The organism is Prevotella ihumii (assembly GCF_900155655.1).
Taxonomy (GTDB): Bacteria; Bacteroidota; Bacteroidia; order Bacteroidales; family Bacteroidaceae; genus Prevotella; species Prevotella ihumii.
In genome coordinates, this window is record NZ_LT706987.1 from 210,732 (window position 1) to 268,016 (window position 57,285).

Sequence of the window (57,285 nt, forward strand, 5' to 3'; positions counted from 1 at the left end):
TCATTGCGTTCCCCGATGGCTTTGGCCATTCTGGATTTCATCTCATCTGAAGGAGGATCCTTCGGTGGTCGCCCTAACGGTTTGCAGTATGAATGGATTTCAAAATCCTCAAGTATATCTCGGTTTGACCTGTTCAGGTAAATCTTATCCGCAAGGATGGTGGCCGGAAGATAGCCGAAGCGTTCTTTGAAAAGTTGAATCTGTAGCAAGAAGTCCTTGCTCTCGTTGTAGGCATCCCAGCTGTGGTGGTCGATGAACGTATAGCCCTCGACTATGCTTGCACCTATCTTGGCCCCGAACTCAGTCCTTGCCTTGGCCTTTCCACGGACAATGGCACGGACGTGTGGCTGAAAGATGCTCAGTATGCGGTTTGCACAAGTATGAGTCTTTGACCTGTACATCTCCTCCTGCTGATGGTACATCGTGAGGATGGCAGTCAAGGTGCGTTTCTCATATAGGAATAGGCTCTCGTAGTACGTCTTGTTCTTTGCAAGCAAGTTCATTAAGATGCGGATGTCCTTGCGCAAGTAGTTGAGCATCAACCCGATAGTACCACGCACCATCTTGCCTTTCTTCTTGGCTTTCTTGACAAGCTGAAGGTATGCCTGACGTGCATGCTTGTAGTTCGTTCGTGGCTTGTGCAGCTCAAACATATCGCACACCTTTATAATATAATCGGTAACCTTGCGGCAACCATCATGTATTATATCAACGTCAACAGGATACCGCATTTCTGCATCGGCGCAGGTAGCATCAATCTTCAGCACTCCCTTGTGCTCGCGACCTTTTGAGTCGGTGAAGGAAGCGGCATTCGGATCCTCTGGTTCTATAGTCGGTGGTTCCTCATCATTCTTCTTCGCCTCTTCTTCCTCACGCTTGCGTTTCTCTACAAGAAGACGCTTCTGCTTGTCGAGAAGCTTGACTGTCATCTTGTTGAGTTCTTCCTCTGAGATTCGCTTGCGTATCGTGACGAATAGGCTCGGGTCGAATATAGGCTTGTCGGTGAATTCATGCAATCCACAAAAGTACTGCATATAGGGACTCTCTCTGATAATCTCGATGATCTCGACATCACTTAGGTTTAGTTTGTGCTTGATAATCATTGCGCCGAGAATCATGCGTGCCGGCTTGTTCCCTGCACCTTTCTTCTGATTGCCCAACCTTGAGTTGTATTCCTTCTCAAGTTCTGTCCATGGAAGAAGGTCACCGAGAGCCACCCAACGGTTTGTCTTGTCCAACTCATCAATGGATGAGCGGAGCAAACCGAGGTCAAGTTGCTTGTATTTAGGAGCGTAAAACTTCATCTTGCTATGGATTTAACTATGTAAAGGTACGATTTTCTTGTTAAACAAACAAAGAAATAAAGTTATATAAACTTAAATATCAGAGAGTTATAAATTATTCAGTAAACACTGATTAAGCATACGCTCCAGGCAATAGCCCGCTGCGCATGGATCAATATGCGCAGACTTTTCCTCTATGACATCGAAATGTCTCTCCAGATTGAGTAAAATGTTTCAAAGAGCGCTTTGGACTTGTAAAAGGCCCACATATTGGGCATATAATAGCTCGCAAGAGCTCATATACGACGCATTGATCATCCGAAATGGAAAATCTTACATCGTCCCAAATTAATCTGTCTACCTGGGATTAACTACCGATGAAGCAGAAATGTCTAACTTAAGTGCTACTTTTTGTAGCGGAATCAAAGTTACATATAAATAGTCTCCCCTTGAAAAGTATTTAACCATCTGGTTATCAATAAAATAATCGTTCTCAAACTTGCATATTTCTACAAAGTTTTGTATCTTTGTATAGTAAAATCTTGCAATTCAACGATGTATAAATCTCCATCCAAAGTCCGTCAGGCATCATTATTCTGGGATCTTGAGACAATGCTCTCTCCCAAGAATTCCCTGTACAAGTTAGCCAATCTGATCGATTGGGATCTGTTTGAGCAGTCTTTTGCCCCTCTTTACAGCAAGGACACTGGCCGTATGGCCAAGCCCATCCGTCTGATGGTCGGTCTGCTGATCTTGAAACACCTTCGTGACGTTTCAGACGAGAGCGTCGTGGAGCAGTTCTCGGAGAACGCCTACTTCCAGTATTTTTGCGGGATGGAGGCATTCCGCACCGACGCTCCCTGCGTTCCCACCGAGCTTGTCGAGTTCCGCCATCGCATCGGTGAATCTGGTATGGAGCTGATACTCAAGGAAAGCATCCGCATCAATCTTTTAATCGGTGATCACAGAAAAGAGGAGACGCAGGGGAAAGACGGCAAGGATGGACGTGGACGCAAGCCCGATGCGGAGCATACCGCATTCATCGACACGACGGTGCAGGAGAAGAACGTGACCTTCCCTACGGACTCGAAACTCCTGAACAAGGTGATAGCCTTTTGCCACAGCGTGGCGGAGAAGGAAAACCTCAAGGTCCGCCAGAGCTATGCCAAGGAGATAAAGGAACTGAAGCTCGTTCAGCGTTTCAGGGGTAGGAAGAACAGCAAGGCCAAAGTCAGGAAGGCCGACAAGCGGATGCGCACCATTGCGGGCAGGTTGCTCAGGGAGCTGCTTCGCCTGCTGCCCGATAGAAATGCCTACCAGGAGCGGATTGACATCTGCATGAGGCTTGTCAACGGCGAGCGGTTGGACGGCCATAAGATCTACTCGCTTCACGAGCCAGACGTGCTTTGTATCAGCAAGGGAAAAGAGGGCAAGAAGTACGAGTTCGGCAACAAGGTCTCCATCGTCAGACTATGGGACGGACTCATCATCGGTGCGCTGTCATTCCGCAATGAGTATGACGGCCATACGATAGACAAGGCAATGGAGCAGGTTAGGCGGCTGTATGACAGGAAAATAAAAACACTTGCCTGCNCTATATGAAAAAATGCGATGTCGCCTTTTTGAGGGTCGACTAAATAACGAACTCTATATTCGTATTATTGTGTTTTGAAGCATATATATCAACATATCACCTCATTTTCAAATGATTTAGTGCGTTTAGCTATGGTGAAATGTTAAATATTGGCCTTATGCGTCATTTTTACGCAATAAAATTTGGTTGTGTCATATTTACTCATTATCTTTGCAACATCAAATTGATAAAACTATATCGTCATGACAGAAAATATGTATAGTTACAAGTACCCCCATCCAGCGGTAACAACCGACTGTGTTATCCTCGGTTTCGATGGTAAGGGTCTGCACATTCTACTGATTGAACGTGGCATCGAACCTTACAAAGGTTCATGGGCGCTCCCTGGTGGATTCCTGAATATGGATGAGACGGTGGAAGAGTGCGCAAAACGTGAATTGATGGAAGAGACAGGCGTAAAGGATGTCTACCTGGAGCAGTTTCATGTGTTCAGCGATGTGAAACGTGATCCTCGTGAGCGTGTGCTGACAGTAGCTTTCTTTGCCCTCGTTCGCAAGAGTGATTATCAGTTGATAGCTGGCGATGACGCAGCTGGTGCCGAGTGGTTCGCTATCGATGAGCTTCCTCCCTTGGCTTTTGACCATCAAGAAATCATTAAACTTGCACGTGAACGCATTCGTGAGAAGTTGGCTGTAAAGCCTATCGCCTTCCGTCTGTTGGATGAGAAGTTCAAGATGAGTGAGTTGCAACGTCTTTACGAGATTATCAATGGCACGAGCTATGACCGTCGCAATTTCTCACGTAAGATGGTGGCCACAGGCTATCTGGCTGATGAAGGAGCTAATCCGGTGCCTGAACAGAACCGTGCCGCCACGCTCTATTCATTCAAGGAAGACGAATACAAGAAGGAGGCGAAATCGGCGGAGTGGCGAAAGTTCCCATTCGACTTCTAAACAAAAAAAGAAGCTGAGGGAGTCAAAACAGATTTAGTTACACTTAAAAAGAAAAGCATTATGGAGACAAAGGCAATGTCAGAGATTTACAATCTCATTATTCTCGACGAAAGCGGTAGCATGGACTGTGTGACACGCCAGACCATTGCAGGCTGCAATGAGACTATCAACACTATCAAGAGCGCAGAACGTAAATACGAGGGCTCGCAGAAGCACTTCGTTTCCATCTATGCTTTTCAGAGTGAAGGAAGCCGTCCCTCTCGTTACATCATCAAGAACGAGCCTGCCGAGAAGGTGAACCATATCACCGACAAGGACTATGAACCTTGGGGATGCACACCCCTAAATGATGCGGTGGGTGCTACCTTGGTAGATTTGAAGATGAAAGTGAAGAGCTCACCGAATGCCATTGGTAGCGTGACCATCATCACGGATGGTGCGGAGAACAGTTCGGAGCATTACAGCACGATGCAGGTGGCTCAGATGATTGAGCAGCTCAAAGAAATGGGCTGGAGCTTCAACTTCATCGGTGCCAACATCGATGTAAAGGAGACGGCTGCCATGTACAACATCGACAATGCCCTCGAATTTCAGCAGGATGAAGAAGGTACCCAGGCAATGTTTGAGCGTGAACGCAAGAGCCGTATGAGTTACTATAGCCGTGTAGAAGAGGTCAACATGTGCTGCTGTGCTGATATGGCCATACCATCTGAAGCAAGAGCAAAGATGATGAAGAAGGCTGCAAGCAACTACTTTAAACAAAGAGAAGGGCGTATTGCGCCTGCCAAAATCAGCAAGCTAAAAGCAAATGAAATCTTCGTGTTCGGCAGTAATCTCCAGGGAATGCACGGTGGTGGCGCAGCTCGTGCTGCTGTGGATCGCTTTGGTGCCATTATGGGACAGGGCGTAGGGCTACAAGGGCAGAGCTATGCCATCCCTACGATGCAAGGAGGCGTTGAAACCATCAAGCCTTATATAGATGAGTTCATTGAGTTTGCAAAGGAGAATCCTCGCTACAAGTTCCTCGTCACTCGCATTGGTTGTGGTATCGCAGGCTTCCGTGATGAAGAAATTGCACCTTTATTCCGTGAAGCACTTGAAGTGGAGAATATCTATCTGCCCAAGTCGTTTATTGAAATCCTCAAATAAACTCGCCAGATGAAGAAAGCAACATTATTGGGAGCCATCGCTGGTGATACCGTTGGATCTATCTACGAGTTCAACCCTACAAAGAACTACAACTTCCCGCTGATTGACGAGCGTATGGAGTATACTGACGACTCCATCATGACGATTGCTGTAGCCGACTGGCTTTTGCATCCAACAGACGCAGGTCATCCTACCAACCGCCTGATATTTTCTATGCGTAAATGGGGCAATAAGTATCGTTATCCGATGGGTGGATATGGCGGTACATTTACCACTTGGCTCTATCGCGAAGATATGGGACCTTACAACAGTTGGGGTAACGGCTCTGCTATGCGAGTAAGTGCCGTCGGTTTCGCCTTCGACACCATCGAGCAAACGCTTTATGCGGCAAAAGTGAGTGCAGAAGTGACCCACAATCATCCAGAAGGAATCAAAGGTGCTCAGGCAACTGCCGCAGCCATCTTCTTAGCTCGTACTGGTTCAAGCAAAGAGAAAATTCGTGAATACATCACTAAGACCTTTGGCTATGACTTGAGCAAAACCTGTGACGACATTCGTGAAGCGTATCGCTTTGAAGCCAGTTGTCAAGAGACAGTTCCTCAGTCACTCATCGCATTCTTTGACAGTAAGGATTACGAGGATGCTGTCCGTCTTACAGTTTCATTAGGTGGTGATGCCGATACTATGGGCGCTATCACAGGTGCTGTGGCTATCGCATACTATAAAGAGATGCCTGATGAGATTTATGACTTCACCATAAGCAAGCTGCCAGAAGATTTGAAGGCGATTGTGATGGAGTTTGAGAAGAAGTACACTCCTTGTGATACCACTATGGAAACCAACGTCACACTGACAACCATAGAAGGTTTGATCAACAGTCCTACTGACTTAGACTTTCTTTTCTTTTGGGGACACACAGAGAAACCCGGGAAAGTGACCAAGGCATGTTTCAGTCAATGGTACCCCTCTCGATTCAATATCGATGGCAGAGAGTATAATTGTATGGAGCAATATATGATGGCAGAAAAGGCTCGAATTATGGGTGATGAAGATACTCGGATGCAGATACTCGCAACTGAGAATCCCAAAGACATCAAGGCTTTAGGTCGTCTTGTCAAGAACTTCGATCCAAAGAAATGGAATGAGAATAAGGTTTCCGTAGTTACATATGGTAATTATCACAAATTCTGTCAGAATGAGGAGTTGAAGGCTTTTCTACGAAGTACGGAAAACAAAGTGCTTGTGGAAGCAAGTCCTTACGATACCATTTGGGGCATCGGCCTTAGTGCAGATGCACCAGAAGCAAAGCGCCCTGAATTATGGAAAGGTACAAACCTTCTCGGATTTGCCTTGATGAAGATTCGTGAGCAATTGAATAAATAATGAGTCTACTTCAATAAATTATTAACAAACTTGGGGAATACGTTTTGTCATGAATGGAAAAATGGGACGGCATTCTATGTGAATGAATCATAGTTAGACATTTTGATATTCGCTATTGACAATCAGATTTACCAAAACAAGAAATGAAAAGATAATCTCCCTATGATTACCTCAAACAATATATCTATAGCCGACATCCTCAAATCTATTGACGAGGGTCGCACACAACTTCCCGATTTTCAACGTGGTTGGGTGTGGGAAGACAACCGTATTAGAGCACTAATTGCATCGATTTCCAACGGTTACCCCATTGGAGCTGCAATGTTCTTACAGACAGGAGGATCGGAAGTAAACTTCAAGACTCGCCTTTTCGAGGGTGTTGACAAGTCTAAGGAAAATATCAATCCCGAGAAACTTGTTCTTGACGGACAGCAACGTACCACTTCGATTTACCGCTCAATGTACTCGAAGCAGCCGGTGGAAACCTGCGATAGCAAAAAGAAACCAATCAAGCGTTTCTACTATATAAATATTCCGAAAGCATTAAGTACTATCACAGACCGTATTGATGCTATTATTTCTGTACCTGAAAACAAAATCATCTACGAGAATATCGGTCGTGATGAAAAGCTGAATCTATCAACAAGAGAAAAAGAGTTTGAGCAGCATTATTTTCCTATCAATCTTGTTTTTGATAGTAGCGAAATGATGCAATGGCAAATGGAATATAACCAATACCATGGCTGTGACCCGGTAATTTTCCAACAATTCAAATCTTTCTTCAGCACTATCATAACTCCGATGTCGCAATATCAAATTCCCGTCATTGAATTGGGTAATGATGTTCCAAAGGAAGCTGTATGTCAAGTGTTCGAGAATGTAAACCAAGGAGGCGTTTCACTTACAGTGTTTGAACTTGTTACGGCAACTTTTGCCGCCAACAATTTCGAGCTTCGCAAAGACTGGGATAGCATCTGGGCACGCTTCAAGAACGAAAAGCAAATCAACTACAACCGCTATGTGTCATTCGATAGTAGTGCATTTCTCACAGCTGTAACCCTGCTCACTTCATATCTTCGTTCACTTGAAGACCCGACGAAGGCAGTAAGTTGTAAGAAGCGAGATGTTCTCAATCTCAAATATGAGCAGTACATCACTAATAGAGACCGCTTACTTGACGGCTTAACGAAAGCCATTCATTTCTTAAAGGAACAGCGTATCTTCACCGCAATAGATATGCCGTACACTTCGCAACTTGTGCCGTTGTCGGTTGCTTTTGCCGTTGACTCAAACGTATGGTTTGATAGTACTAACAGAAAAAAGCTTGAAAAATGGTTTTGGTGCGGTGTGTTCGGAGAACTTTATGGCGGTGCTAACGAAACTCGTTACGTTACCGATATACAAGGGTTGTTCGCATGGGTGAAAGATGATGATGCAATGCCCGACACCGTGGTACGTAGCAACTTCCACGCAAGCCGTCTGCAAAACCTTTATACGCGCAACTCAGCCGCCTATAAAGGTGTCATGGCTCTCGTGCTTAAGAACCACGCTCGCGACTTTATCTCCAATAAAGAAATGGACTTCGTCTCATTCGTGGGTGATGCGACAGATATTCATCATATCTTCCCAGCCAGTTATTGTATGAAAGAAGGTATCGACCGAGCACGTTGGAACTCTGTGATAAACAAGACCCCTATTTGTGCTCGTACCAATCGTATTATCGGAGGCTATGCACCATCCAAATACCTGTCAAGCATTATTCGCAACCACAGTGCGCACAAAGATGACTTGAAAGCCTCGCTTGCTTCACATCAGGTTGATGTTGATGCAATATTTGCAGATGACTTCGATACCTATTTTGAAAAGAGACGCAATGCTCTCCTTGATCTAATCGAGCAAGCCACTGGTAAACTAGTTAGCGGTCGTGATGAATTTACCAACATAACTCCTACACAAGCGGACATTGATGAAATGGAGGACGATGATAACCTCTATGACAGTGTCGAAGAAACGGACGGTTCCGAATACGATGTGGAAGATAGCCCTCACTACAATTGAATAAGGAATGCCGTTTTCTACACCCCATACAAAAAGCCCTAAATTGCCGATATTTCAGCCTAAAAACTTTATTTTGTCTAAGTTTGACAGATAAGAATGCGAATAATTATCTCTGATATCTTGATTTTACAAAGAAATTCGTCTAAAAGCTTGCGTATATTATAGAAATGATATATATTTGTATTGGGTTTTCAAAACACAATAACCCAATATAATAATATGGCAATACCTAAGGATATACTGGCAGTACAAAGACCAAGCAGCACGGTGGTGAAGCGCCGTGGAGCAAGGTTTGTAGTTATAAAGAGAACAAGCAAGAGGGTTGGCGGCAAGATAAAAACCGTTGACTTGGGAACCGTTGGCGAGATAGTCGACGGCCGATTTGTCGCACAGAAGAAGAGTAATACCGCTCCACGGAAGAGGTCCATCGATATCAAGGACTATGGAGAGATAGCAATATGTAACAAGCATAGAAGGGATCTTCTGGACGAACTATCCAAGGTGTGGGATTTAAACGATGCCAAGAGGATTTATACAATAGCATTGCTAAGGGCTGCATATGGTGATATAAAGAACCGAGACCTGATGCTACAGTATATGACTTCCTTCGCATCAGAGATAATCCCTGGGGTTCATCTGTCGGAGGATGCCGTATCAGCATTCCTTCAGGGGATAGGCCAGACGTACTCGTTGATATGCAAGTTTATGAGGAATCGTATAGAAGCTTTTGCTGGAAAGAACATCGTTATTGATGGAATGCTCAAGGATTATAACTCAAAAGAAGGATACATGTCGGAGTTCTCAAGAAAGGCAAGAACAAAGGGGTCGAAAGATTTAAGCCTACTATATGCCTACAACCCGGAAACAAAGGAGCCTATTGCGGCCAAACCATATCCAGGCAATATGCTTGACCAAACGTCCATAAACGACTTTGTGGCTGAGAACAAGATAGTTAACGGTTTGATGATCTTTGATAAAGGCTTCTACAACGAAGAGCTTTTTGAGAAGGTTGACAAGATTGAAGGCCTTTCTTATCTCATTCCTTTGAAGCAGAACTCTGCTTTCATCAAGAACTATGGGATGGATAATCCAACAGAGCATCTGGAAGGATATACAGACTCAACCATACTATATAAGAAGGTGCGAATGTCTAATGGCAAATACCTATACGCATTCAGAGATCCGAAGATGGCATACGAGCAGGAAATTGCCTATGTACAGCAGGCGCAGAAAAAGAAGGATGGCTTCGATGGAGAAAAATATACTGCGAAGAAATCTTCATTCGGTCTTATTGTCTTCAAGTCAAAGAAGAATCTGTCTCCTCTTACCGTATACTTGGCTTATTCACAAAGATGGATGATAGAAACGATGTTCAATCTCTACAAGAACATTATTGACCGCGATACCGTAAACGTGCATACTGACTACAGAGTATATGCCACAGAACTCATCAACTTCATTTCCGTCATCATAACTACGAGGGTGAAGAATGAGGTCGTAAAGAAAGAGCTCAATGAGAAATATTCATACAAGCAAATCTTCAGAATGCTCTCAAAATACAAGAAGGTGAGAACAGAGGAAGGTGGCCAGTGGGAAGATGTCATCAAGCTCAAGTATATCGAGAAACTTGCGGCAACTTTGGGTGTATAGGGTCTAAAAAACGGTATTCATTAATGAAAGTATAGATGGCGATGGCTTCTATATGACGGCAGATGGCGTCCCTTTGTTTTTCTATTTTCCTGATGATGGCTCAAATCTTGAACAAATCATCTTGAAAGGGATTGATGTGTATAGTGATTATCTTGATCCCAAAGACGTAGAATGGAATTTCAACATATATAATGATGTGGTTGGCTTTCAAGGAATTCTTGACCTTGCTTATGACGAGGTTAAGAAGAAATTAGTTGGCGGTATTGATGAATATCGGCGACGCAAAGAAGAACATCGAAAACCTTTAAAAGAAAATCCCAATAAAGTATTATAAACTGAACATATTTTTGTATCTTTGCACTATAAAAGATACATTATGACAAAGTTTACCAAAGCAAACTGGATGACCAGAGGACTGCAAGAAAAGTTGAATATAGTGGGTGAGCAGTTCCGTCTTGCCCGATTACGTCGAGACTTGACAATGGATCAAGTTGCCCAGCGTGCGCAATGCACAAGGGTTACCTTGTCCCGTTTAGAAAAGGGTGAGCCTACAGTGTCTCTCGGTGTGGTAATGCGAGTACTCAATGCCCTGCAACTCGAAGATGACATTCTTCATTTGGCTAAAGACGATGAGTTAGGACACATGATACAGGACTTGGGTATCAAGAATAAGAAACGAGCTTCAAAAAGATAACACATGGAAAATTTAGATGTTATAGCCAGTTTCGACTGGATGGATAAAGAAGAGAAAGTTGGCTCTCTTGGGCATGAATACCTAAGAGGTTCTGACGTGTTTTCTTTTGAGTTTGATAGGAACTGGCTTAAATCCTATCCCAAAATAGAGTTAGGTCGTGATCTTCGTCCCTATACAGGCGTACAATACAGTCAAGATAACCATATTTTCGGTTGCTTCTCTGATGCTCTTCCTGACAGATGGGGTCGACGGTTGATAGACCTTCGTGTCTCACTGGAGGCAGAGGGGAAAGCAATCCATACCTTATCTGATTGGGACTATCTCAAAGGTGTGGAAGATGAGATGCGTATGGGTGGCTTCCGCTTCCAAGACCCAGCAGACGGTACTTTTATCAGTTCTACCCCTGGTTACAGTGTTCCACCCACCATACACATTGACGAACTTCTGCAAGCAGCCAAGGAGATTGAGAAAAGCGAATACAAGCATTTGGAGCCTGAAAAGAAATGGGTGCAACGTCTCTTCCAACCTGGTTCCTCGATGGGTGGCGCACGTCCGAAGGCTTGTGTGCAAAGTGGCGGTCAGCTTTATCTTGCCAAATTCCCTTCCATCAATGACGACATCAACGTATCTCGATGGGAACACTTTGCACACCTAATGGCTAAGGAGTGTGGCATCACCGTAGCAGAAACGCAAGTTCTCAAAGCTGGCACTGGTCAGGATATACTTCTGTCTAAGCGGTTTGACAGAACAGAGGATAATAAGAGAATCCATATGGCTTCCTCGCTCACCGTTCTCGGCCTCACTGATGGCGATGGACAAAGAAACGGCAAAGGCTATTTGGATATTGTGGACTTTATCATTTCAGGCGGTGGCAACCATATAGAGGCTAACTTGGAAGAATTATACAGGCGAGTTGCCTTCAATATCTGCATTGGCAATACCGACGACCACTTTAGAAATCATGCCTTCTTGCTTGGAAAAGACGGCTGGGAGTTATCCCCTGCCTACGATATGAACCCAACAAACAGTACGTTTCAGGCTTTGCTTATTGATGCCAATACAAATGATAGCTCCCTCAACCACCTTTACAATGCTCATGAGCTTTATATGCTGGATGAGACAACTGCAAGAGGCATTATCTTGGACATAACAAGGAACATGAAGTATTGGGAGAATATGGCAGAGGATATAGGACTCCCCCAACGAGAGATCACATACTTCACGGATCGTTTTGAGCAAGGTTTGGAATTTCAATACGGATCAGGACTTCGTCGATAAGGTTAAAAAAGGAGGCATTCTATCTGCCTCCCCTTTTGCTTATACTGTATAAAAACATCATTTTTGCTTTTATGCAAGATAGCTTAACATAAAAGTAAAACAACAAATAAGCATAAAAACAAAACATATACTTTCCAAATAAGCATAAAGTTTGCCAAACAAGAAATTTAATTTTATGTAAAACAAAAAATGATGTCTTTTTTCTTGCAACATTGGCAGACTTTTTCTATCTTTGCAACATCATATTAATTGCTCTCCCCCTTTGTTCGGGTGTCAAGGCAGACTTGTACTGTTGTGAGCGAATTACATGTTATGGGGTCCCTCTCCAATGGACATTTATCCAAGTGACCTACCAAACTATGGAGATTGTTGTTTTAGCAGGTTTATCTTTAAAACCGCAACAATCAAATCCCTCTTGGGAGCATAGGTAGTAACGTGTATTTAAATATGATAAAAATGAAGAAACATTATTTTATGGTTGCAGCAATGACAGCGTTTCTGTCTTTGCCATTGTTTATTGCTTCATGCGGTTCTAATTCTGACGACGGCGTAGAAGCTATTAATGCAGAGAACTCCATCATAAGAATGGAAATTTCGATGCAAGGTGATTACGCCAAGTTTAATCCTTTCATTTCATTCAATGCCTGGGACTTAAAGGGGAAAGGAAAGGATATTCACACCTCGACAGGTAAAGATGTTAATATGTTTTGGGAGCAGCACTATGAAGATAACCCTTTCTCAACAGCATCTGCCCAAATCAAGGGCTCTTACTCGTCTTTCTCTGCCTCACTTATTCTTACCAACTCTGACAGACAGGAGGGTAAAGTAAGTGTCCGTGCCACGGTGTATAAAGATGAAAAAGTTATTCGTGACCAGACTTTGAACGTCGAAATACTGCCTTCTGACATATCAACCAGTATAGGCTATGTACCAGAAGAAGGTTTTACCAAAATCAATTAGGAGGGCTGACGATGGAACAACAAGAAAACAGAATCGTCCTTTTTGCAAACCAAAAAGGCGGAGTCGGTAAGACAACCTTATGCGGCTTATTCGCAAACTATCTCTCCGTTGAGAAAGAAGTGCCATTACTTGTTATTGATGCTGACCCATAGCAAACTTTCTCTGGCCGCCGAAAAGACGACTTGCGTAGACAACCCGAAGCGCCTTACAAGGTTCAGTCTATGACTATCAAGAATCCTGAAAGTACTCACGTTATTATGCAAAACTTGCGTACACTACCAGGAACTACCATTATTGACACTCCAGGTAGCTTGACCCAAGAAGGAATGTTGCAGCTATTGATTAATGCCGACTATATTATCTGTCCATATCACTACGATCTCAATACGATAGATTCTACTCGTGCTTTTCTACTTGCTATTTTTCGGTTACGCCAAAGCTATCCACAAATTAAAGCACAATTTATCTTCGTCTGCAACAAGTATGATGTGCGAGTTGGAAAAAATAGCGAGCTGAAAGCATGGAAGATTGTGGATGAGTATTTCCAGAAGTTCGGTATTCTTGCCCCTCGTATTGGTAGTTATGCTGATTTGGAACGTTACAATACCATCGGCAACAATGACAAGGTGGCAAAACACACCAAACGTTGCTTCGATTTCATTTACAAAACCATATATAACATAGATGACAATGACTAAGTATAAATCAGATATAGCCGACTCTGCATCGAATATGATGCAGCTGCCAGGAACGTTGGAAGGGATGCTCCAGGATATTCATGGACAAAAGGAAGTTTCTACCTCACAAGAAGAGAGTATTGAAATTGCAACACCAACAGCACCACCTCATACACCAGTAGCCCCGAAAAAGGCTAAAAGGCAGAAACAGCCTATTTTATCTCAGGCTACAGCTCCGACAATGGTAGATGGTGATGAGCTGTGGACAGCCTTCTGCTCCCAGTGTGCAGAAGAAGATAGCTTACCCAAGGTTGTGGGGAAAGATGGCAATATGACCCTTTGTAAAGTGAATAAGGACATTCTTGCAACATTCCGTAAATATGCAGTTGGTGGGTATTCCACTCAAACCATCATCAATGCTATTCTTCACAGTTTTGTACTGCATTACAAAAAAGAATTCAGCCAGTATAGGGTTACTGGTAAGCCCTTATTATAACATCGAAGATGCTTAACAAGTACTTTCATCATCTTGGCAAGAAGATAATTTTCAAATGTGTCAAATGGCTCATGATAGCAGTTATTGCTTGTATCACGTGGATTGGTTTCATTGGTGAGCAGGTCAAATCGACAGGGCTTCGCCTATACAAGCAGGGTCAGCTGCTCTATATTGAGACCGCAAAACCGCCTTTGCCTACCGCTAAGAAAGACAGTGTGCTTAATAAGTATATAGAAAAGAATAAACACTATGAGTAGAATTGCAACCATATGGAACGCTGACAAGATTAACTTCCTGGTCGAAAACTATGCCCATGCGAGCAATCGTAAATTAGCAGAAACTCTTGGAATTTCGATTCAATCTGTTAAAAACAAGGCTTATGAGTTAGGATTAAAGAAAGAGTGCGCCAAACGTAAGATATTCCCTTCTGTAGAAGATAATATTCTTCGAATGAGTGAAAATAACTCGTACCGTTCTGTTGCTGAAAAACTAAATATTTCGTAAGCATCCAATATTAGCCGCCTTTCACACCAACAAATAACCCTTATATGTCTGGCAGCATATAAGGGTTATTTGTTATTTGAAGTTTGAAGGTAGCATTTTCGTGAGTTCCTCCTCCGTCATATCTGGCAGGGACCTTGAAAGAACTTCCTTCATCCATTTGTATGGCTCTNCATGATAGCAGTTATTGCTTGTATCACGTGGATTGGTTTCATTGGTGAGCAGGTCAAATCGACAGGGCTTCGCCTATACAAGCAGGGTCAGCTGCTCTATATTGAGACCGCAAAACCGCCTTTGCCTACCGCTAAGAAAGACAGTGTGCTTAATAAGTATATAGAAAAGAATAAACACTATGAGTAGAATTGCAACCATATGGAACGCTGACAAGATTAACTTCCTGGTCGAAAACTATGCCCATGCGNCATCTTCGTCTGCAACAAGTATGATGTGCGAGTTGGAAAAAATAGCGAGCTGAAAGCATGGAAGATTGTGGATGAGTATTTCCAGAAGTTCGGTATTCTTGCCCCTCGTATTGGTAGTTATGCTGATTTGGAACGTTACAATACCATCGGCAACAATGACAAGGTGGCAAAACACACCAAACGTTGCTTCGATTTCATTTACAAAACCATATATAACATAGATGACAATGACTAAGTATAAATCAGATATAGCCGACTCTGCATCGAATATGATGCAGCTGCCAGGAACGTTGGAAGGGATGCTCCAGGATATTCATGGACAAAAGGAAGTTTCTACCTCACAAGAAGAGAGTATTGAAATTGCAACACCAACAGCACCACCTCATACACCAGTAGCCCCGAAAAAGGCTAAAAGGCAGAAACAGCCTATTTTATCTCAGGCTACAGCTCCGACAATGGTAGATGGTGATGAGCTGTGGACAGCCTTCTGCTCCCAGTGTGCAGAAGAAGATAGCTTACCCAAGGTTGTGGGGAAAGATGGCAATATGACCCTTTGTAAAGTGAATAAGGACATTCTTGCAACATTCCGTAAATATGCAGTTGGTGGGTATTCCACTCAAACCATCATCAATGCTATTCTTCACAGTTTTGTACTGCATTACAAAAAAGAATTCAGCCAGTATAGGGTTACTGGTAAGCCCTTATTATAACATCGAAGATGCTTAACAAGTACTTTCATCATCTTGGCAAGAAGANACCTTATGCGGCTTATTCGCAAACTATCTCTCCGTTGAGAAAGAAGTGCCATTACTTGTTATTGATGCTGACCCACAGCAAACTTTCTCTGGCCGCCGAAAAGACGACTTGCGTAGACAACCCGAAGCGCCTTACAAGGTTCAGTCTATGACTATCAAGAATCCTGAAAGTACTCACGTTATTATGCAAAACTTGCGTACACTACCAGGAACTACCATTATTGACACTCCAGGTAGCTTGACCCAAGAAGGAATGTTGCAGCTATTGATTAATGCCGACTATATTATCTGTCCATATCACTACGATCTCAATACGATAGATTCTACTCGTGCTTTTCTACTTGCTATTTTTCGGTTACGCCAAAGCTATCCACAAATTAAAGCACAATTCATCTTCGTCTGCAACAAGTATGATGTGCGAGTTGGAAAAAATAGCGAGCTGAAAGCATGGAAGATTGTGGATGAGTATTTCCAGAAGTTCGGTATTCTTGCCCCTCGTATTGGTAGTTATGCTGATTTGGAACGTTACAATACCATCGGCAACAATGACAAGGTGGCAAAACACACCAAACGTTGCTTCGATTTCATTTACAAAACCATATATAACATAGATGACAATGACTAAGTATAAATCAGATATAGCCGACTCTGCATCGAATATGATGCAGCTGCCAGGAACGTTGGAAGGGATGCTCCAGGATATTCATGGACAAAAGGAAGTTTCTACCTCACAAGAAGAGAGTATTGAAATTGCAACACCAACAGCACCACCTCATACACCAGTAGCCCCGAAAAAGGCTAAAAGGCAGAAACAGCCTATTTTATCTCAGGCTACAGCTCCGACAATGGTAGATGGTGATGAGCTGTGGACAGCCTTCTGCTCCCAGTGTGCAGAAGAAGATAGCTTACCCAAGGTTGTGGGGAAAGATGGCAATATGACCCTTTGTAAAGTGAATAAGGACATTCTTGCAACATTCCGTAAATATGCAGTTGGTGGGTATTCCACTCAAACCATCATCAATGCTATTCTTCACAGTTTTGTACTGCATTACAAAAAAGAATTCAGCCAGTATAGGGTTACTGGTAAGCCCTTATTATAACATCGAAGATGCTTAACAAGTACTTTCATCATCTTGGCAAGAAGATAATTTTCAAATGTGTCAAATGGCTCATGATAGCAGTTATTGCTTGTATCACGTGGATTGGTTTCATTGGTGAGCAGGTCAAATCGACAGGGCTTCGCCTATACAAGCAGGGTCAGCTGCTCTATATTGAGACCGCAAAACCGCCTTTGCCTACCGCTAAGAAAGACAGTGTGCTTAATAAGTATATAGAAAAGAATAAACACTATGAGTAGAATTGCAACCATATGGAACGCTGACAAGATTAACTTCCTGGTCGAAAACTATGCCCATGCGAGCAATCGTAAATTAGCAGAAACTCTTGGAATTTCGATTCAATCTGTTAAAAACAAGGCTTATGAGTTAGGATTAAAGAAAGAGTGCGCCAAACGTAAAATATTCCCTTCTGTAGAAGATAATATTCTTCGAATGAGTGAAAATAACTCGTACCGTTCTGTTGCTGAAAAACTAAATATTTCGGTTTCGTCTGTAAATATTATAGTCAATCAAGCAGCAACGAAAGGACACCAAAAGCGAAGTAAGGCAAATACTGCTAAGATAATGTCAGAGACGAGAATCCGTCTTATAAAACGAGAACGTGCAAAGGCTATTTTTGGTCTTAGTCAGGAAACAAAGATCAAAGTANTATCTTCGTCTGCAACAAGTATGATGTGCGAGTTGGAAAAAATAGCGAGCTGAAAGCATGGAAGATTGTGGATGAGTATTTCCAGAAGTTCGGTATTCTTGCCCCTCGTATTGGTAGTTATGCTGATTTGGAACGTTACAATACCATCGGCAACAATGACAAGGTGGCAAAACACACCAAACGTTGCTTCGATTTCATTTACAAAACCATATATAACATAGATGACAATGACTAAGTATAAATCAGATATAGCCGACTCTGCATCGAATATGATGCAGCTGCCAGGAACGTTGGAAGGGATGCTCCAGGATATTCATGGACAAAAGGAAGTTTCTACCTCACAAGAAGAGAGTATTGAAATTGCAACACCAACAGCACCACCTCATACACCAGTAGCCCCGAAAAAGGCTAAAAGGCAGAAACAGCCTATTTTATCTCAGGCTACAGCTCCGACAATGGTAGATGGTGATGAGCTGTGGACAGCCTTCTGCTCCCAGTGTGCAGAAGAAGATAGCTTACCCAAGGTTGTGGGGNAGCCAGTAGTTGAGTATTATCCGCTAGATTTTCTTACAGAAAATGGTGCAGCAGAAGAAGAAATTTTCAATGAACTTAGAAAAAGAAATATTAATGGCTAACAGATAAACTTAAAACAAATAATTATGTCACAATGCAAAGGTAAGGTTATCGCTATAGGCGAAATCAAAACTGGCGAAAGTCAGAGAGGTAAGTGGTCTTCACAGCAATGGGTTGTCGAAGAACAAGGTCAACAATATCCAGAACATTGGGTACTAGAAACTTTCGGTGAGGAAAACATCAACAAGTTTGACCTCCGTGTCGGTGATTTGGTGGATGTTAAGTACACTGCTCGTTATACAGAGAAGAACGGTAGTTTCTACCCTTCTAATCGTCCATGGGAGGTCTTGAAAGAGCAACAATCAACATAACACAGAATTGTTTAAATGAATAGTACGGATTGCATTAAGTGTGCAGTCCGTATTTTTTTTGTTATACTAAATAGACAAATAAAGCTATTCAAGCATCAAGAAGACAATTTATAATGTTGTTTTTCTCCCAATAGTTATATTAGCAATTTGTTTTATTGTTATTAACTTACTATTCCATAAATTTGTAATCGTTTTCGCAAAGACCTTTACCCGAACTTTGAAATTTTGCGGAAAACAAACGAAACTAAATATATATATGTCTTATGTTTGGAACTTTTATGACCATAATCATTATCGGGTATATAGGCTATTATGGCTATAACATTATTCACGATCTTTATTTTGATAAATCAGGTGAAGTAGTGTCAGTTGCCACAGTTGACGAGCAAGAGGTAGACATCAAGGATGAATTGGGTAGTTTTACCCAATACGATGCCGATGAAGACCGAAAGATTGCTGAACAAAAGAAGAAAGAAACCAAAACCACAGAGGACGAAACAGCACAACTATCAGGCGGTTCTGCCTTTTCGCAAAAAGAGACGTTATCCGACCTCGATATTCCTGCTACTATGACAGGAGGGATAGAAGCTGACCAAATACAAGGATTAATTAATTCCTTAGAAAACACTGACGAAAGTTCTGACTTTTTTATTGTAAAGTCTGTTATGAGTCCAACCAGCATATAGTGTTATCATTTTAAATACACGATAGGTTCCAAGCCGTCCAGCGCAGTTTCCTGTTGTATGGGAAACTGCCAAAAGGCTTCTTTTCTCGGTACTTTAATTCGAAATAAAATAATTTATTAAAATTCAATGTTTCAATTAAAGCATTTTTTCAATTCTGCAAAAAAAGTATTAGCTAAAACGAATGTTTCTGCTAAGCGTTATTGTGCGCTTTTTCTTCTTGGCGCAATGTATGTTGTACAGGCTTTTGCACAAGGTATTGGTGGAAAAGGATTCGCTTCTGCCACGACCGAAATTCAAAGCTATGCAACTCCAGTTAAGAACCTCATGTATGCCATTGCTGCAGTGATTGCATTGGTTGGTGCTTTTAATGTGTACTTCAAAATGCAGAATGGCGATCAGGACGTGAAGAAGACCATCATGATGACTATTGGCGGTTGTGTCGCAATGGTTGCCATGGCTACAGCTCTCCCAATGTTCTTCAAGTAAGGATTACAAGCAAGATATACCCGATATAAGGATTAAATAATCTTTTATCGGTGTATATCAAGCCATCAAAAGACACTCACAAATGGGAGAAATAATTAGTTATCCTGTTTTCAAAGGGTTACAAAAACCTCTTGAATTTATGGGAATCCGTGGGAAATTTATCTACTATGCAGCTGCTACTTTCTTACTTGGATTTATTGGCTTTTTAGTATTCAACATTCTATGGGGATTCTTTGCAGGGCTCATAGCCTTAGTAGCAATAGCTGGAACAGGTATAATTTCTATTTTCATCAAACAAAGACTCGGTTTGCACGCAAAAAAACGCTATAAAGGCTACCTATATTATATTGGTCTATTCGATTATTAATGATATTATTTAAGATATAATGGGAAAGAAGAAAGAACGACCATTTGACAAACTATACGCAGAACTCGAAGACATCAAGGACGCTCGTGGCGACCTGATGAATACTGTTCTTTTCTCGAAGAATGGCAATTGGGCTGTTATCATCGAAATAGAAAACCCTGTGCAGCAGTATTGCACGGACTCCGCCTTGTACTATGGCTATGCAGACATTCTAAGCAATATCATTCAGACTTTGGGTGAAGGCTACTGTCTGCAAAAGCAGGATGTGTTTTGCAGACAAGGCTATGAGCATGAAATTACCGATGATATGAGCTTTTTGTATCAGTCGTATTTTAAGTATTTCAAGGGACGTGAATACACCAACATTCGTACTTTCCTTATTATCACCCAGGAAGTCAAACAAAGCTCCTTTGTGAAGTATGATCCGAAGGTATGGCTCGACTTTCACTCAAAAATCGGCAAGGTCATCAATATCTTAGCCGAAAAGGGCATCCCATACTATAAATTGAACAAGAAAGAAGTGGCCGAGTACGTCCACCGCTTCCTTGCCTTCGACTTCAAACCGCATCCATTCTCGTTGAACAACATGAATGTTACGGATGAGTACATCAAGGTTGGCGACCGTGCCATCAAGTCGTTTTCGCTTGTCAATATCGACACGATAGACCTGCCCACCTTTATCCGTCCATTTAACACGATGGCAGTAAACGGTTTCAAAATAGCTACCGACCTATTATCGTTTCTCGCTGATATACCATTTACCGACTGTGTAATCTACAATCAGGTCATACAGATACCACAACAACGTCCGTTGATGCGGAAACTGCAAGGGAAAGCAAAAAGACACGACTCTATGCCTGACCCAAGCAACAAGATTGCCAAGGCCGACATCGACCTTGTGTTAGATCTCCTTGCCAAAGAAAGCCAGTTGCTCGTCTATACAAACTTCAACATCATCACTTCTTGTCCTCTTGCTAAGGTCAATGGTGTTACCTCATATTTGGAAACAAAATTATATGATTGTGGAATTATGCCTTCAAAGGCTTGCTACAATCAACTGGAGTTATTTATCAACTCTTTCCCTGGTATGTCATACTCTTTCAATAAAGATTATGACCTATTTCTTACCCTTGCTGATTCCGCTCTGTGCTTAACTTATAAAGAGCATATGAAACATAGTGAGGAATCAAGACTTAATGTCTATTATACTGACCGCCAGGGAATACCAGTCTCAATTGATATAACAGGAAAAGAAGGTAAAATCAAATATACAGACAATGCTAATTTCTTTTGTCTCGGTCCAAGTGGTAGCGGTAAGAGTTTTCATATGAACTCGGTAGTTGCCCAACTGCTTATGCAAGACACCGATGTAGTAATGATAGATACTGGTGATAGTTATGAAGGTATCAGCCATTATTTTCATGGTACTTATATTGCATACAGTAAGGAGAAACCAATCTCTATGAATCCATTTAGCATCACTCTAGACGAGTATAATCTAAACTTCGGCGAGAAAAAGCAGTTTCTTAAATCGCTAATTTTCCTTATTTTTAAGGGCAACGAAGAGCCTACAAAGATTGAAGATAAAATTATCAATCAGACGCTTGTAGAGTATTATGAAGAATACTTTAACCCCTTTGAGAAATTCTCTGAAAAGGATCGTGAGAAACTTCGTGAGCGTTTAATGCTTGAAGATAAGAAAAACGGCGACTATGCACGATATGAAGAGAAACTGGAAGAAAAATATGGCGATGACTATATTATCAGTGAACTAGAGGGGAAACAGTCCGCATCATTCGATTCTATCAGCAATAAAGATAGAACAACTAATGTGAATGATGATGAATTAGAGTTCACTAAAGAAGAGAAAGATCATCATGCTAAGATTGAAAGACAGGTAAATAAGCTACGCAATGTTATTAATGATCAAGCAGCCACCGATGGTGAGAAAGATAATGCCAACCGCCAGTTGGTGCGCCTGATGCCCGAACTCATAGAGGGCAAATACCTCATGCGTATCGAAAAGAAGATTGACAAAATAGAAAAGCAAAGAAAAAAGCTGAATGTCAAGAATCTATCTTTCAATAGCTATTATGAGTTTGCCCTGGAGCGCATACCCCAAATAATGACAGAAAAGAAGATTGATTTTGATATTGATAACTTCGCTGCCATTTTGGAACAATTCTATAAAGGTGGTGAGCTGGAGCATACACTTAACAATAACCTCGATAAATCGTTGTTCGACGAAAAGTTTATAGTCTTTGAAATAGATAAAATCAAGGATGACCCTATACTTTTCCCTATCGTCGTACTGATTATTATGGACGTATTCCTACAGAAGATGCGCCTAAAAAAAGGTCGAAAGGCTCTCATCATTGAAGAAGCGTGGAAAGCAATATCTTCCCCTACAATGGCAGGATATATTAAGTATCTCTACAAAACAGTTCGTAAGTTCAATGGTATTGCAGGTGTCGTTACACAGGAACTCAATGATGTGATAGATTCTCCTATTGTTAAGGAGGCAATCATCAATAACTCTGATGTAAAAATACTCTTGGATCAGAGTAAGTTCAAAGACCGTTACAGTGATATATCCGCAATCCTCGGTTTGACCGATGTGCAGAGGCAACAGATCTTTACGGTCAATGCCTTACCACCCAAAGAAGGTATCCCTTATCATAAAGAAGTATGGATAAGCCGTGGGCAATACTCTGATGTGTACTCTGTAGAAGTCCCTCCAGAATGGTACTGGGCATTCACCACCGAGCGAGTAGAGAAAGAGGCTTTAAAAATCTATGAGCGTGCCTTTGACAACAACATCGAGCAAGCCATCACACATATTGAGGAAGATCGCAAGAAGATGAAGATAGGGCGTTACTTTGATTTCGCTGTACTGGTCAATAAACATCAAAACATAATGAGCTTATGGGAAAGATAAAAAAACTGATGATTGTCATGGCAATCATGTTGTTCTCGGTCAATTCTGCCAATGCCTGGGGCAGAGTGGTGTATGATAAGAACGCTATCGCTGCCGTTGGGGCCAATACAGCCTTTCAGACACTTATAGAAAATAAACATAATACCCAGCTGGACTCTATCCGTTCCAAACAAGGCAAGATTATGTCTTATACTGCTTCAATGGAATCAATTAAGGAGCTTTATCGAATGTCAATGCAAAATATTCGTGGATTTGGTGAAGAATCTGCGTATTACAGACAGATGGCAGAGCAGTTTATTCAGGTGCCAGGCAATACAGCAAGAGCTGTAAAGGCAATCAACAGATGTCCTGGTATTAACTATGTTAACAGCTTGAATGAGATCGTCAATATTCAGAATGAGGTTGTCGGTCTGATAGAAGATTTTGTAGACATTGTGAATAATGGTAAGGTAGATTTATCAGCATTTACCAGTGGGAAGAGCAACGACAAGTTATCCAATCTATTAAAAAATGCCCATATAGGAAAAGGTGATGGTTATAATTTTCTTGATCGATACGAACGACTGACACTCGCCAATAAGCTACTCTCACATATCGTCGATATAAATACACGTCTCCAACAGATTGTATATATCTGTGAGTTTTGCTGTACATTCAGCAATCTTATGTATTCCATCGATCCTTTGACGTGGGCATCTTTCTTTTCGGGGAAGAACATAGTGGATGATGTCGTCAGCGACTGGAACTATCATATGAATAGCTAACAATAAGTAGAATCTAAAAATGAGAATCGTATGAAAAAAACACTTCTATCCTTGCTACTGCTTGTTACTTTCCTAACATCAAGCCAAGCAGGTATTATTATCCCAGATGACCTGCTAACCATTTCAGCCTTGATAGAGCTTCACAAGAAGATGGCCAAGGCCGAAGATGTTGCCGTAAGGCAAGTAGGCACAAGTTATGGTGAGCAGCAAATTGCAACCAACAATTCATCGAAGTTCAACGATGTGCGCACAACGCTCAACACCAAACTCAATAACGCCAACCAGTGGATCTTTCTTGCAGCAGCTGTTTCCAAAACCACACTCGATATTGGAAATACTACCAAAGAATACATACAGTTTGTAGAGCTTACAGGGAAAAATATCTTCCGCAAACCCCAGATTGCGTGGTATTTCGCCGAGGCCAACTATAATGTCAGCAAGCGAGTGTCACTGTTAAAGAAATCCGTGGCTATGTTAGTAGCCTCTGAAAAGAATATCCTAAAAGCCTCTCTTAGCGAGAGAATCCAAATGATATGCGAGATACAAGAACAAATAGCCGTGATACGAGGCATTATCAGTCAGGCGCTCTTTTGGAGCAGATGCGTGGATATTGGTAGCTTTAAATATGACTATATTTGGGACATTCTCAATAGTGATGTATATGAAAAAATTGCCCATGATCTTATAGGAGAATGGAATCAAAATCTTACAGCCTTATGAAAATTTATTTATCCATATTATTTTCCCTCTTGTTTTCTACGACAACCTTCGCCCAAGTACCAGTAAGGGACAAGCAGAAGGAGCATCAAATCCGTTCTATGGAACAAGGGCATTGGAACTTCTCACCAGACTGGTGGTATTTGGCATTCCATAAAAAATATAGCGGTGCCTATACGAAATGGCAGTGGCGAGGTCTTAAAAGTGGTTGGCGTGTTCACTTTGATGAAAGCAGATCAAATATCAAAACAGTTGGGCCTAGGCGTGAAGCACAACTAATCACATTGTTATTGAAAGAAAAAATCGTAGAAACCGAACGCAAAAAGATCGAAGAACTCAATAAAGAAGAGATAGCTCGTGCAGCTGACCGTAATGTAGATCTTGTTTATGGGAAATACAAGGAGCTGTTTTCAGATATGCAATCTGCAATAACAGAAGGCCTAACCTACTGTATGATTCGGAGTAAAGGGAAGATGTCATCAAGTATCAAAGAGCTTACAGATAGAAATGAAGTTATTACGTCTAACATTGCCTATCTCCGAAAAACAGGAGTGGGCTATGAGCTAGAAAACGTAAAAAGAGAAAAAGGATTTGCCCAAGCAAAGAAAGATATGGAAGAGTTGGTAAAGAAAGTAATCTCTCTCGCTCGTCTTGCTAAAGCTTATTATTAAAATCATATAACAAGAGAAATTATGACAGATCTATTGTTAAGTATAAATCTCACACTATCCATCTTTACAGACCAGCTACTAACTATGGGCTTGCCTGTCATCGACGATAACCTTAACAAATTGTTGAGTGCAATGAAAGACCCACCAACACTAGGATTGTTCGACGAAATGATAATAATGGCAACAGACTTAGGAATAATTCTTGCACTTTGCGTAGGCTCATACGAATGTTGGATGATGATGCTTGGCCGTCGAGGTATGGATGTTATGAAAATAGCTCGCATTATAGGACTTGCTATCTGCATACAATCGTCAGGGTTTATTTGTACTGCCTTAGAAAGCCCAGGCAATTGGCTTGAAACTAAAACACAGCGCATGGCAAAAGACGCTAATAAGAAAGTAGCAACTTTAGAACGAGCAGTAGCAACAAAGCAACAGGAGTATGTTGACTCACTTCGTAGTCAGCAAGCCAAACAGGAAGAGCAGAAGGCTGCCCAAGATGCAGCTACAGAAGATGGCTTATTGGATAAGATTCAACATAGTGTAGAGAATTTGGGTAATAGCATTAAGAATTATGCACAACAAGCAGCTGTACTCGTAGAAACAAAGATTAGCGAATGGGCCAACGACATTATTCGCTTTATCGGGGAAATCATCTTCCAAATGACGTATTATGGTATGTTAGTAGGACAGAGAATTTTCCTTAGTGTTCTAAGAATCTTCTGTCCAATAATGTTTGCACTATCCATCGTCCCACCTTGGAGAAGTGCCTGGTCGCAATGGATGTCTAAATACTTGACTGTTTCACTTTGGGGATTCCTCGTTTACATCATTGTGTATTATGTTGATTACATTGTTATATACTACTTACGATCTGATTTGACTGCATACAACAACCTCTTGCATAATGCTGCTAATTGGAACAATATTGGAGCACTTGGTATGCAAGCCATTGGTACGACTTGTATGTATGTTGTTGCCATGCTGACTGGAGCAAAAATATTAAGTATGGTACCAGAGGTTTGTTCATGGCTAATACCTGGAGGTGTATCATCGGGTATGGGATCTACCGCAAGTGGTGTGGCCACAGCTGCTGGAGCTGCTGGAGTTGGTGCAGCCACAAGTGCAGTTGGTGTCGTAGTTGGTGGTGCAGTAGGTGGTTCATTGGGAACTGCTAGTGTTATGGGTGCATATAGCCAGAATAGAGGCGAAGGAAACTCTGTCACCAGTTCAATAGCGAATAGTGTTATGAGCAACACTACCATGGGACAGTCTTACGCAAGAGGTGGAGATCGTGCAAGGAACTACAATAATGTTGGTAAAAGTGATGAAAATTATAAACGTAAAGATAGTCAATAGAATATGCTAATACAAAGCTTAGAAAAAAAGACCAGGCTTGCCCTGATGACCGTATTGCTAACAATAGTTGGCAATGTGGTTGTCTGTGGTATGCTCATCGTCTACGGATCAAAGATTTTATCAGAAGAACGCAATCAAGTATATGTTCTTGATGGTGATATACCATTCCTTGCTCAACGCAGCAAGCAAGAAGCAAATTTTGTTATGGAGGCAAAGGCACATATTCAGCTTTTCCATCAATACTTCTTCACCTTACCGCCTGACGATGACTACATCAAATGGACGCTTGGAAAGGCTATGTATATGGCCGATGGAACAGCAATGAAACAAAAAAAAGCTATGGAAGAAAATGGATTCTTTTCTGATATAGTTTCATCTTCTGCCACTTGCACTATAATGTGTGATAGCATAAAGCTGGATGAACAAAGCCGAAAATTTACTTACTATGGCACTCAAAATATACGTCGTCGAACAAGAAGTATTCGTCGTACTTTGATAACCAGTGGTGAATTAGAGAATGTACCGAGGACGCAGAATAATCCTCACGGATTGATCATCACTCGTTGGAAGACATTAAAGAATATTGACCTTGAATATTGATAAAGTATGGCAACAAAAGGGAAAGAAAAGAAACTGCCCAGATATAAAAGGCAGATTCGCTATGTCTGTTGGAAACTCTCCAAAGGATGGCAAGTTAAGAATAAGATAGAAAAAAGTAATCAATGGGCTTCCGAAAATCGAAAAACATTTTTTGCCCTAGTAGTTGGAATACTATCATTTATTTTTGTTACTACTGCTATCTCTACTCTATATGATTTGACAAGATCAAATAGTAATAATACGCAAATGGATTTCAGTGGAAAAACTGAATCTATTGAGAATATCCAACCTATGATGAATGGACTTCGTCAAATTGATGAAAGAAAAAAAGGAGAAAAGATAGAAATAAAACAACTGACAGATCGAGGAATTACTATCCATAAAGAACTAGACTCTCTGTTGGCCATTGACGTGAAAAGTCATTCTGACTCTGTTCGTATCATACAAGACTACCGTCAATTAGAAAACATCGTAAAATTTTTAAAGAAAGGAAAATAATGAAAAAATTGAATTTAAAACAGCCGAAATATATATTTCCGCTTGTAGTTTTCCTGCCTTTGACCTTCCTTGCATACGAGGTTTCCAATATGTTTGAAGGTAATAGTACCACATCAGCAAAGGTTGCAACAGATTCCCTAAATATGGAACTGCCTGATGCTGACAATCAAGCTATGAAGGATAAGATGGCAGGAATGGAAGAACGTGGTATGGGAGAAGGTGGTTATTCAGCTATTGACGGTTTAGGAAATGATGAAGACAAGAAAGACTCCCTTGGAAATGGTTATAGCGAAAGTGAAATGGATCAAATAGACAGGGACAACGCAGAACGAATGGCGCAACAAAAAGCACAGGAAGAAATGGAGCGAAGTCTTGCCGAGTCACGAAAGCATATCAATTCGTATGCAGGAAGTGGCTATGGTGGTGGCTATGGCAGTAGTTATAGAGGTGGTTCTTCGAGAAGAAGAAGTAGTAGTCGCCAAGATGAACTTGATGATTACGCCAAGGAACTTGAATACATACAGAAGAGAAGTCAGGCTGCTCAACGTGCTATTGCTGCAGGCAACGGAAGCTATGGAGGAAACAATGGTTCTTATGGTAATTATGATGATCCTTACTCAGTAGGTTTTGGGAATAATGGACGTTCGCAAAACTCATCAAAAGGTAAATCCAAGAAGGATACAGAAAAAGTAGAGACTGTTGAAAAAGTAAATAGTCCAAATGCAGATCGCTTTAATACTGTATCAGCTAACAAGAATGTGGATGCTCCACTCATTAAGGCTATGATTGATAAAACAACCAAAGCGCATGAAGGGACACACTTACGCTTTAAGCTATTGGATGATGTTACTATCAACAAAGTTCTTCTCAAAAAGGGAACATATTTGTATGGACTTGTTACTGGTTTTGGTCAGCAGCGTGTTCGTGCTAATATCACTAGCATCCTTGTTGGAAGTAAGTTTATCAAAGTCAATCTATCTGTTTATGATAATGATGGTATGGAAGGCTTCTATGTTCCAGAGTCAGCTTTCAGAGATATGATGAAAGAGGCAGGTTCACAAGCAATGCAACAGAATATGCAGTTCGGTAATAACTATGGTTCTACTTTAAGTGGAGAATCGGTAGCCTTACAAGCATTACAGAACATATATCAATCTGCAAGTAATGCAGTTTCTGCCAACATTCGAAAGAATAAGGCTCGTATAAAGTATAACACCATCGTATATCTTATAAATACCTCTGCCGAGGAATAGTAAAGATATTCAATTTTGAAAATTAAGAAACAATAAAGAAGAAACAAATGAGAAATTTAGTATTTACTTTATTAGCATTTTTATGTGCGACTCCCATTTGGGCACAGAAAAAGTATCGTGACATTGTTCCTGATACTGCCAAGGTTCATTATATCCACCGTCAAAGTATGGAGGATGCTTACATTTTCAACAGTGATTTGCCCAAAAATACTGTTTATGTAAACGAACAAGTAACTACCCATATTGTTATGCCTGAGAATATAAAGCTCGTTGATATTTCTACGAATAATATCATAGGCAATCAATGTGAAGACAATATTGTGCGTATCAAACCCGCAGGTAGAATGTATGATCATGAGCTTGCTGGTACAATGACCGTTATTGGGGAACGTCATATTTCACAACTCAATATTGTCTATGTAAAGGGACCAGCTCGCGCCAATTCTATATACAACATCGACCTTCGAGACACAAAGCGTTATAATAATCCTGATGTATTGATGCCCGAAGCAGAAATGGCAAAGTTTGCCTGGGCTATTTACGGTATACCTGCACACTTTCACAACATTCAGTACAAGAAGTATGGCATTAAGGCAGTTGTTAATAACATATATGCTATTGACGACTATTTCTTCATAGATTTCTCTCTATATAATAATACCAACATCAAGTTTGATATAGATGAAATACGCATTAAGCTAACTGATAAGAAAGAAACGAAAGCTACCAATACCCAAACTATCGAGCTTACGCCAGCTTATATGCTTAACAAAGTCAATTCATTCAAAAAAGGTTATCGCAACATCATAGTATTGAATAAGCTTACCTTCCCTGATGAGAAAATCCTAAATTTGGAAATTTCCGAAAATCAGATTTCTGGTCGAGCAATCTATATTCCAATCGAATACTCTGATATTCTCCATGCAGACGGATTTGATGAGCAGTTAATGAGAAGTTTATCAAGAATTAATAATTTAAGATAACAGTGATGAAAAAAATACTATTATCCCTATTGTTAGGTTTTACCCTTCTCTCACAAGCCTATGCTGGAGATGGAGATGAATTTATTACGGTCAATGCAGGATTACTATTTCAAAACACACTTAACGCAACCTTTGGATATGAGAAGGAATTGCGTTATGACAATGCTTTTGAAATTTTCGGTGAAGTGGGAAACCGATGGTCGAAGGATCCCGAATGTGGTAAGGTGTGTAGTAAATCTTTTTGGAAGAAGTACTATTGGAATGGTGGTATCTTGTATAAGAAAAGTCTTGTGCGGTGGAAAAATTCAACGCTCCGTCTTGATCTTGGCCCAGTAGCAGGTGCATATCGAGGAGATTACTTCTTTGGTGCAGAAGGTAGCTTTGAATACAGCTATACTTTTGCGAGAGGATGGAAACTTACCCTCAAACAAAAGAATAATGTAAACTTTATGCACGGTGATACTTTCCGCAATGGTCTAACCATCGGCGTGAAGATACCTCTTTAAAAAGAAAAGATATGATTATAGCTCCACAACAAGATTATCCTCTTAGCAAGAACATTACAGCTTTAGAAGCCTATATGTTTATGACTACAGAAAAATCCACAAGAGCACAATGTGTTTCAAAAATATATAGTAGAACAATTGAACTAGAAATATGAAAAGAAAGATTAATTCCATAATATGGACAGTAGCAATGATACTATTTTCCTTCCAAATGTCTTCTTGTTCAGAACATATAGAAGACAGGAACAACTATGTCGCTACTGGCTCTGTTTTACTTTCTGATAATAGCATTATATCAGTCAATGGGTATGACGCATCCAAGATGAAAGCCGTAGGAGTTGTTGTTGGAACAAGACAGGACAGTATTTGGGTTGTTTCAACCAAAAATCTGGGACAATATACTTACCTTGATACTCTAACGAGTGTCTCAAATGTATCTCCAGATGAAAAAGCCTTGTGCGGAATAGATAACACTTCGGCTATACTCAAATCAGATCGCAAAAGTCCTGCCGTAGAAGCAATTCTCAATCTTTCTTCTCCTGTTAAAGGGTGGGCATTACCTTCCATTGGAGAATTGAAAATGTTGTTTGCTAACGTAGTAACAATAGGGAAAGTTATGGAAACTATAAATGGCGATCCTTTCCTCCAGGAGCCTTACCTTAGTTCTACACAAGACGGCTCATCCACACAGACAGAAGAGTTATATGCCAAATGTATCTCTTTACATTCAGGATATATTTCTTCTATTCTTAAGACTGACCCTGCACAGGTTCGTCCTATCCTTCGTATGAAAATAAAATAATAGAATAATCTCTGATATGGCTATTGAAGAAACCAAAGAGCAGCAACAGATATATAACATATTTCGTAGTTGCATCTATATTGTGTTGATATTTGAAATTGTGATGAATTTGCCATTGGCTGCAAATGATCCGATTGCCAAGTTCTTATTATCTTTTCTTTACAAGCTGAAACTCTTTAATAGCGTTATTGGCTGTAAGTTTATGGAGCTTGTGTGTATAGGTGTAACTTGCATTGGCACAAGAGCAAAGAAGGAGTTAAAATTCAATATGAAGAATATGGTTGTTTATCCATTGATTATTGGATTCTATCTTGTCGTTACAAGTATTCTTGTGCATAAAGACGCATGGGGAGGCTCTCTATTTGGCTTTCCTACTAATCGTATGATCTATGCCGTATGTTCCATCATTGGCATTATGCTTGTTCATCAAGGATTAGATGCTATCAGTAAGTATTTCAATCATAAGCTTGGTATCGATAGATTCAATTTTGAAGAAGAGAGTTTTCAACAAATGGAGGATAAAATAGAAAATGATTATTCGGTTAATATCCCGATGATTTTTTATTTTAAAAAGCGTATGCGAAAGGGATGGATAAACATTATAAATCCTTTTCGTGCCACTCTTGTCCTCGGCACCCCTGGTTCTGGTAAGTCTTTTGGTATTATAGATCCTTTTATAAGGCAACATAGTGCTAAAGGGTTTACGATGATGGTTTATGATTATAAATTTCCTACACTTGCAAAGAATCTATTGTACCAATATTGCAAAAATAAGAAATACGGTCATTTACCCGAAAACTGCGGATTTCATATTATCAATTTTGCAAATGTGCGCTATTCAAACCGCATCAACCCAATTCAAAAAAAATACATTCCTGACCTTGCTGCTGCCTCCGAAACGGCAGCGACACTGCTTGAATCTTTGAACAAGGGAGGTGGCGACAAGAAAGGTGGTTCAGAGGCATTCTTTAAGAATGCTTCCGAGAACTTCCTGGCTGCCATCATTTATTTCTTCGTCAACTTTCACCCAACTGGCTATTTAAAAGGTAAAAAACTCAAAAGGTTCTTCCGCTATACTCGAACTATCAACATAGATAATGTAGAAGAAGGCGTTCTTCAATTAGTTTATAAACAGTGGACAGACTATGCTGGTGTTAATGAGAAAGACGAGGTCGTACTTGACTTCAACAATGAAGAGATGGTCAATATGTCATTAGATGGTAATGGATTATATGTTGATCTGGATGGCTTTTCTTACGAAGATTCGGACGGTTGCTTAGTAAACATCTTGGAGACCTGGTATGAAGACAATAAGGGAAATAGAGTTATTCCCGACACTAGAACAGGAGAATTCTCCGATATGGCTCATGTACTCCAGTTTCTTAATAAGCCTTACAATGATGTATTCAGAATATTAATGAGTGATCGTGCCATTAAGCCCCTTATGGCTCCATTTGAGTCAGCTTTTAAGAATAAGGCTATGGATCAGTTGGAAGGTATGGTTGGTACTTTGCGTGTGGCAGCAGGCCGTCTTGCTACCCAGGAAGCCTATTGGGTATTTACAGGCGATGACTTTGACCTAAAGATTTCAGACCGTGAGCATCCCAGCTATCTTGTCATTGCCAACGACCCAGAGAAGGAGCAGGTCATTGGCTCACTCAATGCCCTTATCCTCAATCGTCTTGTCATGAAGATTAACAGTAAGAACAACTATCCCTGTAGTCTTATCGTCGATGAGTTGCCAACGCTATACTTTCACAAGATTGACCGCTTGATAGGTACGGCTCGAAGCAATAAGGTGGCGGTGACATTGGGCTTTCAGGAACTGCCACAGCTGGAGGCGGACTATGGCAAGAATGGTATGCAGAAGATAATATCCACTTGTGGTAATGTATTCATGGGAGCAGCTCGTAATAAGGAAACACTAGAATGGGCTCAAAATGATATATTCGGAAAGGTAAAACAGACAAGTAAATCTATATCTATCAATGATCAAAAGGTTTCTACGTCTATATCAGAAAAGATGGATAATCTTTTACCAGCTGCAAAAATAGCAGATATGGCAACAGGTTGGTTGGCTGGGCAAGTGGCAAGAGACTTCACGCCAACTCCTAATGATGCAATGAATACCTTTGAGATAGAGAGTTCAACAGAGTTTAAAACCTCTAAGTACTTCTGTAAGACAAACTTTGATATGAAGAAGATAAAGACGGAGGAAGGAAAGTACGAAGACATTCCACCCCTATACGACTTCGGCTCAGATCGCAATATGGAAATTATCCTAAGTCGTAACTTCATGAAAGTCGAAACAGATATTGACACGATGATAGGAGAGTTATTACCCCAAGGTGTAACAGTAAAATCTTAACAAGAAACCTATGAAAATAGATAACATAGACAAAATAGATAATATTGGCGAACGACTAAAAAGCGTTCGTCAATATCTCATTATGACCCAGCAACAGGTAGCAAACACAACTGGCATCCCTGTCATTACTATATCTAAAATAGAGCATAATAAGGTCGTTAATTCCGATTCATTCATTAAAATGATACAATTCTATTCCAATTACATATCTGTGGACTTTTTGTTAGCCAAAGATTTTAGAATTGCAGATGCAGATCGATATGCAAAATCATTCTCCCTCAACACTATAGTAAAAGCCAAACTTGAACTTTTGAAACAACAGTTTACAAAGGATATAGAAAAATCAAAGAACGACTTTGTTGTTAAAATCACAGACACCATTAATCTACTATAGCACTTAATAAAATTCATCCACGATTTGATTATTGTGAAAATATTTTTTATCTTTGATGTATAAGCATATCATAACTTTAGATTACTAATTCAAAAAGATAACTATTATGACGGCAATGATTATTGGACTGATTGTATATTTGACTTACTGCATAGTCTCCCTGTTCGTTAAACTGATGTTCTGGGTAGTGTACGCATTAGGTATAGCTTTATATTTTACAGCCAAGTATGGGATAAAAGTATTTAGCTATGGTTATAAGTTTTTGTCGATTATAGTCTCTCTTATAATAAAACAAGTTGTAAATTCAGGAGAAAAAGGGCATGTAAAAGATGAAAGTTTTGCAAATTAGATAAAGATAAAAGATGTAAATGTAACCTATCTAATAAATGGACAAAAATTATTTTTAGGTTGTTTTTGAGTCCTTAATTGAACTTTTTAATAAATAAAAAATAGGGGAATAGATGTTTAAAATCTGTTTCCCTATTATCTATTTTTGCAGTATATTAATCCTACAAAGAACTACTAATACTCTTTACTTTATATAGATATTTTGGATCCTTTGCATATCCTATATGCCCAAGAAATCTAAAGTAATTCCCTCCCTTATATTTATACTGAACATAATCTTTATAAGCCTTCACTGATTCTTCCCAATTTGCAAACCGATAATACGAACCATCCGAAGGTCTCCGCAAGCCAAATAAATTATTGTAGTTCAAACAGACATTTGAGGTAAAATATCCTGTCTCCAGTAGGGCTTGTGCTACTACGATTTTTGGGAAAGCTACACCGTATCTATCTAAAGCCTGGTACAGATTATTGATATTCAATTCTTTTGGAGGACGAGTTCCAAATCTTAAATAAGCAATTTTATCCCGAAGTCCTGTAATATACTTATTCAAGTAGGCTATAAAGGGAGTTGGATTAAGACTTTTCCCATTAGCTGAAATTTTTATGTGCAAATGTGGACCAGTTGATTTTCCTGTATTCCCAGATATAGCAACAATCGTACCTGCATAGACATCATCTCCTTCCCTTACGGTTATTGCAGCTAAATGCCCATATAAGCATTGTATATGACCATGATCAATGATGATATGATTACCATACCCTTTCTTGCTATACACAACTTTTACTACTCTACCTGGTAGCATAGAATAAACGTGGCTCATATTACATTCAAGATCTATTCCATCGTGAAAAGTAGAGCATTTTTTAAAAGGATCAGTCCGAATACCATACCGTGAAGTAACGCTTATAAAATCCAAGGGAAGGCATACATCCATACGCTCCTTTATCAGTCCGAAAAGCATACTATCTTTTACATTGACAAATACAGGAATATCCTTTTCTATGGATATTTCATGCCCTTCTGTCGTAGAAAAAAAATCGGTAAATTCTATATCCGCTTTATCTTCTTTCGAGCGCACTTTCATAGAATCTTGATAGGCATAGAAGAAATCTTCTTCTCCCTTTTTGGTTCTTGAATCAGGCTTGTTCATCACATTCTTTTCGGTCTCGTTATCACGCTTAATTGTGTAAAATTGGGCCCAAGACTGACATGGGTATGAGAGAAAAGAAATGCCTACAAATAACAACAATTTTACTTTCATCTTACAATGTTTTTTTCTAAATTTGAATCAAAATTACTATAAAATATATTGTTATGGCAATGGTAAATCGTTTTTTGGAAAAAGACATTCCATATGGCAAACTTGCCAATTTGGGGATAAGCAAAGAGAAAACACTCTCTATGCCTAAAGATTTGTTAGAGACTTTTTTAAGTGGTAAGGTAACACCGCTTATTCAAGCCAAAGTTCAATCGCAAAGTGGAACGGTATATGAAGTTCCCCTAAAGCTCCAACTCACCCAAGATAGAACTGGTAAAGTTCAACTAATGACATATCCCATCAGAAAAGAAATGGTAAGTGATATATCTCTCAGCGATGACGAAAAGGAACGTCTCCGTAAGGGTGATACTATTCGCAAAGAAATAAAGGAAGATGGAGTTCGACATATGCAGTTTGTTCAAATGGATAACGAGACAAAATCGCTTATTAAGCGCAATGTAAGCAGTCTCCGTTTACCTGAACAGATAGCACAAATGGAAAAGATTAACGATATACAATTAGGTATGAATCAAAAGGAAGCTATCAAAGAAGGTAAACCTATAGAACTTGAAGTAGGCCATGAGAAGGTATCTGTTGGAGTGGACCTCAAAGAACCACAAGGCTTCAAAGTTGTCAAAGGAGATATGGCAGAATGGGAACGCCAACAGAAAATAAAGTACGACATCGTAAATGAAGGCTTTATGGGCTATGTTCTCACAGATCAAAACCGTTGGGAATACAAGCAAGTGGTAGATAAGATCCAGCATAAGGAGCTAAAACAAGAGGTGAAAGAAGGACAAAAAATGTCATCAGGCATAAAGCTCTAATTCATATTATCTACTTATTACTATATTAAGAGTTACACAAAAACTCACCATCTAACCAATCCCTTGATTGGGACACTTTAATACAATTACCGATTTAGCTGACAGTAGTCTTCACGGTAGTCTTTAATATATTTCCCCAGTTTTAAAGACTGATTTTCAAGGTGCATAAGATTTTGTTTTATGCCCAGAGAAGACTATTCTCCTGTCAGGGGGAATTACACAACCAATTCAAATATTATCAATCAGGAGCATTGTTATGTTTCTGATAGTTGTTATGCTTTTTCCCTTTTGATATTATCATCAGGAAACAGCATTGCGCTCGGCTTAGGCAAATTCGTTTTGAATTTTGTCAAAGTCGAGCTTGCTGCATATGGTCTTCTCTCGCTTACCACAATATACAAATTGTTTAACTTATGACAAAAGAAATTAAACCGTCGGTGGAGCAGGAAAATGCCATTCAGAAGCAGACCAAGTCTATTTCTGATAAAAAGACTGCAAAAAAGTCAGAGGTGTTCTATTCGTCTGTTGCTTATCTGCAAATGGAAGAAGACACTAAGGTATTTAGTGATTTACACAGAAAAGGTCATGTTAATAAACTTCTTAAAGAAGCTGCCAACTATGACCAGGGCGATGCCATCGAACTTGATAAGACCTTCAAGTCGCCTCTGCAAAACAAAGGCGATGACCTCGTGAAGGAAGATAAAAACTATGCGATAGTCTATAATAATTCTGTTGGTGGCACCTATGAGGTGTATCGCAAAGTAAGCGAGCAGATCGTAAAACAGAACATTGAGCGTTACGGCTTACCAGATAACGCAACCAAAGACGTAAAAGAGGTTACTCGTGCTACAGAAAAGGAGCAATATAAAGTCTCTCCAAAAGAAGAGGTTTCTTCGCCAATATTAAAACAATACAATGATTTGAAGCAAAAGCACCCAGATGCATTATTGCTTTTCCGTTGTGGTGATTTCTATGAAACCTACAAGGAGGACGCGGTAAAGGCCTCCAATATCTTAGGTATCACGCTCACAAAGCACAGCAAGCGTATGGATGAGGAAGGAAAGCCGTTAAAGATGGCCGGTTTTCCATATTATGCCCTCGACACCTATCTTCCCAAACTTATCCGTGCAGGTGAGCGTGTGAGCATCTGCGAGCAGCTCGAAATGCCCCGAAAGGAGAAGGTGAAGCAAACGAAATCTACCAAGGCCGACATCGACACTAAAGAGGTAAGAGACAATCTTGTCAATAGGATTGTGGAAACAGTAGGGAAAAATAATCACCATGCTTTTGTACTACCATTATCGGATAAGGCTCTGAACGTAGAAACCAACAAGGGAGAGAATGCAGAACTTGCTAAAATGCAGGTGCTGCGTGGACGTGTTACCTTCATTGATTCAGAAGATAATAAGTTACAACTCCGTGATTTGAAAGTAAACACTATTCTGCAGCTTACAGAAACGCTGCCATCTATCGCAAAGACCTATGTGGAAGAAATAAAGTCAAAAGAAACTATTTCACAACCTACCAACCAACCTGTTTCTGCTCAATCTGCTACTACTGAACAACAACAATTCATCGATGACATAAAAGCTGCAATGGGTAGTTCAAAGATGGTTGTACTCCCTGAATTTGGTACAAGGAAAGGAGTGGTAGCTGGTACTGATGAAGATAAAGGAATTTCGCTGAATCGTGTCTATGCCTGGAACGACAATGTATCGTTTGCAGGTTCAGTGCCTGGTGATGATGCCAACAAGCGCAGATATTACCATCCAGAGAATATCCGCCCTAAATTTTACGACTATCTCATTAGCGAGGTTAGACGAGCTGTTGCACCACAACTCATCACAGAGAATGGTCAGAAGGTTACTTCTGCCAATATGTTTGAATCACCCAAGCAAGAAGGAAAATACTTTTTCTATGCTCGGCTTGATGGTGTAGGCTTACACCCTAAAGCTGTAAAAGAGGCTGACGTGGAAGCCTTTATGAAAAATGAAATCTCTGTTAAGGAAATGTTTTCTAAGTATTATCCAACTAAGATGGCCAAGCAGCTTAGTAAGGAAGACTTCGATAACACCAAACTATCTGATGGTCGAGAGTTAAGCACATTCAGGGTCTATAAACAACGTAATGAATCCAAACCTCATTTCGGTGAATACCTATTGTATGCCGAAATGGGAAATAAACGGTTTCACGCCACTCCACTCACTCACGACCAACTAGATATGTACTTTGATCGCACACAGAGCAAAGGACAGCTGGCAGAGAAAGTTATCGGTGAACAACTACACCTGAAATCGGCTTATGAAAAATATAAGCTACCTGAAAACATCCCTGTTCAGGAAGTTCGAATTAGAAAAGATGCAGATGGGGCTTGGCTCATATCCGCTTCGGTAAAAGATAAAGGACAAACACCTGAAAGGAAGATGTCTAACAATGATCTTTATTCTCTTTTCAAATCAAAGACAGCTTCAAGAGAACAGCTCGGTGCCAAATATCTCTCGGAAGACCTCAAAGAACTTTCTTTCTCAAAGAAGTTGGAAAGGACACAGGGATTGAAAATGTAAGATTATATCCCAAATCTTTAAATCAATGAGCAAGTAACATTATCAACTTTACGCCATCGCCCATTTTCAAAGATGGGCATTGGCTATAACACTAACAATACTAAAAAAATGGAAAGCAAGTCATTTAAAGAACTTGAGCTTCTCAAACAAGAGGGGCGTATTGGCTGGGTAGAGTATCTCCAGCAAAGCGAATATGGTGAGAGTTATCAGCAGTGGCTCGACGATCGAGGTGCCGAGCCTGACGAGGACAATGCAGAATTGTTCCTCGAACAAACAGATGCTAAGTTTATCGAAAGTCAAGATTTATTGATGTAAGGTATGGCTTATAAAAATTATAATAACTCACAGACTTCCAGTGATAAGGCCATAGAGAAATTCTCTGAAATGATAATTTCTCGACTCGAAGAAGGAAAGGCAAACGACTGGAAAAAGGGATGGATTGGCGGTGAAGGACATTTTGGTATGCCTCAAAACCTGAACGGTCGCAACTATTCGGGTACAAATTCCTTGTTTCTCTTTATGGACACTGCTATCAATAAGTATTCTGCTCCTGTATATATGACTTTTTTGCAAAAAGAGAAGGAAGGTTTACGTCTAAAAAAGGGCTCGGAAGCTATGCCTGTAATCTATTGGGACATGAGCATTAAGGACGCAAATGGCAAAAAAGTATCAATGAGTGATTACAAGAACATGACAAAGGAGGAAAGAGAGCAGTGTGAAGTTCGCCCATTTCTCCGCTCATTCCGTGTTTACAACATTGATCAGACCAATATGCAGGAAGTTAACAAGGAAAAGTATGACAAGATTATCTCACGTTTCCAACCTCCCAAGCTGGCTGATACCCAGGGTATGTACCGTAATGCTGCTATCGATCGAATGTTTGAACGCCAGGAATGGCTATGTCGTATTCAGTATGACAAAGCATCTGCACAAGCCTTCTTCAAGCCTTCCGACGACATAATTGTACTACCCTTGAAGGCCCAATTCAAGATCAGCAACACGCCCGATGGGATTTACAAAGATGGTATGGAGTATTATTCTACCGCTTTGCATGAGATGGCTCACTCCACTGGTACCCCAGAACGACTTAACCGTACTATGGGCAGTCGTTTCGGCGATCCCAAGTATGGTAAAGAAGAACTTGTGGCAGAATTGTCGGCGGCGATGGTCGGCAACACTATGGGATTCGATCGCCGTATTCAGAACAATAATGTGGCGTATGTCGATGGCTGGCTCCATACTTTGCGTGAAGAGCCGAAGTTTATTGTCTCGGTAATGGCCGATGTCAATAAGGCTTCCAACATGATACTCCAGAAAATTGATGAACAGAAACTTGCAATTGGCGAAGCCCCGATATTGGGAGCACAGCAAGAACAAGACAAGCAGCAATCGCAGAAGACGCAAATTTCCACTTCTTCCAACGACCAAACGGAAGAGGTGGCTAAATCTGTAAAGGCGAGTATCTATAAGCTGCCAACAGGTTCTTATGTCATACAAGCATCTATCAATGGTCAGGAACTGGATCAAAAGCCCATCGATAACAAGACGGCCGTGTCTTTTCTCCGCCTGAAAGACGACACGAAGATGAATCAGATGCTTTCCGACATTGTGAAAGACAAGTATGGCAGCGAGCTGAACGTACCCAAAGTGAACAGAAACGAGTCAAGAGGCTTAAAAATCTAAATGCTTATGAAGGAACATCAAGTCGATTTCAAGGCTTTAAAGGCAAAGGTTGGTATTGATGATATTGCTTATAGCCTAGGTTATCAGGTTGACAGAAAAGCAGGAATGGGTAGGTACATAGAATTTGTCCTACCCGACTTTGCTGGCGGTAGAAAGGACACAATTATTGTGAGCCATATTCATGACAAAGCTCAACAAACTTTCTTTCGTCGTAATGGTCAACGTGGTGATGTAATCAATTTTATTCAAGAAAATGCCAACTCTTTTGGCATTAGTAGTCGCAACAACTGGGATTTAATAAGTAAGGTTATGGCAAAATTTGCCAACCAGCCTATTGAAGAGAAGCCACAAAAGGTTTATGCTCAAATAAACACCAATAAGCCCTTTAATCCGAAACTATATCATACAGAGCCTATTTTGCAAAATATTGATGCTGTTCAATATATATTCAAGCAGAGAAACATCAAGAAGAAGACCATTGAAGATTTTGCTCCCTGGATTCAAAGAGTAAAAGATATACGCTTCAATAGTGATTATATAAATATTGGTTTCCCTTATGTACAGCCTGGTGCTGAAAAAATAGAAGGGTATGAAATTCGTGGTTATGGTAGTTTCAAGCGCAAGGCGACTGGAACTAACTCCACTACAGCTGCGTGGATTGTTGACTTCTCAAAAAAAGACAATCCAGAAGATATAAAAAATGTCTACTTCGCTGAAAGTGCATACGATGTAATGGCCTTTTATCAAGCAAACAAAGCGAAACTAAAGGGAGAATTGGAACAATCAGTCTTTGTTTCTATTGGGGGTACTTTTTCCAATCAGCAGGTTGGAGGAATTATGAATTACTATTCAAATGCTCGTGCTGTGGATTGCTTCGATAATGATGTACCTGGTCGTATATATGGTATGAGAATGGTTGGTGTCGTCGAAAAAATACCACTCAATGTAGTGCAAACAGATGATGCTATCAGAGTTAGTCTTAATGGTGAAGAATATAAACTTGATCCTCAAAAGGCGAATCTGAATAATCTTCGTGATTTTATCCACTTCAAGCGCAATTACGGCATTGAAAAAGCACCAGAAGCCTTCAAAGACTGGAATGATGTAGTTATGAACAAACCATCCTCTCCAATAATTTCTAAGAATAAATACGAACGTGAAGAAAATCTTAGGGAAAAAAGGATGGGTGGGCTAAAGGTTTAAAAATGGACATTTATATCAAGCCAAATTACAGACAGTTTTTCGCCGAGCATATGGGATTGGTACTCCTCTTTGTAGCAACCCTGATTACTATGCCTTTAGTATCTTCATTAGAAGGTCGATATATCCAAATAGTAGTCTCATTTTCTTCCCTATTGATTGCTATTATGGGGATAGCTAAATATATCATGCTTACGGCGGTTGTTTGGATTATCAATGACGATACGTTATGCCGTATTCGTGGAGTTTTCTCACGACATACGGACTATATCGAGCTTTACCGAGTCGTCGATTATAGTGAATCGCAAACATTTATGCAAAAGCTGTGGAAAGTAAAGACGGTATGTGTTATCTCCACCGATAAAACTGATGGTACAATGATAATGTGTGGCGTAAATGCGCAAAATGATATAGTTCAGATAATCCGAAGAAGAGTAGAAAATTGTAAAAAAGAAAAAGAATATATGAAATCACTAATCAATAAAAAGGCCGTAATCCTTGCTTGTTTGATATGCTTTTTCAGTCGTTCAACTTATGCAGTTGGTGTACAAGTAGACCCTGCTTTAGCTGGTGCAATTACACTACAAATGAACACGCTAAAGAACATTTATTCAAAGCGTGAAAAAACTCAAAACAAAATTATACAAGCAGAAGCAGCTGTAACCGTAGCATTAGATAGGATGCACAAGATTGAAGATAAAATTTTAGGATATATGGCCAATGTGCAAGGAGCTTTTCAAAATCTCTATCAAATCAAACGTGCAGGAGAACTTGTCGTAAAGGAAATTCCTTCCAATATGAACAATGTTCGCTGTGCTATTAAAGTGGGTGGTTTTCAAGGTACATTCCTGGCTGCCACAGTTGGTACGGAACTACGCAGTATGACTATGGATATGATGAGCCTCTACCCATTCCTGGAACAACTTGTAACCAGTGGTACATATAATACAACTGATTATGACAACCAAGGGAACATTGTCAAGAAGAAAAAAAAGGTTAATCTTCTCAACTCTGCTGAACGCTATTACATCTGTAACACTGTACTCGATAAACTCGAAAACATAAATACATCGCTTTATCTCCTTGCATGGGAGATTCGGACGATGCGTTGGCGTGACCTTTTCATAAAACTCGATCCCGAAGGTTGGGCAGCAATTATGACAAGTAAGAATATCGTAGACGACATTATCTTCGACTGGAATTTTAATGTTATAACGTATTGTAGATAATTAAAACATAACAATGAAAGGTACTTTAATGGAAAATATAGAAAGAGAATTTGGCTTGTGTCCAGTATGTGGACATGGGCATATCATCAAGACAAATAGAGATTATGTTTGCACCAATCGTTTGAATCCAGCTTCTGAACATAGAAGGTGTAGATTCTCTATTCCATTTCACATCTATGGAACAGATGTAACTGATGAAATGATTCACCAATTGATACGAACAGGACAAACTAGTTATATCAATCTGTGTGATAAAAAAGGATTTCCCTATCAAGGTCGTTTTATCATCAATCCTGGAGAAGGTTACACAATTGAAGCTGAAACAAGACCTATTGATGCGGTATGCCCTAACTGTGGAGGTCAAATTATTCAAACAAGATTTGGATATGCGTGCGTAAATAATATAACACCTTCACCCTCTTGTAACTTTATAGTTCCAAATTTCATTTGCAACCGCTATATAACTGTAGAGGAAGCAGAGGCTTTTTGCAGAAATGAAGGTGATATACTTGATGGCTTTCTTAATAAGCAAGGCAAGTGGTTCTCTGCCTTTCTTACAAGAAATGAGGATGGTATGGTTGAACTTTCTTCTATGGTAGGGAAATGTCCTGTATGTGGCGGAAGTTTGCTTGTTGGCCCAACAGCATTCAACTGTTCAAATTATAAGCATGGCTGCGATTTTAAAATATGGAGGCATTACTATGGCCATAAAGTTAACCTTAATGATGCTAAGGAACTATTAGATTATGGTAAGCTGCAACAACCCTTTTCTGGTTTTGACAAGCTCGGTCATGTTCATACACTCATTTTAGCAGTCGGCAATCAGAATGAAATACAAATAATATCATATAAATAATAAGAACAATGAAAGAAAAACAAGTCTCTTCTAACGAACTTTTGCAGAAGGCAAAAGAACGTTCAGGATTGTCTAAAGAAGTATTAAGACAAAGCCTTCACGCTTTATTGGGAGCTATCAGTGAAGTTATGGATGATGGGAAAAGTGTAGTACTGGATAATTTTGGCAGTTTCGATTTGCGAACTGTCAAAGAACATACAGTAACACCACCACCACCCAACAATACTCCTGTATTGGTTCCAGAACACCAGGTTGTTCGTTTCAAGGCATATAAGAACTTTCTTATTTATCACATGAAATATTAAGATGTAATGAAAAAAATAACTTTTGCTTTTCTGCTGTTGATATGCACTTTCATAAGTGCATGCCACTCTCCTAAAGACGAAATGTTTGAAAAAGCCCAGGATAACCTAAAAGCATCACTGGATTATCCCAAGCAGCTTAAATTGATAGCTCACACAGAGCCAGATTCAGCCTTTGGGGTAAACTACTTTACTCGTAAAGAGATTACAGGGATGCTGAAGGTAATGGATGTTGTTACCAAAAACCTAATGTCAAAGACGCAAAGAGTAGCAGATATTACAAAGGCTGATCCGTACACTATAAACTTGATGCGTAGACAAATGGGTGCAGCCACAGAGGTGCAGACAATGATCTTCAAAAATACACCTAAAGGCGAATGGTCAGGCTGGAAGGTCAAAATAGACTATGAATGTGTCGATAAGGACGGTATGAAGTATCGTGCTGAACGATGGGTCTTCTTTGATCGAGAAGGCAAGAGCGTAGTAAAGACATTTGAAATACCATTACCGTGAGCGAGAATATCAAAAAATTGCGTAAACTCGTAGTCGAACTATACAAGTGCCATTCTTTGCTTGACAAAACAAAGATGGCACTTGTGCTTTTTGATATAGGTGGTTCGTATGTTGCTGTAAGTAGCGATGCCGATAAAATATATCTTATGTTAGGCTGGGAAATTTCTGATTTTACAGATAATGATGGGGCTTATTCTTATATGGTCATATCTTCTAAAGGATTACATATTTTACGATATTTACAGTCTAATCTTGAAATCCACAAGTTCGAACATCACTGTCATATCTTAGATACAACAGTTACAAGTTCACAGCAGGCTCTTGACTATATGCGACTGCTTATTGGTCATACCGAGCTTTGCTACCCTATTGTTAACCATTATGCAGCAATTGAAGAAGTCGGTTTTATTAGAGAAGTGCGCCTATCCTCCATTATAATCAATGCACAGACAGTTTCTGTGTGCATTGACAATGGAGAATTGGTAGAACTGGTTAAGAACCATGAATGGAATTTCAGCCATATTGGTCTCACTTTATTATCCAACTTATCGGATATTATACAAGAACAAGTCCTATTTATGGTTGACCTTATCCAAGTTAAAGCACAAACACTCAAAAAACAAAGGGTTCAAAACACTTCGCTATATGAGCTTTTTGTGCATAAAAAACATTCTTCACCACATGATACTATGGTTTTTATTAAGGTAGAAAATCAGTATATAACTTTTGATGATGATGCTATTAAAATCTCTTCTTTGATAAATAATGTGTTACTATATGAATGTAATGTTTTTGGACTTCGTGGACGTACAGTTGCTTTATTAAGTATTCTCCATTTCAACACAGCAAAGAAAGATAATAATTGTATTGTCATAGAGAGTCCGATAGATATTCCTTTGTATATGATAGGCCTTAAAGAAAGTTTCTTGAATAAGAAATGTAATGCAGAAATCGTATTCTCGGATGTTGTCGTTCGCAAACAAAAAGGTGGTGACTATATTATATCAGCAAACTATAATGGTATCAATCTTCCAGAAACTCCTATAATGACTACGATAGGTGGATATTATCACAATCTACCTATGTGTGAAGAGAAAAAGGCTATTTTGTTTTCATTGGTACATCACACCTATGATCATCTTATTTGCAATTGTATTAGTGAAAATTTGTGAAATAAATGATAGGTAATAACAAAAAGACATATCATTGAGTTATCTTTGCAGTCTATAATCAAAACTAAATAAATTATGATACGTCGATACTGCCTACTTTTTTTATCTGTGCTATTCTCGTACACTATGATAGCACAAAATGACAGCATTAAAAATCAGCAAGAACCGATTTTAGGTTACTATCATTTAGGAATGGATTTTGATGAGTATTGGAGTCAATCACAGAAATTGAAGGAGACCACGGAGATAATGGACTCGACAACCTTGATGACAGAGTATCTAATATCGATCAATGGTATTGCTTTCGATGTTAATAAATTTATCCCCCTAGCGCCGACATCACGGCTTTTAACAATGAAAACTACACAAAGGGTACGTTACCACTTTTCTTCACAGGGCATAACTATTTCCTTGAAAACAAATTAGTTTCTGTAACTATTAAGACCCCATATTCAGACACGAATGATGGCCTTTGTTATATGTTTGAACCATTGAGTTCTTCAAAATTGAATCTGTCCGATAATCGGTGCATATACGAGGTTCTTAATATAGAACAACACAACCAGTTGGTCGGACTGACCGAACAATTGGTAAAATATCTCTCAATAAAATATGGCACTCCTGTCAAGGAATATCCCCTTGTCAAGTTGCAACCTTTGCATAAAGGTGAGCTTTCTCTTCAATTATCTGTCCCATGGTTTAAGACTTGCAATGCCGAAGCAATCTTCCCAAAAGCAGAATGGGTATCAGGCAATATGAAGATCATTATGGGTATATCCTGTGAAGCCACTATCTTTATATCGTTCATAGATGAGTCTGCATTATCACATCAGCATCTCGACAGGCTTTTCAAGCCTACAAACCAACCTAAACCTACAATAGAATGGTAGCTTGAATTAACGCTTTAGTTTCCTCTCATCGTCAATATCATCCCAATTGCCTCCGCCACCAACTTCCCACTCTCGGTTAGAATGGTGGTCAGAGCCAGAAGATCCCAGTAAATTCCCAGCATTTAATTGTTGGGATTTTGTTTGTTGGTTCCCTTGTGTAGTTGTAGGCCTATGTACTGGAACATTTCTACTATGTCTTATAAACGCAGATAGGTCTATGTCTGTATCTCGTAAATTAACAATAGTAGAACTACCCATATCAATAGCATAAATAGCTTCCTCCCTCCTGATTACTACAATTTTTGCATTTTGTAAATCATCATATACCTTACCAAGCTCAGCTGTACCTAAAATCTCTTTGATATGATTGACTGTATTATCAATCTTTACTTTATCCTTATGCTGAACAAGATCAATCGTACTTTCATCTTCAATATGCCCAAATCTACAAAGAATAGTCCTCTCCTCCTCGGTCGAAGGATTAAATCCCTGGAGCCACTGCCTCCTATAATTTTTTCGCAAGATATTAAAATCACTCTCATCCACAGGAATAGTAATATTCTGCTTTCTATCTCTTACATATCCATCGTGATAGACATTGACCTTATATTTCCTCCATAAGGATTTATTAACGTCTCCAATAGTTAATTTGTCATTTTCTTCTATCAATTTATGTATAAATCCTAATATATCCTTCTCCTGTTCTCCAATAGACACATCTGGTTGCTTTTTGAAATTCAGTAATACTTTTAAGTCCAATATTTCACTTCCTTTATATACTTCTTTATTCTTATGATCTATCACGACATAACCATAAGGAGCATCCTTTTTCCCTACGAAAACAAGCGATATTCCTAATTTCTTTTTGAGCATCTTATTAAGTTCTTCTTTATTAGAAGTAAGTTCTTTGTATTTCAAAAGAATTGCTTTCAATCGTTTGCGCTGCTTGCTGGTTTCTTCCTTTGTTTTTTTGGTGGTCATTGCTTGTTCGATCTCTTTGATGGCTATACTATCGAGGACAGTGCCACCTTTCTTAACATTCAGTTTCTCATCCTCCACATAACTTTCATACCCACTACTTTCTAGTATTGCCTGAAACTGTCCCAGGCTTGCAAAAGAATACTCCATAGCCTTTTGGATAACACTCTTTGCCGCACGTTTTGGCTCAATTCCCATAATCTTATTGATTATAGCTTGTGAGCGTAGCCGTTCGTTGTCATGGTCTATTTTCTTTCCTTCTGGATTCACTCGACTCGTTACAATATGGATATGATTATTATCAGTATCATGATGTGCATAGATTAACACTGGTTGCCCCTTCTCCGCATACCCCATTTCTTTGAGGTATTGATGTGCTATTTCCAATAGCTGGTCGTGAGTATATTCCTGCTTTTTGCAAGAAATGGAAACGTGGAATTGGGTGTTTGTGATATTCTGATTTATCGAAGAATACTTCACAAGATATTCTTGCAAATTGGCTGCGGTTATATTGCCTGTCTTCTGTAAATAATCAAAATTAGAAATTTCTAAGAGTTCTGCCGTACCCTTAGACACCTTTCTTTCATTGTAATTGACAGCACTAAATGTACTGCTTGATTTAAGTATTGTTGCTATCATTGCACTTTAATTCATAGATATTCCTGCTTCATTAAAGATAACCGTGAAGACAACTGTCAGGTGTACTTCGGTAAATATATTAAAGTGTTTAAAAACAGTATTGCAAATATAGCATTTTTCAATGACAAATAGATATATTGATGCGCATAAATTTATACCTTTGGGTTAAAACCATCAATTGAGTAATTTTATGAAAGAAGACAAAAGAACCAACCGAATATTCCTTGTGTTGAACAATAGGGAATTAGATTTATTCAAGAAAAAAGCGCAGCACTATAATCAAATGTCTGCTATGATCCGTGATGCTGTTGCTCAATTTGATGATAAAGGAACTGTAAAACGCATAGAATCATTGAATAAATTAGCAGACCTAATGACTGAATTTAATCACGAAATATCGAAGCAAGGAGTAAACCTTAATCAAATTACCAAACGTGCAAACGAACTAATTTACAGTGGAGAACTTAACGAAGAATATTATAATCAAATCATTCTCCCCCAAGTTTCAATCTTAAAAAAAATGATGACCAACATAAAAAAACAGCAATCTGACATCTTCAAAAGATTGCTGGAAATCTAAAAAAAGGCAATCATTTTTTGTTCTAATACCGGAGTTGCGACGGTATTTCCCCCACTTTGTGGGCAAGTAACCTTTATGTGCAGATTTGAAAAATATGCGTATAAAGGTACAACTTGCTACACATTTTCTACGCCCTTTTTCAATCCCTTTGTACATGATATTTACAAGTCATTTTCGCCATTCCTCTCTAAATTCATTCTGAACCCCTGTATTATATTCGATTTGACAGTATTTTTTATTGCCAATCAAAAAGACAAAACTGCAAACAAACAATAAAACAAAGTGTATGCTTTGCAACCGAATATAAAAGTTGCTAAACAAAAAAGCAAAATATATGTTATTCAAACAATCATAAACTTTGCCAATCATAAAAGCAAAACTGCAAACAAACAATAAAACAAGGTGTATGCTTTGCAACCGAATATAAAAGTTGCTAAACAAAAAAGCAAAATATATGTTATTCAAACAATCATAAACTTTGCCAATCATAAAAGCAAAACTGCAAACAAACAATAAAACAAAAAGGGTAAAAGGTAATCGGTGACACCACTACTCGGAATGGTAGAACTGGAGGAAAAAGGTCGATCTGACATTAATGCTGCATATAGTCTTACCGGTTGCCTTTGAAAAAGTCGTAATATTATCGTTGTTTTATCTGGATAAAAATAAAATAACCTTGATTTTTTGGGGGGCGTTTATGAAAAATATCCATGGTCATTAGTCCACTTCGTAACCTTTTGAGAAGACTGGAGACTCGGCTTCTGTACGTCATCGACCTTATTTTTTTCCCTTTAGTTAAAAGTTTCTTTCGCGCGCGTATAAAGCTTTATTTATTATATTTTATTTATAAACTTTATTTAAGAGCGTTATAATACGCTGAAAATCAGACATATAAGCCATTATTAAGTAACATTTTGGGACCAGTTAAGTAACACTTTGGTACCGATTAAGCAACATTTTGGTACTGGTTAAGCAACATTTTGGTACCGATTAAGCAACATTTTGAGAAGAGTCCCCCTTCTTTTCCTTGATTATTTAAGGTAACAATCTGACTTTTTGAATTTTTGTCGCATTTCCTTTGCTCTGTCTTGTAATTTACCTACATTTGCATTGTCGTTTCGATTCACTTTAATACAATTACCGAAGTACACCTGACAGTAGTCTTCCCGGTACCCTTTAATCAAATTTTCGCTACGACATTATAGATTATCAATTCTGAAAATTTAATTAAAGGATTTAACAATGGCAAAAAGACGAATCACCCTCATTGAAAATGGCGACGTGGGCAAATGCTCATTCAGTTTCAACAACCTTATTCTTCGTTCTCCTCTTCGCTATACGATGATGGAACGCCGTTTCCTCTATAAACTATCGGAGGCTATCAAGATGCGGTATAAGGAAATGGGATTGACAATGCGTGATAACTGGCAGAACCTCGTGTTCAATATGACGGATCGAGATTTGGCTTCGATCGGTGGAAATAAACATATTATGCGTACCTACAAGACGGTGCGGTCTCTGGCCCAAAAAGCAATCATTCAGTTTCATGAGAATGAAGATAAACAGCTGGTGGTGGATTACTTTCACTGGATAGATGCTTTTCGATGGAATACATCAACCCATGATTATACAGTGCGTGTTTCTCCAGAGCTATATGAGTATGTAATCAACCTTACCAAGTCGTTTACCATCCTCAATCTGCATACGGCTATCTTGCTGACTTCGAAATACTCGCAAAAATTCTATGAGATATGCTGCCTCTATTCGGGTGATTTCCGCTATATCGACCCTACGGCTCCCGATGAAACTTACAAGAAGAGAATCTTGAAAATGTCGGTCGAAACCTTCCGCTCTACCTTCGGACTATCAGAACTCCATGATCCTAAGACTGGAGAGCTGTTGGAAAAAGAGAAATATCAGCGTTTCAAAACGATGGTAGAGAAAGTTATCTTGCCAGCACAACGAGAATTGTATGAGCTTTATCAAAACAATCAATGTGATGTGTGGTTTGACTTTGATGTTCCTGATCGATATGGGCGTGGTAGAAATGGTTCTCCTAAGAATCTTCGTTTTTATATCTATACAAGAGAATTTCCTAAGTCAAAAGACATAGCAAAGGATAGACCTTGGCAGGAAGGGGATGAGCCGTTGCAACCATACGAAGAGAAAAAGACTGCTAATAGTACTAAAGGGAAAAGAATGAAACAGACAGACTGGCTTAGCCTCGATGGAGATTTCCAAAGAGACACGGTACGCCAACTGCTGAATATTTATTTGGATGCCGATGCAGCAGATTACTATATGGTCAAGATTGACGAGGAACAACGGCAAAACAACGACACCTATTCACAAGTGATACAGGTTATCTACGAAAAGCAGAAACAAGCCAAGTTTCAGCAAGGGACTAAGAAATATAAGCAGAAGTGCTTAATCGATTTTGTGTTTGCCCAAAACCTGAAAGAATACGGTTGGTCTATACCGCCATTTTCGCCTAAATGATAGTGATACATTTTTGAAACAAACCCTTTAAAAGGAGCCTCTGTCGTGAGACAGGGACTCCTTGGCCTTTTACAGACGGAATGACACCTTCTGTTTCCTCTTATCAAAGGAAAGCCTCTGTTGTAGAGGATTTCCTTCTTCATCCAAAGTATCTAAGATAACACTGCCTTGATGCAGCAAAACCTTTACCTCGTCTGGAGTAACCATGTGCCCATTGTAGATTCGTTGAATTTTCAACTTGCTGCGTGGTTGACCTTCTAAGTTGGCACAGACGAAAGTCCGTGTGCCAACGACTACACGTCCGATGTCAAGGCTATTGTCAACTGTATTGTCAAGTCTTACTTCACCGTTGTCGATAACAGGGATTGAGGAAAAGATTCTCCCGGAGTTTGTGGAAAATCCGTCTAAGATGATTTTCTCACCGCTTAGGATTTTCTCTATTTCCTGGGCTGTCATCCGTCGATTGCAGACAAAGCTGGGTATGTGAAAAGTACAACTTTCACACTGATAGCCGTGACTATTGAGGAAGATACGCTTTCCACATACAGGACATGAAGTAGTGAGATATATCTTACTCATACTATGTACTTTTTTAGTTATAATCCTCCATGAGCTTAACCAATCGTTTACCTTGCTTGGTAAACACGGTCCAAAGGGCATTGGCCACAAGAAACAAGAGGAGGTACACACACTTGGCAAAATCGCTTGCCTGGTCAGCTACGATAAGGTTGATGCCACTTCCCAATAAGAATAAAAGCAAAATAATATCCTTCATATTGTTCTTAATTGTGGAGGGGTGGTTAATCCCCTCCGTTTCCTTGTTAGTCTGTTACCTCGTAGAAGTATTGCAACTCCTTACCGTGCAGATTCTCTTGCGCCCACTCATCAGCTTTGCGCCAAAGCTTGTCGTACACCCTTGCGATGGAGTCGCTCTTCTCATACCACTGCCAAATCTTGTGATTAAGCACCATCACAAGTTCTGTGAGGTAGATGTGGTCGGTGTGCCATTCCTTAAAAGCACGTTTGAAGGTATCAATGATAGCCTCGATACCAAATCTCTCTGCAATCGAAAAATCCATCCAAAAGGTGGTCTTCGGTTCATAACCAATCATCGACATTGTTGCATCGACACTGGCTGGAATTTGAATTGTTACCATGTGTTTAAGTTTTTAATGATGTGATACTTTTCCCTTTAGTTTAGCTGCTTTTGCAGCATCGCTGTCGAGGTTTCAAATTTTATGTGCTAATGGTAAGCAAGTCCATAAGACAGATAAGCCAGGTAATTTTGCGATATTGTTATGGAAAACCCAAATCTTTGATTTGTGGAAGGCTGCCATAACAATATAGCAAAATAGCGCAGCGGTACTTTGGCATTCTGACGGACTTGCTACCTTTGCTAAGTAAAATTAAATCCAGGCAGTGATTGCAGGAGTGTAAACGACAACAAAGAATACAGGGCTTATCTTAGACTAAAGGGTAAAGAATGGCTGTATAGCCGTAGGCTTTAAAATGAGATACTGTCATAACCGCTCTCCCAGAGTCCCATGAAAACCTCTGTCGAAATGCTTCGTAGAACATGCGACTGTGGTTTTCAAGGGATTAAAACAGCACAGTCTATTTTAAGGGTTTCAGCGCAGCCTGTGTTCTGTAAAGCAGAATGGATAAGCACGCTCATGTATATGAGATAAGTGCGTTCCTGATGCTTTACTGGACACTGGCGAAGCTGTGGGGGACAATGCAGAAATGATGTGGGAAAACAAGAATGAAAAACTTGCGATAGTGTGTTTTGATAGGGCAAAAGGAAGGTTTTGCATATATAATCAAGGGCTTGTAAAATGAAAGAGGGCTATGATAGATCTGTGCTGCGACCATTAGGAGCAGCACACAGCAAAAATCCGTGGTGACAAACCACGGACTTTCTTCTAACGGATAAACTTTGATAAGTCTATCATCATAGAATTATAAACAACTTTCTCATATCCCTCTTTCTTTAAAAAAGCAAGTTCACGTCTTGCATAAGCATTCGCTTGTTGCTTAGTCATACTTGCCTTGCTGTGTATTGGTCGGTTAGGGCGCATAGTATCTACTTGATAAATCTCTTGGTAAATAGGACTATACTTCGTGCGCTTGAATACATCTACTCTTGGATACTTCATTTTCTTCTATACGTTTCAAAGTTATACATATTTTCATCACACTGCGGACAATAAAAGGGATAGTCTAATACTCGTTCATACTGCACTTCATGATTACATTTAGTACAATAGCGGTGCGTTCTCTTCTCAGGATTTGCTTGTTTCATAAACATATAAGTTTGTGGAGGGGTGGTTAATCCCTCCGTTACCTTTTATAGCTCTGCAAGCCTCGATGTTGCCTTTATGATTAGGTCTTTTAGCTGTTCCTTATTCAGTTCGGGCAATAAGTCTATGACCATGAAATTCTCGGTGTCCTCAATATCTATGCCTTTCTTTGCAAGAATGGTCTTAATATCAAGCTGACTAAAGTCATTATAAGACTTACCACTTATCACTTGTGGCTCTTCATTGCTTGTGAAGATGTTGTTTACCTCAATGTTTGATGGTTCGCCAAAACCTATGAAAGCGTCAATACGAAATTTACGTTCCTCTTTCTTATCAATGTCATAATAGACAAAGTATTGTCCCGTAATATCTATATTATCCGAAAGAATGCCGTGTGCATATCTCACAGAACCATCAACTTTACGATAAGCGAAAGCCGTAACTCCGTCTTTCTTCATCTTCTCTTTTAGCTTAATAACAAGTGCAAGACAAATATCATGATGTTCTGCTATCGTCCCTTTACGAAGTTCGCCTACCTCAATGAGATTGTCAATGAGAAACGACCTCCAACCCTTACAATCTACATCATAGTAAGCAAGTGTAAATTTGCTATGGTGATGAATGCTGTTGCCCTTAATGGTGTGTCCTATACCATATAGCGTACCACACGCATGACGTTCCGTGCCGTCTTTCTTACGATACACGAAAGAAACAATGCCTTTGCGAAGTTTCTCAACTAAAGTCTCAAATAGATTTTCCATATTGATGAGATTGTTATTTGTTTATGTAAAACATCGTCAAGCATTAAAAACTTGACGATGTGATATTTCATTTCCCCTTTCAAGAAGTTCTTCTATGTCTTCTGTTGAATTTACCTCAGTCTCCTTGAAGTAGAAGTGGGTGTCAAGTGAGCCGTTCACATAGCAATCAAAGTCTTCTCTATCACAGCCTTTATTATCAACATATTCATACACAACTTTAAACCAAAGTATATCCATCAAGCAGTTTCTTACATTTCGTATATCAAATCCTGCACTCTCAATAGCATCGTCTAAATCTTCACTTGTCCAATCGTAACCAAAATCAGATTTGAAGTTTTCAAACTTATAATCTTCCTTACAGAAGCCTAACGATAGCAAGATAGCATAGTTGTTTGTCATAATTCTTGTTGTTAATAAGTGATACATTTCCCTCTCGTTCAACTGCTTTTGCAGCATCACGGTCGGGCTTTCAAATTTTACGTGCAAATGAGGTAGTAAGGTCATTAGGAAGATAAGCAAAGTAATTTAAGGATATTCTCATGGAAAACCCAAATCTTTGATTTGTGGAAGGCTGCCGTGAGAATATTCTTAAATAGTGTAGCGGTACTTTGTGTTCTTACGACCTTGCTTACCTTTGCAAAGGAAAATTAAAGCCAGATATGTCTACTGTAGAATAGTTGAAAACTAATCAAGATAGATATTTTGAAGATTTATCACTCAAAATATCGTATATAGGGCTTATTTTGTAACTTTGGAGTAATCTAAGACAATAAAGGCTATGGTAAAGGTAATTCATGTGCAACTGATGGAAGGGAGGAAGAACTATTATTTCGGATCTATTCCTGCAATTTATAGTGTACTGACAGCAGAAGATATTGGTATCAAGCAACGCTCATTGGAAAGAGTAGGGCTAAGTAAAGGAGGGGTGGTGTTAAACAAGAAGGCTATCATTCGAGTTTCGGAGTTGATTAGGGCGAAAACGAACTGCAAGGGAAAGGGAATTGGAAGTGTTGAAAAGTCAACTAAATGAAACATTTGATATAATCTGATATAAAGGTTCGATTCCTACTTTTTATGACTTCTGTTATTCATTGAAAAACAGGTAATTACAAATGATGAAAAATATTTACATAAAAAAGCGTTTTTCAGGATTGAACAAATTTTCGGAGAAAAAAGTGGGGCAAAAAATGGGGCAAAAAGTGGGGCAACTTTGGGGCAAAAAATGGGGCAACAATAATTAGAAGACAAAGAAAAAGTCCCTAAGTTGTTGTAACTTAGGGGCTTATGTGTTTGTATAAAGCGGAGAGAGAGGAAAATGACCATTTCGCTGCAACTCCTTGTATCATAGTCTTTTATTTTTTTATCCTTTTTAATTGTAGCCATATTGTAGCCACAACAGAGTATTTTGAGAGTACTCGCAGATACTGCTACCCGAAATGCGCACTTGCATTTCTTGGGTTCAAAAGTACAAAAAAGTAGAACATCCTCCAAATTATTGTGGGAAAATGTTTTAGAAATCTTTTGGCTACAATTTTCAGTGCATGGTGCAAGTCTATATATATAGATAGACCTTGCACCATGCACTGACAGTCCCAAAGATGTGATTGATTGATATGGCAGGCTAAAGATTTTCGCCTACGTATTGGGCAACAAATAACGCATAATGTTAAAAATGCAAAATGGCAATATAATGCCAATATTGGCAATTTAATATTCTTTCTAAAGCCCTATTTGTTAAGAACTTTGCAGCATTATTTCTAACAAAAAGACGGATACATATGAAGACAAAGAAACAAAACTCTGGAAGTAACGCAAAATTCTACGTTGTACTTCCGACGCTTGAAATCATGCTCTCCGCCAGCAAAAACTGCAAGCTAAGGGCAGGCTATGCCGATATGGAATATTCCAACTTTATGAAACACTGCAAGATGCAGACCGACCTTCGTATCAACACTTATGCAAGATGTGCCGCAGCCTTCGATATGGATGTGCTGCTGATACATCTCCCAAAGGGAATGATTGATTCCATGATTGCAACCACACCCCATAAAAGCCTTCGCTTCTCCACAATGGAGCAGGAAGATCTCATCGTTATTCTCAATCGGCTGTGCAAGCTAGACAGTAGAAGATTTAAGCAGCATCTTATGCAGTTATTGCACCAATTGGGGAAGGACTCTGAATTTCCAGACGGATGATAATCCACGGAGAGCAACAATTCAATCCTAAACTGAAAAGAGAAGTAGCATATGACAGAAGAAGATAATTTACAAAAGACGGTAATTGCAGAGTTACGCTCACTAAGGAACGACATGGAGCGAATAGCCAGCTTTATCGTGGAAATGAGACGCGATTATTCCGTTTTGGAGGATAAGATGGAACTCAGTTCCTCCGACGTCATCAGACTCTTGGGCATTTCGCGGGCATCCCTTGCCCGATGGAGGGACACCAACGCAATCCCGTTCAGGTATATATCATGCAACCACGTTGCTTATCCGTTCAAGGGACTTTACGTCGCCGTCAAGAGCGGACGTGCCTCCTTCAAGGGTTTCAGACGGGTGGAAGCCCTGCAACGACTCAACGCCTACAAGGATGGTGTCCTTAAAGGATATATGGGAAATGGTCAAACTTTATTTGAGGAACTATGAACATCAAAGAAGAAATACTAAGCCGAACCAACAAAGGACTGGATGTGTTCTGCTTCTATATGCCCATCGACTTTGTGCCAA

General features: G+C 39.6%; 68 protein-coding genes and 1 pseudogene (1 of these 69 cut by a window edge). 60 read left to right on the top strand and 9 right to left on the bottom strand.

What is annotated here, in order from left to right:
- Positions 1–1,304, bottom strand: a 1,304-nt coding sequence (locus CZ367_RS01030; protein ID WP_077195340.1) for a transposase, incomplete at its 3' end; no start/stop codon positions are given.
- Between the two features lie 534 nt (positions 1,305–1,838).
- On the opposite strand from CZ367_RS01030, the gene CZ367_RS01035 reads away from it, so the two are divergent.
- The 40 genes from CZ367_RS01035 to CZ367_RS01235 all read left to right on the top strand — a co-directional run bounded on the left by CZ367_RS01035 (position 1,839) and on the right by CZ367_RS01235 (position 34,305).
- Positions 1,839–2,885 carry an IS5 family transposase gene (locus CZ367_RS01035; protein ID WP_237581453.1) on the top strand — a complete coding sequence of 349 codons (1,047 nt, stop codon included), beginning with the start codon at positions 1,839–1,841 and terminating at the stop codon, positions 2,883–2,885.
- A gap of 234 nt (positions 2,886–3,119) precedes the next feature.
- Positions 3,120–3,830, top strand: a complete 711-nt coding sequence (locus CZ367_RS01040; RefSeq protein WP_084793461.1) for an NUDIX hydrolase — start codon at positions 3,120–3,122, stop codon at positions 3,828–3,830.
- A 729-nt stretch (positions 3,831–4,559) separates the two neighbouring features.
- Positions 4,560–4,979: an A1S_2505 family phage non-structural protein gene (locus CZ367_RS01045; protein ID WP_077197322.1), complete on the top strand. Its 420-nt coding sequence runs from the start codon at positions 4,560–4,562 to the stop codon at positions 4,977–4,979.
- A gap of 9 nt (positions 4,980–4,988) precedes the next feature.
- Complete coding sequence (locus CZ367_RS15680; RefSeq protein WP_077195341.1) at positions 4,989–6,362, top strand: NADAR domain-containing protein; 1,374 nt, start codon at positions 4,989–4,991, stop codon at positions 6,360–6,362.
- Positions 6,363–6,524: 162 nt separating this feature from the next.
- Positions 6,525–8,420: a DUF262 domain-containing protein gene (locus CZ367_RS01055; protein ID WP_077195342.1), complete on the top strand. Its 1,896-nt coding sequence runs from the start codon at positions 6,525–6,527 to the stop codon at positions 8,418–8,420.
- A gap of 219 nt (positions 8,421–8,639) precedes the next feature.
- Positions 8,640–10,070, top strand: a complete 1,431-nt coding sequence (locus tag CZ367_RS01060) for a transposase (protein WP_077195343.1) — start codon at positions 8,640–8,642, stop codon at positions 10,068–10,070.
- Positions 10,071–10,122: 52 nt separating this feature from the next.
- A complete protein-coding gene (locus CZ367_RS01065; protein WP_077195344.1) occupies positions 10,123–10,404 on the top strand; it encodes a hypothetical protein in 282 nt (93 codons plus the stop codon).
- A gap of 42 nt (positions 10,405–10,446) precedes the next feature.
- Complete coding sequence (locus tag CZ367_RS01070) at positions 10,447–10,764, top strand: helix-turn-helix domain-containing protein (RefSeq protein WP_077195345.1); 318 nt, start codon at positions 10,447–10,449, stop codon at positions 10,762–10,764.
- 3 nt (positions 10,765–10,767) lie between these two features.
- Positions 10,768–12,042, top strand: coding sequence for a type II toxin-antitoxin system HipA family toxin (locus CZ367_RS01075; protein ID WP_077195346.1), 1,275 nt, complete (start codon positions 10,768–10,770; stop codon positions 12,040–12,042).
- Positions 12,043–12,498: 456 nt separating this feature from the next.
- Positions 12,499–13,002: a hypothetical protein gene (locus CZ367_RS01080; protein ID WP_237581455.1), complete on the top strand. Its 504-nt coding sequence runs from the start codon at positions 12,499–12,501 to the stop codon at positions 13,000–13,002.
- An 11-nt stretch (positions 13,003–13,013) separates the two neighbouring features.
- Positions 13,014–13,154, top strand: coding sequence for a ParA family protein (locus CZ367_RS16085; RefSeq protein ID WP_237581457.1), 141 nt, complete (start codon positions 13,014–13,016; stop codon positions 13,152–13,154).
- A gap of 69 nt (positions 13,155–13,223) precedes the next feature.
- Positions 13,224–13,700: a P-loop NTPase family protein gene (locus CZ367_RS01085; RefSeq protein ID WP_237581459.1), complete on the top strand. Its 477-nt coding sequence runs from the start codon at positions 13,224–13,226 to the stop codon at positions 13,698–13,700.
- A complete protein-coding gene (locus CZ367_RS01090) occupies positions 13,693–14,175 on the top strand; it encodes a hypothetical protein (RefSeq protein WP_077195348.1) in 483 nt (160 codons plus the stop codon). The genes CZ367_RS01085 and CZ367_RS01090 overlap by 8 nt, the downstream gene beginning before the upstream one ends.
- Before the next feature lie 71 nt (positions 14,176–14,246).
- Positions 14,247–14,432 carry a hypothetical protein gene (locus CZ367_RS01095; RefSeq protein WP_077195351.1) on the top strand — a complete coding sequence of 62 codons (186 nt, stop codon included), beginning with the start codon at positions 14,247–14,249 and terminating at the stop codon, positions 14,430–14,432.
- On the top strand, positions 14,425–14,679 hold the full coding sequence (locus CZ367_RS01100) for a hypothetical protein (RefSeq protein WP_077195350.1): 255 nt from the start codon (positions 14,425–14,427) through the stop codon (positions 14,677–14,679). Before CZ367_RS01095 ends, CZ367_RS01100 begins: the two co-directional genes overlap by 8 nt.
- Positions 14,680–14,850: 171 nt before the next feature.
- Positions 14,851–15,036, top strand: a complete 186-nt coding sequence (locus CZ367_RS01105; RefSeq protein ID WP_077195351.1) for a hypothetical protein — start codon at positions 14,851–14,853, stop codon at positions 15,034–15,036.
- Positions 15,037–15,123: 87 nt separating this feature from the next.
- Positions 15,124–15,333 carry a hypothetical protein gene (locus tag CZ367_RS01110; protein WP_077195352.1) on the top strand — a complete coding sequence of 70 codons (210 nt, stop codon included), beginning with the start codon at positions 15,124–15,126 and terminating at the stop codon, positions 15,331–15,333.
- Entirely contained in the window at positions 15,326–15,808 is a 483-nt protein-coding gene (locus tag CZ367_RS01115) for a hypothetical protein (RefSeq protein WP_077195348.1), read from the top strand. The genes CZ367_RS01110 and CZ367_RS01115 overlap by 8 nt, the downstream gene beginning before the upstream one ends.
- A gap of 91 nt (positions 15,809–15,899) precedes the next feature.
- Positions 15,900–16,478: a P-loop NTPase family protein gene (locus tag CZ367_RS01120; RefSeq protein WP_237581461.1), complete on the top strand. Its 579-nt coding sequence runs from the start codon at positions 15,900–15,902 to the stop codon at positions 16,476–16,478.
- The gene (locus CZ367_RS01125) at positions 16,471–16,953 is read left to right on the top strand and encodes a hypothetical protein (RefSeq protein WP_077195348.1); all 483 of its coding nucleotides are present in this window, start codon (positions 16,471–16,473) and stop codon (positions 16,951–16,953) included. The genes CZ367_RS01120 and CZ367_RS01125 overlap by 8 nt, the downstream gene beginning before the upstream one ends.
- A gap of 71 nt (positions 16,954–17,024) precedes the next feature.
- Entirely contained in the window at positions 17,025–17,210 is a 186-nt protein-coding gene (locus CZ367_RS01130) for a hypothetical protein (RefSeq protein WP_077195351.1), read from the top strand.
- Positions 17,211–17,687: 477 nt separating this feature from the next.
- A complete protein-coding gene (locus CZ367_RS01140) occupies positions 17,688–17,855 on the top strand; it encodes a hypothetical protein (protein WP_237581463.1) in 168 nt (55 codons plus the stop codon).
- 424 nt (positions 17,856–18,279) lie between these two features.
- A complete protein-coding gene (locus CZ367_RS01150) occupies positions 18,280–18,564 on the top strand; it encodes a DUF3127 domain-containing protein (protein WP_077195355.1) in 285 nt (94 codons plus the stop codon).
- 263 nt (positions 18,565–18,827) lie between these two features.
- Positions 18,828–19,250, top strand: a complete 423-nt coding sequence (locus CZ367_RS01155) for a hypothetical protein (protein ID WP_077195356.1) — start codon at positions 18,828–18,830, stop codon at positions 19,248–19,250.
- A gap of 126 nt (positions 19,251–19,376) precedes the next feature.
- On the top strand, positions 19,377–19,736 hold the full coding sequence (locus CZ367_RS01160) for a DUF4134 domain-containing protein (RefSeq protein ID WP_077195357.1): 360 nt from the start codon (positions 19,377–19,379) through the stop codon (positions 19,734–19,736).
- An 82-nt stretch (positions 19,737–19,818) separates the two neighbouring features.
- Complete coding sequence (locus CZ367_RS01165; RefSeq protein ID WP_077195358.1) at positions 19,819–20,103, top strand: DUF4133 domain-containing protein; 285 nt, start codon at positions 19,819–19,821, stop codon at positions 20,101–20,103.
- A gap of 19 nt (positions 20,104–20,122) precedes the next feature.
- Positions 20,123–23,041 (top strand): TraG family conjugative transposon ATPase, encoded by a 2,919-nt coding sequence (locus CZ367_RS01170; protein ID WP_077195359.1) that lies wholly within the window; start codon positions 20,123–20,125, stop codon positions 23,039–23,041.
- Between the two features lie 17 nt (positions 23,042–23,058).
- A complete protein-coding gene (locus CZ367_RS01175; RefSeq protein ID WP_237581464.1) occupies positions 23,059–23,805 on the top strand; it encodes a hypothetical protein in 747 nt (248 codons plus the stop codon).
- 30 nt (positions 23,806–23,835) lie between these two features.
- Positions 23,836–24,525, top strand: coding sequence for a hypothetical protein (locus CZ367_RS01180; protein WP_077195361.1), 690 nt, complete (start codon positions 23,836–23,838; stop codon positions 24,523–24,525).
- Complete coding sequence (locus tag CZ367_RS01185; protein ID WP_077195362.1) at positions 24,522–25,193, top strand: DUF5045 domain-containing protein; 672 nt, start codon at positions 24,522–24,524, stop codon at positions 25,191–25,193. The genes CZ367_RS01180 and CZ367_RS01185 overlap by 4 nt, the downstream gene beginning before the upstream one ends.
- 21 nt (positions 25,194–25,214) lie before the next feature.
- On the top strand, positions 25,215–26,552 hold the full coding sequence (locus tag CZ367_RS01190; protein ID WP_077195363.1) for a TraJ family protein: 1,338 nt from the start codon (positions 25,215–25,217) through the stop codon (positions 26,550–26,552).
- Positions 26,553–26,555: 3 nt separating this feature from the next.
- Entirely contained in the window at positions 26,556–27,152 is a 597-nt protein-coding gene (gene traK, locus CZ367_RS01195) for a conjugative transposon protein TraK (protein WP_077195364.1), read from the top strand.
- 6 nt (positions 27,153–27,158) lie between these two features.
- A complete protein-coding gene (locus CZ367_RS01200) occupies positions 27,159–27,650 on the top strand; it encodes a hypothetical protein (protein ID WP_077195365.1) in 492 nt (163 codons plus the stop codon).
- A complete protein-coding gene (locus CZ367_RS01205) occupies positions 27,650–28,903 on the top strand; it encodes a conjugative transposon protein TraM (protein ID WP_077195366.1) in 1,254 nt (417 codons plus the stop codon). The genes CZ367_RS01200 and CZ367_RS01205 overlap by 1 nt, the downstream gene beginning before the upstream one ends.
- A gap of 47 nt (positions 28,904–28,950) precedes the next feature.
- Positions 28,951–29,886 (top strand): conjugative transposon protein TraN, encoded by a 936-nt coding sequence (traN, locus tag CZ367_RS01210; RefSeq protein ID WP_077195367.1) that lies wholly within the window; start codon positions 28,951–28,953, stop codon positions 29,884–29,886.
- A gap of 5 nt (positions 29,887–29,891) precedes the next feature.
- Entirely contained in the window at positions 29,892–30,392 is a 501-nt protein-coding gene (locus tag CZ367_RS01215) for a hypothetical protein (RefSeq protein ID WP_077195368.1), read from the top strand.
- Between the two features lie 151 nt (positions 30,393–30,543).
- Positions 30,544–31,194: a hypothetical protein gene (locus CZ367_RS01220; protein WP_077195369.1), complete on the top strand. Its 651-nt coding sequence runs from the start codon at positions 30,544–30,546 to the stop codon at positions 31,192–31,194.
- A gap of 16 nt (positions 31,195–31,210) precedes the next feature.
- Entirely contained in the window at positions 31,211–33,562 is a 2,352-nt protein-coding gene (locus CZ367_RS01225; RefSeq protein ID WP_077195370.1) for a type IV secretory system conjugative DNA transfer family protein, read from the top strand.
- Positions 33,563–33,572: 10 nt separating this feature from the next.
- The gene (locus CZ367_RS01230) at positions 33,573–33,956 is read left to right on the top strand and encodes a helix-turn-helix domain-containing protein (RefSeq protein ID WP_077195371.1); all 384 of its coding nucleotides are present in this window, start codon (positions 33,573–33,575) and stop codon (positions 33,954–33,956) included.
- 106 nt (positions 33,957–34,062) lie between these two features.
- A complete protein-coding gene (locus CZ367_RS01235; protein WP_077195372.1) occupies positions 34,063–34,305 on the top strand; it encodes a hypothetical protein in 243 nt (80 codons plus the stop codon).
- 160 nt (positions 34,306–34,465) lie between these two features.
- Here the strand turns inward: CZ367_RS01235 and CZ367_RS01240 are convergent, their stop codons facing one another.
- On the bottom strand, positions 34,466–35,569 hold the full coding sequence (locus CZ367_RS01240; protein ID WP_077195373.1) for a peptidoglycan DD-metalloendopeptidase family protein: 1,104 nt from the start codon (positions 35,567–35,569) through the stop codon (positions 34,466–34,468).
- A 47-nt stretch (positions 35,570–35,616) separates the two neighbouring features.
- On the opposite strand from CZ367_RS01240, the gene CZ367_RS01245 reads away from it, so the two are divergent.
- The 13 genes and pseudogenes from CZ367_RS01245 (at position 35,617) to CZ367_RS16105 (ending at position 46,802) form a co-directional block, all read left to right on the top strand.
- Entirely contained in the window at positions 35,617–36,393 is a 777-nt protein-coding gene (locus CZ367_RS01245) for a DUF4099 domain-containing protein (RefSeq protein WP_077195374.1), read from the top strand.
- Between the two features lie 413 nt (positions 36,394–36,806).
- Positions 36,807–38,957, top strand: coding sequence for a MutS N-terminal domain-containing protein (locus CZ367_RS16090; protein WP_237581468.1), 2,151 nt, complete (start codon positions 36,807–36,809; stop codon positions 38,955–38,957).
- A 108-nt stretch (positions 38,958–39,065) separates the two neighbouring features.
- The gene (locus CZ367_RS01260) at positions 39,066–39,272 is read left to right on the top strand and encodes a hypothetical protein (protein WP_077197323.1); all 207 of its coding nucleotides are present in this window, start codon (positions 39,066–39,068) and stop codon (positions 39,270–39,272) included.
- A 3-nt stretch (positions 39,273–39,275) separates the two neighbouring features.
- Positions 39,276–40,640: an ArdC family protein gene (locus tag CZ367_RS01265; protein ID WP_077195375.1), complete on the top strand. Its 1,365-nt coding sequence runs from the start codon at positions 39,276–39,278 to the stop codon at positions 40,638–40,640.
- A gap of 6 nt (positions 40,641–40,646) precedes the next feature.
- The gene (locus CZ367_RS01270; RefSeq protein ID WP_077197324.1) at positions 40,647–41,843 is read left to right on the top strand and encodes a toprim domain-containing protein; all 1,197 of its coding nucleotides are present in this window, start codon (positions 40,647–40,649) and stop codon (positions 41,841–41,843) included.
- A gap of 185 nt (positions 41,844–42,028) precedes the next feature.
- Positions 42,029–42,166 (top strand): annotated as a pseudogene (locus CZ367_RS16605) (PH domain-containing protein); the annotation flags it as partial.
- A gap of 138 nt (positions 42,167–42,304) precedes the next feature.
- Positions 42,305–43,069, top strand: a complete 765-nt coding sequence (locus CZ367_RS16610; protein WP_077197325.1) for a hypothetical protein — start codon at positions 42,305–42,307, stop codon at positions 43,067–43,069.
- A gap of 13 nt (positions 43,070–43,082) precedes the next feature.
- Positions 43,083–43,925 (top strand): topoisomerase C-terminal repeat-containing protein, encoded by an 843-nt coding sequence (locus CZ367_RS01280; protein ID WP_237581469.1) that lies wholly within the window; start codon positions 43,083–43,085, stop codon positions 43,923–43,925.
- Positions 43,926–43,933: 8 nt separating this feature from the next.
- Positions 43,934–44,230, top strand: coding sequence for an HU family DNA-binding protein (locus tag CZ367_RS01285; RefSeq protein ID WP_077195376.1), 297 nt, complete (start codon positions 43,934–43,936; stop codon positions 44,228–44,230).
- 81 nt (positions 44,231–44,311) lie between these two features.
- On the top strand, positions 44,312–44,740 hold the full coding sequence (locus CZ367_RS01290; RefSeq protein ID WP_084793533.1) for a hypothetical protein: 429 nt from the start codon (positions 44,312–44,314) through the stop codon (positions 44,738–44,740).
- Between the two features lie 74 nt (positions 44,741–44,814).
- Entirely contained in the window at positions 44,815–45,912 is a 1,098-nt protein-coding gene (locus CZ367_RS01295) for a hypothetical protein (RefSeq protein WP_237581471.1), read from the top strand.
- 126 nt (positions 45,913–46,038) lie between these two features.
- Entirely contained in the window at positions 46,039–46,338 is a 300-nt protein-coding gene (locus CZ367_RS16100) for a hypothetical protein (protein WP_237581473.1), read from the top strand.
- 53 nt (positions 46,339–46,391) lie between these two features.
- Complete coding sequence (locus CZ367_RS16105; protein WP_237581475.1) at positions 46,392–46,802, top strand: hypothetical protein; 411 nt, start codon at positions 46,392–46,394, stop codon at positions 46,800–46,802.
- Positions 46,803–46,808: 6 nt separating this feature from the next.
- On the opposite strand, the gene CZ367_RS01305 is transcribed toward CZ367_RS16105, so the two are convergent.
- Entirely contained in the window at positions 46,809–48,419 is a 1,611-nt protein-coding gene (locus CZ367_RS01305) for a relaxase/mobilization nuclease domain-containing protein (protein WP_077195379.1), read from the bottom strand.
- A 190-nt stretch (positions 48,420–48,609) separates the two neighbouring features.
- On the opposite strand from CZ367_RS01305, the gene CZ367_RS01310 reads away from it, so the two are divergent.
- The gene (locus CZ367_RS01310) at positions 48,610–48,999 is read left to right on the top strand and encodes a plasmid mobilization relaxosome protein MobC (protein ID WP_077195380.1); all 390 of its coding nucleotides are present in this window, start codon (positions 48,610–48,612) and stop codon (positions 48,997–48,999) included.
- A gap of 1,242 nt (positions 49,000–50,241) precedes the next feature.
- Entirely contained in the window at positions 50,242–51,498 is a 1,257-nt protein-coding gene (locus CZ367_RS01320; RefSeq protein WP_077195382.1) for a replication initiation protein, read from the top strand.
- 69 nt (positions 51,499–51,567) lie between these two features.
- Here CZ367_RS01320 and CZ367_RS01325 read toward each other — a convergent pair whose 3' ends face one another.
- The 6 genes from CZ367_RS01325 to CZ367_RS01350 all read right to left on the bottom strand — a co-directional run bounded on the left by CZ367_RS01325 (position 51,568) and on the right by CZ367_RS01350 (position 54,958).
- A complete protein-coding gene (locus CZ367_RS01325) occupies positions 51,568–52,077 on the bottom strand; it encodes a hypothetical protein (protein ID WP_077195383.1) in 510 nt (169 codons plus the stop codon).
- Positions 52,078–52,090: 13 nt separating this feature from the next.
- Positions 52,091–52,273 carry a hypothetical protein gene (locus tag CZ367_RS01330; RefSeq protein ID WP_077195384.1) on the bottom strand — a complete coding sequence of 61 codons (183 nt, stop codon included), beginning with the start codon at positions 52,271–52,273 and terminating at the stop codon, positions 52,091–52,093.
- Between the two features lie 46 nt (positions 52,274–52,319).
- Positions 52,320–52,655: a hypothetical protein gene (locus CZ367_RS01335; protein ID WP_077195385.1), complete on the bottom strand. Its 336-nt coding sequence runs from the start codon at positions 52,653–52,655 to the stop codon at positions 52,320–52,322.
- Positions 52,656–53,420: 765 nt separating this feature from the next.
- Positions 53,421–53,654 carry a hypothetical protein gene (locus CZ367_RS01340; RefSeq protein WP_077195386.1) on the bottom strand — a complete coding sequence of 78 codons (234 nt, stop codon included), beginning with the start codon at positions 53,652–53,654 and terminating at the stop codon, positions 53,421–53,423.
- A gap of 191 nt (positions 53,655–53,845) precedes the next feature.
- Positions 53,846–54,559 (bottom strand): SH3 beta-barrel fold-containing protein, encoded by a 714-nt coding sequence (locus CZ367_RS01345; RefSeq protein ID WP_077195387.1) that lies wholly within the window; start codon positions 54,557–54,559, stop codon positions 53,846–53,848.
- 36 nt (positions 54,560–54,595) lie between these two features.
- On the bottom strand, positions 54,596–54,958 hold the full coding sequence (locus CZ367_RS01350) for a hypothetical protein (RefSeq protein WP_024992677.1): 363 nt from the start codon (positions 54,956–54,958) through the stop codon (positions 54,596–54,598).
- 379 nt (positions 54,959–55,337) lie between these two features.
- Here CZ367_RS01350 and CZ367_RS01355 point away from each other — a divergent pair, with 379 nt between their 5' ends.
- The 5 genes from CZ367_RS01355 to CZ367_RS01370 form a co-directional block, all read left to right on the top strand.
- Entirely contained in the window at positions 55,338–55,589 is a 252-nt protein-coding gene (locus CZ367_RS01355; protein ID WP_077195388.1) for a hypothetical protein, read from the top strand.
- An 82-nt stretch (positions 55,590–55,671) separates the two neighbouring features.
- Positions 55,672–55,800, top strand: a complete 129-nt coding sequence (locus tag CZ367_RS16390; RefSeq protein ID WP_262500713.1) for a hypothetical protein — start codon at positions 55,672–55,674, stop codon at positions 55,798–55,800.
- A gap of 537 nt (positions 55,801–56,337) precedes the next feature.
- A complete protein-coding gene (locus tag CZ367_RS01360) occupies positions 56,338–56,754 on the top strand; it encodes a hypothetical protein (protein WP_036857307.1) in 417 nt (138 codons plus the stop codon).
- A 51-nt stretch (positions 56,755–56,805) separates the two neighbouring features.
- Positions 56,806–57,204: a hypothetical protein gene (locus CZ367_RS01365; protein ID WP_021669139.1), complete on the top strand. Its 399-nt coding sequence runs from the start codon at positions 56,806–56,808 to the stop codon at positions 57,202–57,204.
- Positions 57,201–57,285, top strand: partial view of a bifunctional DNA primase/helicase gene (locus CZ367_RS01370; protein WP_077195389.1) — the beginning only. It continues 1,979 nt past the right edge of the window; only the first 85 of its 2,064 coding nucleotides appear in the window; its start codon is at positions 57,201–57,203; the stop codon falls past the right edge of the window. The genes CZ367_RS01365 and CZ367_RS01370 overlap by 4 nt, the downstream gene beginning before the upstream one ends.

Bases quoted from the DNA above. Each gene is read 5' to 3' on its own strand.
- CZ367_RS01065 (WP_077195344.1), top strand. From the start codon at position 10,123: ATGACGGCAGATGGCGTCCCTTTGTTTTTCTATTTTCCTGATGATGGC.
- CZ367_RS01155 (WP_077195356.1), top strand. From the start codon at position 18,828: ATGTTTGGAACTTTTATGACCATAATCATTATCGGGTATATAGGCTAT.
- CZ367_RS01260 (WP_077197323.1), top strand. From the start codon at position 39,066: ATGGAAAGCAAGTCATTTAAAGAACTTGAGCTTCTCAAACAAGAGGGG.
- traK (WP_077195364.1), top strand. From the start codon at position 26,556: ATGCTAATACAAAGCTTAGAAAAAAAGACCAGGCTTGCCCTGATGACC.
- CZ367_RS01310 (WP_077195380.1), top strand. From the start codon at position 48,610: ATGAAAGAAGACAAAAGAACCAACCGAATATTCCTTGTGTTGAACAAT.
- traN (WP_077195367.1), top strand. From the start codon at position 28,951: ATGAGAAATTTAGTATTTACTTTATTAGCATTTTTATGTGCGACTCCC.
- CZ367_RS01040 (WP_084793461.1), top strand. From the start codon at position 3,120: ATGACAGAAAATATGTATAGTTACAAGTACCCCCATCCAGCGGTAACA.
- CZ367_RS01320 (WP_077195382.1), top strand. From the start codon at position 50,242: ATGGCAAAAAGACGAATCACCCTCATTGAAAATGGCGACGTGGGCAAA.
- CZ367_RS01115 (WP_077195348.1), top strand. From the start codon at position 15,326: ATGACTAAGTATAAATCAGATATAGCCGACTCTGCATCGAATATGATG.
- CZ367_RS01295 (WP_237581471.1), top strand. From the start codon at position 44,815: ATGGCACTTGTGCTTTTTGATATAGGTGGTTCGTATGTTGCTGTAAGT.
- CZ367_RS01090 (WP_077195348.1), top strand. From the start codon at position 13,693: ATGACTAAGTATAAATCAGATATAGCCGACTCTGCATCGAATATGATG.
- CZ367_RS01305 (WP_077195379.1), bottom strand. From the start codon at position 48,419: ATGATAGCAACAATACTTAAATCAAGCAGTACATTTAGTGCTGTCAAT.
- CZ367_RS15680 (WP_077195341.1), top strand. From the start codon at position 4,989: ATGAAGAAAGCAACATTATTGGGAGCCATCGCTGGTGATACCGTTGGA.
- CZ367_RS01360 (WP_036857307.1), top strand. From the start codon at position 56,338: ATGAAGACAAAGAAACAAAACTCTGGAAGTAACGCAAAATTCTACGTT.
- CZ367_RS16100 (WP_237581473.1), top strand. From the start codon at position 46,039: ATGATAGCACAAAATGACAGCATTAAAAATCAGCAAGAACCGATTTTA.
- CZ367_RS01330 (WP_077195384.1), bottom strand. From the start codon at position 52,273: ATGAAGGATATTATTTTGCTTTTATTCTTATTGGGAAGTGGCATCAAC.
- CZ367_RS01165 (WP_077195358.1), top strand. From the start codon at position 19,819: ATGGGAGAAATAATTAGTTATCCTGTTTTCAAAGGGTTACAAAAACCT.
- CZ367_RS01130 (WP_077195351.1), top strand. From the start codon at position 17,025: ATGATAGCAGTTATTGCTTGTATCACGTGGATTGGTTTCATTGGTGAG.
- CZ367_RS01200 (WP_077195365.1), top strand. From the start codon at position 27,159: ATGGCAACAAAAGGGAAAGAAAAGAAACTGCCCAGATATAAAAGGCAG.
- CZ367_RS16090 (WP_237581468.1), top strand. From the start codon at position 36,807: ATGACAAAAGAAATTAAACCGTCGGTGGAGCAGGAAAATGCCATTCAG.
- CZ367_RS01055 (WP_077195342.1), top strand. From the start codon at position 6,525: ATGATTACCTCAAACAATATATCTATAGCCGACATCCTCAAATCTATT.
- CZ367_RS01325 (WP_077195383.1), bottom strand. From the start codon at position 52,077: ATGAGTAAGATATATCTCACTACTTCATGTCCTGTATGTGGAAAGCGT.
- CZ367_RS01265 (WP_077195375.1), top strand. From the start codon at position 39,276: ATGGCTTATAAAAATTATAATAACTCACAGACTTCCAGTGATAAGGCC.
- CZ367_RS16105 (WP_237581475.1), top strand. From the start codon at position 46,392: ATGTTTGAACCATTGAGTTCTTCAAAATTGAATCTGTCCGATAATCGG.
- CZ367_RS01355 (WP_077195388.1), top strand. From the start codon at position 55,338: ATGGTAAAGGTAATTCATGTGCAACTGATGGAAGGGAGGAAGAACTAT.
- CZ367_RS01080 (WP_237581455.1), top strand. From the start codon at position 12,499: ATGAAGAAACATTATTTTATGGTTGCAGCAATGACAGCGTTTCTGTCT.
- CZ367_RS16610 (WP_077197325.1), top strand. From the start codon at position 42,305: ATGAAATCACTAATCAATAAAAAGGCCGTAATCCTTGCTTGTTTGATA.
- CZ367_RS01285 (WP_077195376.1), top strand. From the start codon at position 43,934: ATGAAAGAAAAACAAGTCTCTTCTAACGAACTTTTGCAGAAGGCAAAA.
- CZ367_RS01290 (WP_084793533.1), top strand. From the start codon at position 44,312: ATGTTTGAAAAAGCCCAGGATAACCTAAAAGCATCACTGGATTATCCC.
- CZ367_RS01335 (WP_077195385.1), bottom strand. From the start codon at position 52,655: ATGGTAACAATTCAAATTCCAGCCAGTGTCGATGCAACAATGTCGATG.
- CZ367_RS01175 (WP_237581464.1), top strand. From the start codon at position 23,059: ATGGCAATCATGTTGTTCTCGGTCAATTCTGCCAATGCCTGGGGCAGA.
- CZ367_RS01185 (WP_077195362.1), top strand. From the start codon at position 24,522: ATGAAAATTTATTTATCCATATTATTTTCCCTCTTGTTTTCTACGACA.
- CZ367_RS01215 (WP_077195368.1), top strand. From the start codon at position 29,892: ATGAAAAAAATACTATTATCCCTATTGTTAGGTTTTACCCTTCTCTCA.
- CZ367_RS01240 (WP_077195373.1), bottom strand. From the start codon at position 35,569: ATGAAAGTAAAATTGTTGTTATTTGTAGGCATTTCTTTTCTCTCATAC.
- CZ367_RS01125 (WP_077195348.1), top strand. From the start codon at position 16,471: ATGACTAAGTATAAATCAGATATAGCCGACTCTGCATCGAATATGATG.
- CZ367_RS01235 (WP_077195372.1), top strand. From the start codon at position 34,063: ATGACGGCAATGATTATTGGACTGATTGTATATTTGACTTACTGCATA.
- CZ367_RS16085 (WP_237581457.1), top strand. From the start codon at position 13,014: ATGGAACAACAAGAAAACAGAATCGTCCTTTTTGCAAACCAAAAAGGC.
- CZ367_RS01180 (WP_077195361.1), top strand. From the start codon at position 23,836: ATGAAAAAAACACTTCTATCCTTGCTACTGCTTGTTACTTTCCTAACA.
- CZ367_RS01160 (WP_077195357.1), top strand. From the start codon at position 19,377: ATGTTTCAATTAAAGCATTTTTTCAATTCTGCAAAAAAAGTATTAGCT.
- CZ367_RS01070 (WP_077195345.1), top strand. From the start codon at position 10,447: ATGACAAAGTTTACCAAAGCAAACTGGATGACCAGAGGACTGCAAGAA.
- CZ367_RS01365 (WP_021669139.1), top strand. From the start codon at position 56,806: ATGACAGAAGAAGATAATTTACAAAAGACGGTAATTGCAGAGTTACGC.
- CZ367_RS01230 (WP_077195371.1), top strand. From the start codon at position 33,573: ATGAAAATAGATAACATAGACAAAATAGATAATATTGGCGAACGACTA.
- CZ367_RS01340 (WP_077195386.1), bottom strand. From the start codon at position 53,654: ATGAAGTATCCAAGAGTAGATGTATTCAAGCGCACGAAGTATAGTCCT.
- CZ367_RS01085 (WP_237581459.1), top strand. From the start codon at position 13,224: ATGACTATCAAGAATCCTGAAAGTACTCACGTTATTATGCAAAACTTG.
- CZ367_RS01075 (WP_077195346.1), top strand. From the start codon at position 10,768: ATGGAAAATTTAGATGTTATAGCCAGTTTCGACTGGATGGATAAAGAA.
- CZ367_RS01270 (WP_077197324.1), top strand. From the start codon at position 40,647: ATGAAGGAACATCAAGTCGATTTCAAGGCTTTAAAGGCAAAGGTTGGT.
- CZ367_RS01225 (WP_077195370.1), top strand. From the start codon at position 31,211: ATGGCTATTGAAGAAACCAAAGAGCAGCAACAGATATATAACATATTT.
- CZ367_RS16390 (WP_262500713.1), top strand. From the start codon at position 55,672: ATGATGAAAAATATTTACATAAAAAAGCGTTTTTCAGGATTGAACAAA.
- CZ367_RS01105 (WP_077195351.1), top strand. From the start codon at position 14,851: ATGATAGCAGTTATTGCTTGTATCACGTGGATTGGTTTCATTGGTGAG.
- CZ367_RS01060 (WP_077195343.1), top strand. From the start codon at position 8,640: ATGGCAATACCTAAGGATATACTGGCAGTACAAAGACCAAGCAGCACG.
- CZ367_RS01280 (WP_237581469.1), top strand. From the start codon at position 43,083: ATGAAAGGTACTTTAATGGAAAATATAGAAAGAGAATTTGGCTTGTGT.
- CZ367_RS01095 (WP_077195351.1), top strand. From the start codon at position 14,247: ATGATAGCAGTTATTGCTTGTATCACGTGGATTGGTTTCATTGGTGAG.
- CZ367_RS01190 (WP_077195363.1), top strand. From the start codon at position 25,215: ATGACAGATCTATTGTTAAGTATAAATCTCACACTATCCATCTTTACA.
- CZ367_RS01170 (WP_077195359.1), top strand. From the start codon at position 20,123: ATGGGAAAGAAGAAAGAACGACCATTTGACAAACTATACGCAGAACTC.
- CZ367_RS01220 (WP_077195369.1), top strand. From the start codon at position 30,544: ATGAAAAGAAAGATTAATTCCATAATATGGACAGTAGCAATGATACTA.
- CZ367_RS01150 (WP_077195355.1), top strand. From the start codon at position 18,280: ATGTCACAATGCAAAGGTAAGGTTATCGCTATAGGCGAAATCAAAACT.
- CZ367_RS01350 (WP_024992677.1), bottom strand. From the start codon at position 54,958: ATGACAAACAACTATGCTATCTTGCTATCGTTAGGCTTCTGTAAGGAA.
- CZ367_RS01100 (WP_077195350.1), top strand. From the start codon at position 14,425: ATGAGTAGAATTGCAACCATATGGAACGCTGACAAGATTAACTTCCTG.
- CZ367_RS01205 (WP_077195366.1), top strand. From the start codon at position 27,650: ATGAAAAAATTGAATTTAAAACAGCCGAAATATATATTTCCGCTTGTA.
- CZ367_RS01045 (WP_077197322.1), top strand. From the start codon at position 4,560: ATGAAGAAGGCTGCAAGCAACTACTTTAAACAAAGAGAAGGGCGTATT.
- CZ367_RS01345 (WP_077195387.1), bottom strand. From the start codon at position 54,559: ATGGAAAATCTATTTGAGACTTTAGTTGAGAAACTTCGCAAAGGCATT.